At 35.3% G+C, this 57671-nt stretch carries 57 protein-coding genes (1 of these 57 running past the window's edge); 13 read left to right on the top strand and 44 right to left on the bottom strand.

Annotated features, from left to right (window positions below):
* The 4 genes from TX86_RS05520 to TX86_RS05505 all read right to left on the bottom strand — a co-directional run.
* Nucleotides 1-555, bottom strand: the beginning of a protein-coding gene (locus TX86_RS05520) for an MFS transporter (protein WP_042347013.1). 681 nt of this gene lie to the left of the window's left edge; 555 of the gene's 1236 nt are visible here — the first part of the coding sequence; it begins with the start codon at nucleotides 553-555; its stop codon lies beyond the left edge, outside the window.
* Nucleotides 556-652: 97 nt separating this feature from the next.
* Nucleotides 653-1963 (bottom strand): MFS transporter, encoded by a 1311-nt coding sequence (locus TX86_RS05515; RefSeq protein ID WP_042347010.1) that lies wholly within the window; start codon nucleotides 1961-1963, stop codon nucleotides 653-655.
* Nucleotides 1964-2087: 124 nt separating this feature from the next.
* Complete coding sequence (locus TX86_RS05510; protein WP_042350196.1) at nucleotides 2088-2408, bottom strand: DsrE/DsrF/TusD sulfur relay family protein; 321 nt, start codon at nucleotides 2406-2408, stop codon at nucleotides 2088-2090.
* A gap of 22 nt (nucleotides 2409-2430) precedes the next feature.
* Nucleotides 2431-3087 carry an ArsR/SmtB family transcription factor gene (locus tag TX86_RS05505; protein WP_042347008.1) on the bottom strand — a complete coding sequence of 219 codons (657 nt, stop codon included), beginning with the start codon at nucleotides 3085-3087 and terminating at the stop codon, nucleotides 2431-2433.
* A 191-nt stretch (nucleotides 3088-3278) separates the two neighbouring features.
* Between TX86_RS05505 and TX86_RS05500 the strand changes: the two genes are divergently transcribed.
* From TX86_RS05500 to TX86_RS05475, 6 genes are all read left to right on the top strand, one after another.
* Nucleotides 3279-4364: a hypothetical protein gene (locus tag TX86_RS05500; protein WP_042347006.1), complete on the top strand. Its 1086-nt coding sequence runs from the start codon at nucleotides 3279-3281 to the stop codon at nucleotides 4362-4364.
* A gap of 3 nt (nucleotides 4365-4367) precedes the next feature.
* Complete coding sequence (locus TX86_RS05495) at nucleotides 4368-5600, top strand: amidohydrolase family protein (protein ID WP_042347002.1); 1233 nt, start codon at nucleotides 4368-4370, stop codon at nucleotides 5598-5600.
* Between the two features lie 151 nt (nucleotides 5601-5751).
* Nucleotides 5752-6600, top strand: a complete 849-nt coding sequence (ahlS, locus tag TX86_RS05490) for an AhlS family quorum-quenching N-acyl homoserine lactonase (RefSeq protein WP_042346999.1) — start codon at nucleotides 5752-5754, stop codon at nucleotides 6598-6600.
* Nucleotides 6601-6616: 16 nt separating this feature from the next.
* The gene (locus TX86_RS05485; RefSeq protein WP_042346997.1) at nucleotides 6617-7804 is read left to right on the top strand and encodes an iron-containing alcohol dehydrogenase; all 1188 of its coding nucleotides are present in this window, start codon (nucleotides 6617-6619) and stop codon (nucleotides 7802-7804) included.
* Between the two features lie 164 nt (nucleotides 7805-7968).
* The gene (locus TX86_RS05480) at nucleotides 7969-9552 is read left to right on the top strand and encodes a multicopper oxidase family protein (protein WP_042346995.1); all 1584 of its coding nucleotides are present in this window, start codon (nucleotides 7969-7971) and stop codon (nucleotides 9550-9552) included.
* A 112-nt stretch (nucleotides 9553-9664) separates the two neighbouring features.
* The gene (locus TX86_RS05475) at nucleotides 9665-9901 is read left to right on the top strand and encodes a hypothetical protein (protein WP_042346994.1); all 237 of its coding nucleotides are present in this window, start codon (nucleotides 9665-9667) and stop codon (nucleotides 9899-9901) included.
* A 41-nt stretch (nucleotides 9902-9942) separates the two neighbouring features.
* Here TX86_RS05475 and TX86_RS05470 read toward each other — a convergent pair whose 3' ends face one another.
* The 30 genes from TX86_RS05470 to TX86_RS05325 all read right to left on the bottom strand — a co-directional run bounded on the left by TX86_RS05470 (nucleotide 9943) and on the right by TX86_RS05325 (nucleotide 44110).
* Complete coding sequence (locus TX86_RS05470) at nucleotides 9943-10995, bottom strand: zinc-dependent alcohol dehydrogenase family protein (RefSeq protein ID WP_042346992.1); 1053 nt, start codon at nucleotides 10993-10995, stop codon at nucleotides 9943-9945.
* Nucleotides 10996-11179: 184 nt separating this feature from the next.
* A complete protein-coding gene (locus tag TX86_RS05465; RefSeq protein ID WP_081707570.1) occupies nucleotides 11180-12781 on the bottom strand; it encodes a sigma-54-dependent Fis family transcriptional regulator in 1602 nt (533 codons plus the stop codon).
* Nucleotides 12782-13086: 305 nt separating this feature from the next.
* Nucleotides 13087-14490, bottom strand: a complete 1404-nt coding sequence (gene lpdA / locus TX86_RS05460; RefSeq protein WP_042346991.1) for a dihydrolipoyl dehydrogenase — start codon at nucleotides 14488-14490, stop codon at nucleotides 13087-13089.
* 7 nt (nucleotides 14491-14497) lie between these two features.
* Nucleotides 14498-15805, bottom strand: coding sequence for a dihydrolipoamide acetyltransferase family protein (locus TX86_RS05455; protein WP_042346988.1), 1308 nt, complete (start codon nucleotides 15803-15805; stop codon nucleotides 14498-14500).
* A gap of 11 nt (nucleotides 15806-15816) precedes the next feature.
* Complete coding sequence (locus TX86_RS05450) at nucleotides 15817-16806, bottom strand: alpha-ketoacid dehydrogenase subunit beta (protein ID WP_042346985.1); 990 nt, start codon at nucleotides 16804-16806, stop codon at nucleotides 15817-15819.
* A 45-nt stretch (nucleotides 16807-16851) separates the two neighbouring features.
* The gene (locus tag TX86_RS05445) at nucleotides 16852-17841 is read right to left on the bottom strand and encodes a thiamine pyrophosphate-dependent dehydrogenase E1 component subunit alpha (protein ID WP_042346984.1); all 990 of its coding nucleotides are present in this window, start codon (nucleotides 17839-17841) and stop codon (nucleotides 16852-16854) included.
* Nucleotides 17842-17875: 34 nt separating this feature from the next.
* Nucleotides 17876-18910, bottom strand: a complete 1035-nt coding sequence (locus tag TX86_RS05440) for a zinc-dependent alcohol dehydrogenase (protein WP_042346983.1) — start codon at nucleotides 18908-18910, stop codon at nucleotides 17876-17878.
* Between the two features lie 67 nt (nucleotides 18911-18977).
* Nucleotides 18978-20438 (bottom strand): NAD-dependent succinate-semialdehyde dehydrogenase, encoded by a 1461-nt coding sequence (locus TX86_RS05435; RefSeq protein ID WP_081707569.1) that lies wholly within the window; start codon nucleotides 20436-20438, stop codon nucleotides 18978-18980.
* A gap of 21 nt (nucleotides 20439-20459) precedes the next feature.
* Nucleotides 20460-21260 carry an acetoin reductase gene (locus TX86_RS05430; RefSeq protein ID WP_230203575.1) on the bottom strand — a complete coding sequence of 267 codons (801 nt, stop codon included), beginning with the start codon at nucleotides 21258-21260 and terminating at the stop codon, nucleotides 20460-20462.
* Nucleotides 21250-22278 carry a zinc-dependent alcohol dehydrogenase gene (locus TX86_RS05425; RefSeq protein WP_042346978.1) on the bottom strand — a complete coding sequence of 343 codons (1029 nt, stop codon included), beginning with the start codon at nucleotides 22276-22278 and terminating at the stop codon, nucleotides 21250-21252. Before TX86_RS05425 ends, TX86_RS05430 begins: the two co-directional genes overlap by 11 nt.
* Nucleotides 22279-22287: 9 nt before the next feature.
* Nucleotides 22288-22992 carry an ABC transporter ATP-binding protein gene (locus TX86_RS05420; protein ID WP_042346977.1) on the bottom strand — a complete coding sequence of 235 codons (705 nt, stop codon included), beginning with the start codon at nucleotides 22990-22992 and terminating at the stop codon, nucleotides 22288-22290.
* Nucleotides 22985-23707, bottom strand: a complete 723-nt coding sequence (locus TX86_RS05415; RefSeq protein ID WP_230203574.1) for an ABC transporter ATP-binding protein — start codon at nucleotides 23705-23707, stop codon at nucleotides 22985-22987. Before TX86_RS05415 ends, TX86_RS05420 begins: the two co-directional genes overlap by 8 nt.
* Nucleotides 23679-24695 carry a branched-chain amino acid ABC transporter permease gene (locus tag TX86_RS05410; protein WP_042346972.1) on the bottom strand — a complete coding sequence of 339 codons (1017 nt, stop codon included), beginning with the start codon at nucleotides 24693-24695 and terminating at the stop codon, nucleotides 23679-23681. Before TX86_RS05410 ends, TX86_RS05415 begins: the two co-directional genes overlap by 29 nt.
* Before the next feature lie 3 nt (nucleotides 24696-24698).
* Nucleotides 24699-25577, bottom strand: coding sequence for a branched-chain amino acid ABC transporter permease (locus TX86_RS05405; RefSeq protein ID WP_042346970.1), 879 nt, complete (start codon nucleotides 25575-25577; stop codon nucleotides 24699-24701).
* A gap of 57 nt (nucleotides 25578-25634) precedes the next feature.
* Entirely contained in the window at nucleotides 25635-26867 is a 1233-nt protein-coding gene (locus TX86_RS05400) for an ABC transporter substrate-binding protein (RefSeq protein ID WP_042346968.1), read from the bottom strand.
* Nucleotides 26868-26909: 42 nt separating this feature from the next.
* Nucleotides 26910-28136: an ABC transporter substrate-binding protein gene (locus tag TX86_RS05395; RefSeq protein WP_042346965.1), complete on the bottom strand. Its 1227-nt coding sequence runs from the start codon at nucleotides 28134-28136 to the stop codon at nucleotides 26910-26912.
* A gap of 24 nt (nucleotides 28137-28160) precedes the next feature.
* Nucleotides 28161-28919 (bottom strand): glucose 1-dehydrogenase, encoded by a 759-nt coding sequence (locus tag TX86_RS05390; RefSeq protein WP_042346963.1) that lies wholly within the window; start codon nucleotides 28917-28919, stop codon nucleotides 28161-28163.
* Nucleotides 28906-30078 carry an iron-containing alcohol dehydrogenase gene (locus TX86_RS05385; RefSeq protein WP_042346961.1) on the bottom strand — a complete coding sequence of 391 codons (1173 nt, stop codon included), beginning with the start codon at nucleotides 30076-30078 and terminating at the stop codon, nucleotides 28906-28908. Before TX86_RS05385 ends, TX86_RS05390 begins: the two co-directional genes overlap by 14 nt.
* A gap of 485 nt (nucleotides 30079-30563) precedes the next feature.
* On the bottom strand, nucleotides 30564-32000 hold the full coding sequence (locus TX86_RS05380) for an AMP-binding protein (RefSeq protein WP_052343542.1): 1437 nt from the start codon (nucleotides 31998-32000) through the stop codon (nucleotides 30564-30566).
* A 96-nt stretch (nucleotides 32001-32096) separates the two neighbouring features.
* Nucleotides 32097-32873: an enoyl-CoA hydratase/isomerase family protein gene (locus TX86_RS05375; protein ID WP_042346959.1), complete on the bottom strand. Its 777-nt coding sequence runs from the start codon at nucleotides 32871-32873 to the stop codon at nucleotides 32097-32099.
* Nucleotides 32874-32886: 13 nt separating this feature from the next.
* On the bottom strand, nucleotides 32887-33726 hold the full coding sequence (locus TX86_RS05370) for a 3-hydroxyacyl-CoA dehydrogenase family protein (protein WP_230203573.1): 840 nt from the start codon (nucleotides 33724-33726) through the stop codon (nucleotides 32887-32889).
* A 168-nt stretch (nucleotides 33727-33894) separates the two neighbouring features.
* Nucleotides 33895-35124 (bottom strand): ABC transporter substrate-binding protein, encoded by a 1230-nt coding sequence (locus TX86_RS05365; protein WP_052343541.1) that lies wholly within the window; start codon nucleotides 35122-35124, stop codon nucleotides 33895-33897.
* Nucleotides 35125-35141: 17 nt separating this feature from the next.
* The gene (locus TX86_RS05360) at nucleotides 35142-36284 is read right to left on the bottom strand and encodes an acyl-CoA dehydrogenase family protein (protein WP_336469851.1); all 1143 of its coding nucleotides are present in this window, start codon (nucleotides 36282-36284) and stop codon (nucleotides 35142-35144) included.
* Nucleotides 36285-36342: 58 nt separating this feature from the next.
* The gene (locus TX86_RS05355) at nucleotides 36343-37122 is read right to left on the bottom strand and encodes an enoyl-CoA hydratase/isomerase family protein (RefSeq protein WP_081707568.1); all 780 of its coding nucleotides are present in this window, start codon (nucleotides 37120-37122) and stop codon (nucleotides 36343-36345) included.
* 185 nt (nucleotides 37123-37307) lie between these two features.
* Nucleotides 37308-38675: a sigma-54 interaction domain-containing protein gene (locus TX86_RS05350; protein ID WP_042346947.1), complete on the bottom strand. Its 1368-nt coding sequence runs from the start codon at nucleotides 38673-38675 to the stop codon at nucleotides 37308-37310.
* Nucleotides 38676-38944: 269 nt separating this feature from the next.
* A complete protein-coding gene (locus TX86_RS05345) occupies nucleotides 38945-40024 on the bottom strand; it encodes a YkvI family membrane protein (RefSeq protein WP_042346946.1) in 1080 nt (359 codons plus the stop codon).
* A 130-nt stretch (nucleotides 40025-40154) separates the two neighbouring features.
* On the bottom strand, nucleotides 40155-41264 hold the full coding sequence (gene menC, locus TX86_RS05340) for an o-succinylbenzoate synthase (RefSeq protein WP_042346944.1): 1110 nt from the start codon (nucleotides 41262-41264) through the stop codon (nucleotides 40155-40157).
* Between the two features lie 16 nt (nucleotides 41265-41280).
* Nucleotides 41281-42111, bottom strand: a complete 831-nt coding sequence (locus TX86_RS05335) for a GNAT family N-acetyltransferase (RefSeq protein ID WP_042346942.1) — start codon at nucleotides 42109-42111, stop codon at nucleotides 41281-41283.
* Nucleotides 42095-43249, bottom strand: coding sequence for a M20 peptidase aminoacylase family protein (locus tag TX86_RS05330; RefSeq protein WP_230203639.1), 1155 nt, complete (start codon nucleotides 43247-43249; stop codon nucleotides 42095-42097). The genes TX86_RS05335 and TX86_RS05330 overlap by 17 nt, the downstream gene beginning before the upstream one ends.
* Nucleotides 43250-43267: 18 nt before the next feature.
* Nucleotides 43268-44110 carry a MurR/RpiR family transcriptional regulator gene (locus TX86_RS05325; RefSeq protein WP_042346940.1) on the bottom strand — a complete coding sequence of 281 codons (843 nt, stop codon included), beginning with the start codon at nucleotides 44108-44110 and terminating at the stop codon, nucleotides 43268-43270.
* A gap of 237 nt (nucleotides 44111-44347) precedes the next feature.
* Between TX86_RS05325 and TX86_RS05320 the strand changes: the two genes are divergently transcribed.
* The 3 genes from TX86_RS05320 to TX86_RS05310 all read left to right on the top strand — a co-directional run bounded on the left by TX86_RS05320 (nucleotide 44348) and on the right by TX86_RS05310 (nucleotide 46664).
* The gene (locus tag TX86_RS05320; RefSeq protein ID WP_042346938.1) at nucleotides 44348-45121 is read left to right on the top strand and encodes a transporter substrate-binding domain-containing protein; all 774 of its coding nucleotides are present in this window, start codon (nucleotides 44348-44350) and stop codon (nucleotides 45119-45121) included.
* A 173-nt stretch (nucleotides 45122-45294) separates the two neighbouring features.
* Nucleotides 45295-45939 (top strand): amino acid ABC transporter permease, encoded by a 645-nt coding sequence (locus TX86_RS05315; protein ID WP_042346936.1) that lies wholly within the window; start codon nucleotides 45295-45297, stop codon nucleotides 45937-45939.
* Complete coding sequence (locus TX86_RS05310; protein ID WP_042346934.1) at nucleotides 45936-46664, top strand: amino acid ABC transporter ATP-binding protein; 729 nt, start codon at nucleotides 45936-45938, stop codon at nucleotides 46662-46664. The genes TX86_RS05315 and TX86_RS05310 overlap by 4 nt, the downstream gene beginning before the upstream one ends.
* Before the next feature lie 124 nt (nucleotides 46665-46788).
* Here TX86_RS05310 and TX86_RS05305 read toward each other — a convergent pair whose 3' ends face one another.
* A complete protein-coding gene (locus tag TX86_RS05305; RefSeq protein WP_081707566.1) occupies nucleotides 46789-47886 on the bottom strand; it encodes a CapA family protein in 1098 nt (365 codons plus the stop codon).
* A gap of 236 nt (nucleotides 47887-48122) precedes the next feature.
* Here TX86_RS05305 and TX86_RS26595 point away from each other — a divergent pair, with 236 nt between their 5' ends.
* Entirely contained in the window at nucleotides 48123-48281 is a 159-nt protein-coding gene (locus tag TX86_RS26595) for an AbrB/MazE/SpoVT family DNA-binding domain-containing protein (protein ID WP_154663052.1), read from the top strand.
* A gap of 81 nt (nucleotides 48282-48362) precedes the next feature.
* Here the strand turns inward: TX86_RS26595 and TX86_RS05300 are convergent, their stop codons facing one another.
* The 7 genes from TX86_RS05300 to sigY all read right to left on the bottom strand — a co-directional run bounded on the left by TX86_RS05300 (nucleotide 48363) and on the right by sigY (nucleotide 52334).
* Nucleotides 48363-49193, bottom strand: a complete 831-nt coding sequence (locus tag TX86_RS05300; RefSeq protein WP_042346930.1) for a GNAT family N-acetyltransferase — start codon at nucleotides 49191-49193, stop codon at nucleotides 48363-48365.
* Between the two features lie 204 nt (nucleotides 49194-49397).
* Nucleotides 49398-50171 (bottom strand): ABC transporter permease, encoded by a 774-nt coding sequence (locus TX86_RS05295; protein WP_042346928.1) that lies wholly within the window; start codon nucleotides 50169-50171, stop codon nucleotides 49398-49400.
* On the bottom strand, nucleotides 50168-51052 hold the full coding sequence (locus TX86_RS05290; protein WP_042346926.1) for an ABC transporter ATP-binding protein: 885 nt from the start codon (nucleotides 51050-51052) through the stop codon (nucleotides 50168-50170). Before TX86_RS05290 ends, TX86_RS05295 begins: the two co-directional genes overlap by 4 nt.
* A gap of 6 nt (nucleotides 51053-51058) precedes the next feature.
* A complete protein-coding gene (locus TX86_RS05285; protein WP_042346924.1) occupies nucleotides 51059-51253 on the bottom strand; it encodes a PLD nuclease N-terminal domain-containing protein in 195 nt (64 codons plus the stop codon).
* Between the two features lies 1 nt (nucleotide 51254).
* Nucleotides 51255-51479, bottom strand: a complete 225-nt coding sequence (locus TX86_RS05280) for a transcriptional regulator (protein WP_230203572.1) — start codon at nucleotides 51477-51479, stop codon at nucleotides 51255-51257.
* Complete coding sequence (locus TX86_RS05275) at nucleotides 51476-51790, bottom strand: YxlC family protein (protein ID WP_042346922.1); 315 nt, start codon at nucleotides 51788-51790, stop codon at nucleotides 51476-51478. Before TX86_RS05275 ends, TX86_RS05280 begins: the two co-directional genes overlap by 4 nt.
* Nucleotides 51756-52334: an RNA polymerase sigma factor SigY gene (gene sigY, locus TX86_RS05270; RefSeq protein ID WP_052343540.1), complete on the bottom strand. Its 579-nt coding sequence runs from the start codon at nucleotides 52332-52334 to the stop codon at nucleotides 51756-51758. The genes TX86_RS05275 and sigY overlap by 35 nt, the downstream gene beginning before the upstream one ends.
* A gap of 191 nt (nucleotides 52335-52525) precedes the next feature.
* Here sigY and TX86_RS05265 point away from each other — a divergent pair, with 191 nt between their 5' ends.
* Nucleotides 52526-53035, top strand: a complete 510-nt coding sequence (locus tag TX86_RS05265; RefSeq protein WP_081707565.1) for a YusW family protein — start codon at nucleotides 52526-52528, stop codon at nucleotides 53033-53035.
* 81 nt (nucleotides 53036-53116) lie between these two features.
* Here TX86_RS05265 and TX86_RS05260 read toward each other — a convergent pair whose 3' ends face one another.
* Nucleotides 53117-53869: an SDR family NAD(P)-dependent oxidoreductase gene (locus TX86_RS05260; protein ID WP_042346920.1), complete on the bottom strand. Its 753-nt coding sequence runs from the start codon at nucleotides 53867-53869 to the stop codon at nucleotides 53117-53119.
* A 265-nt stretch (nucleotides 53870-54134) separates the two neighbouring features.
* On the opposite strand from TX86_RS05260, the gene TX86_RS05255 reads away from it, so the two are divergent.
* On the top strand, nucleotides 54135-55877 hold the full coding sequence (locus TX86_RS05255) for a methyl-accepting chemotaxis protein (RefSeq protein WP_042346917.1): 1743 nt from the start codon (nucleotides 54135-54137) through the stop codon (nucleotides 55875-55877).
* Nucleotides 55878-55943: 66 nt separating this feature from the next.
* Here TX86_RS05255 and TX86_RS05250 read toward each other — a convergent pair whose 3' ends face one another.
* A complete protein-coding gene (locus TX86_RS05250; protein ID WP_042346914.1) occupies nucleotides 55944-56696 on the bottom strand; it encodes an SDR family NAD(P)-dependent oxidoreductase in 753 nt (250 codons plus the stop codon).
* 521 nt (nucleotides 56697-57217) lie between these two features.
* Between TX86_RS05250 and TX86_RS05245 the strand changes: the two genes are divergently transcribed.
* On the top strand, nucleotides 57218-57655 hold the full coding sequence (locus TX86_RS05245; protein ID WP_042346910.1) for a Dps family protein: 438 nt from the start codon (nucleotides 57218-57220) through the stop codon (nucleotides 57653-57655).
* Nucleotides 57656-57671: the final 16 nt, after the last annotated feature.

The raw sequence follows: 57671 nt of genomic DNA, 5'->3' as shown, positions 1-57671 counted from the left end.
TATTGCAATAAGAATCCCTATATAAAATGGTTCAGGCCACAACGAATAGTTTGAAGCTATATAGCCAGATATAAATGCCATTAAAGCAACACCAATATACCCTGCAAATTCATTTAAACCGACAGCTAAGCCTCTTTGGGTTGGTTTTGCCAAATCAATTTTCATATTAACAGTCATAGACCATGTTAATGCTTGATTAATACCTAAAAGCATATTAGCAAAAACAATCATCCACCAAGATGAAGCAAAAATAACGATGATAGGAACAAACAAGCCAAGCCCCCACCCTAATAGCAGGACTTGTTTTCTCCCAATCCGATCAGCGAGATTTCCTGCAAAAAAGTTTACTATAGCTTTGGCAAATCCAAAACTAATAATGAAAGAGAGAGCCGCACTTGTAGAAGCAACTCCATAGCTTTCCTCACCTAATATTGGAAGTATAGTTCTCTCTAGACCAACCATAAAACCAACAAATAAATTAATAAGAACTAACAGTGAAAATTGAAACAAATTTTCTTTAACCCCAACTTTCATTTGCTTTACTGTTTGAACCATCTACCCACCCTCTTTAAAAGGACCTGATAATCATCAGGTCCTTTAACTCATTTAAATCTCTTTTTATATTAAAATAGCATTTTCTTATGAAATAATTTCACGCTGATACTTTAGTTGATTTTGCACGAGACCAAATAATCACAGGAATTAGTAATAATGAAAGAAATCCTCCTGCAAGCGATAGTGTTGCATAACTCGAACTGGCAACAACCATACCAGAAAGTGCGCCTCCTGATGCACCAGCCAAAGCAATCAAAACATCAACTGTTCCTTGCGTCTTTGCACGAGTCGCAGGCGTTGTAGAATCAACTATTAAAGCCGTCCCGCTAATCAATCCGAAATTCCAACCTAATCCAAGCAACCCAAGAGCGAGCATTAGCCCTCCCATAGAACCAGCTGATGACATAGCCGCTGTAACACCTGCTGCTAATAACGTAACTCCTGAAGCCATTGCCATGAAAGTACGACCTACTTTATCAACAAGAACACCTGTCACTAAAGAAGGTAAGTACATGGAGCCTATATGAATACCTATCACAATGCCAACTTGACTTAATCCGTGACCATGATGTTGCATATGTACTGGTGTCATCGTCATAATTGCTACCATAACAATTTGTGTTAATACCATTACCGTTGCTCCAACAGCAATGCCTCTCTTATTATCTGTTACTGTTTGAGAATTAAAATTTGATAACTTACTAGCATTTTTTTTCTTTGCATTTTCAATGGCTTCTGCCACAATGAACGGATCTGGGCGAAGAAAAATAAATAAAACGAGACCAGCTACAATGTAAGCTGCTGCTGCTAAGATAAATGGACCTGCTAAAGCCGGTACACCAATTGACGTTGCAAAACTACCCATTACATCAACCATATTAGGTCCAGCAACAGCTCCAAATGTTGTAGAAACCATTGCAATACTTACTGCGGTTGCTCGCTGCTTAGCAGTTGCTAAATCAGTACCTGCATAACGAGCTTGTAGGTTCGTTGCTGTTCCAAAACCATAAATAAATAGTGCGGCAAACAATATCCAAATATTATTTGTTACTGCTGCCATTACTACCCCTATCGCACCAATTCCACCTGTTATAAATCCTGTTGCAAGCCCTAGTCGACGGCCAAAACCTTGTGAAAGCCTCCCAACAAGATAAGCAGCCAAAGCTGATCCAAGTGTAAACAAAGCAGTAGGTACACCTGCAAAACTATTCGTTCCTAACATATCTTGAGCAAGAAGAGCTCCTACAGTAATACCTGCTGCTAATCCAGCACCACCAAATATTTGTGAAAAAACAACTATAATTAACGTTTTTTTATATAACATTCGTTGTTTTTCTGGTGAGTCAATATAACTTTGCAACCAAGCTGGTTGATTTTCGGAAGAGCTCGAAGCATCGTTATTTAACATATAAACCCCTCCCATCCAATCTATTGATTTCACTTTTTCGTATCAATTTTTTATACATCCCATACTCCTAAATAATTAAACTTTCTTTTCATACATAGTTCACAGATTCTATAATCCACTTTTTTTAAAATGTAACAGTCTTATCTGCCCATTCCACTAACTCCACACAATCATTCATAGTAGAGATAGGACATGCAGTGTATTCATCCATCATTCTTGATTTCAGACATGTTCCACAAGCTAATATAATACCTTGTAACTCTTCAAATGTTTTCATTTCATCAACAACTCTAAATTTCGGATGATCAATATTTTCACATTCTACTGCTTCACCCATTAGAAAAAATTTAACTTCATGCTCTCTTTTTAAAGCAGTATTTGCAAATCGAAAAGCATTCCAAGCTTTTTCTGGTTCTTTTGTTTCTAAAATAATACCTAATTTCATTTCTATTCTCTTCCCTTGATGATTAATTTTGACTAACAAATTCATTCCAATCTTGAACACTTTTTTCTAAACGAAAAGCATTAATACCTTTGTTTTTTAACAGTTCAACGGCTTCTACTGACATTAAACAATACGGTCCTCTGCAATATGCCACTACATCACAATTAGTAGGTAATGAAGCAAGCTTAGCTTCTAATTCTTCTATTGGAATAGAAATAGCACCAGGTATATGTGCTTCTTCATATTCCTCTTTAGGACGAACATCTAGTAATAATACTTCACCGTTCTCCATTCGAGCTTTAAGCTCCATTAATGAAACGCCATTCAAATGGAAATGATTATTTAGAAACTCTTTCTTGATTTGTTGAACCTGTGGTAATTGCTTCTCTGCTAATCCATGTAAAGATGTTATAAAAGAAGAAACTGCATCATCAGCTAGCTCATATATCACAAAGTTTCCTTTTTTCTTGTACTTGACCAATTGTGCATTATAAAGCGTCTGTAAGTGCTGCGACACATTGGCAACTGACATTGTCGTACTTTTCGATAATGACTCGACAGATTTTGGACTTTGAGATAATAAATCTAGAATTTCTAATCTTTTCGGGCTTGAAAGACATTTACCGATTCTGGCAAACTCCTGATATAACATATCCTTTAAATCTCTTTCTTCTGACATAACTTCCACCTCAACTATTCAATTGTTTTATTGAATAGTTGTATTATAAATATAAATATTGTATTCGGTCAATTTTTATTACTCGAATTAAACAAACTACCATCGAAATATACTCACTTTTCAATAGGCATTAATCACGTTTACCTTCCCTATTCATATTCTATAAAGAAAAACAACATGGAGGGTTCTTTATGCATCATCAAGAACGCTTACAATCTAATCGAAAGAAATGGAGTTTTTATGATTATGTAGGGCTACTGATACTTATCGTTTCATTAGGGCTTTTATTATTCTCACCTCAAACTTTAGCAAGACTATTTGATATGACGATTAAAGAAGTATTTCCTGTAGTTGTGAAAACCTTTCTGACTAGTGAAGTGGGTATTGCGGTTATTGTTAGTGTAATGGTTGGAAGGATTATTGAACGCTTAGGATTTACTGATACGTTAATTCGCCTATTTGTTCCGATTATGAAGTGGTTTAAGATTAATCCCGCTGTAATAATTCCTAGTGTTTATAATATTTTAGGTGATATTAATGCGGCTGGAAAAATTGCTGGACCGATTTTAGTAAAAGCAAATGCTACAAAAGCTGAACAAAAGATTGCTGTCGCAACAATGATTCAATCACCTCAATCATTTGCCACCTTCGTTCTTGGATTGATTGCTCTTGCCGCTTTTCAAATCAATGCTTTCCCTCTTGTTATTCTTTCTATTTTTGTTCCGATTATCATCGTTCCTTGGTTATTATCGATTACATTATATCGAGATACGAGAAAAGTAGATTTAAATCAGCTACCACGGTTTACTCCAAAAACTAAATTCTTGCAAACTATTTTTCAATCAGCCAAAGAAGGTACAGAATTATTATTTCTAACTATCATTCCAGCGGTAGCGGCTGTCTTTTTCTTCATAGGTGTTTTTAAGTTTCTGGGAGTTTGGACTATCATCGAATCTAGCCTATTCTCTGTTTTAACTTCTTTAAGTATCGAGCCAACTACCGGAATTATTTCTGTATTGGCTGCTCCTACTTTAGCAGTTGCTCAATTAGCAGAAGTTGCATCAAATATCGATCCCGCTCTTATAGTTGGTGGTTTTGTGCTAGCTAATTCTGGTTTACCTTTGTCTGTCATCTTCGGGCAAGTTCCAGCAACTTGGGCTGAGTCTTCAGGACTTAATGAAAGAGAAGCATTGCTAGCTGCAATAGTAGGTTTAGTGATTCGTATTATTACAGCCTGTTTAATTGGCTACTTTATAACTCCTTTTCTGGTGGTGTAAGGATTGACACATGACTTTATCATAAAAGCTCGAAAAATTGTAACGGTAAGTTCACTGGGTACTATTGATAACGGTGGTTTACTCATTCTAAACGGCAAAATTAAAGAAATCCTTAGCGCTGAATTAGTAGACCAGCAATATGATTTAGAAATCATAGATATGATGGATTACATTATAACTCCTGGGTTAATAGACTGTCACACTCACTTATTGGAATTCGCTCCAAGCTCTTTATATCCTATTACTCAAGAAACTCATTTCCTTGCTGCTCACGCCATTATTTTAGAAGCATTGTCAAATGGCATTACTGCAATTGGAGAGCAACTATGTGGTCATCCACAATGCGATTTTAATATTGAACATTATCGAAAACTAACTAAAACATTACCAATCGATTGTTCGTTTGCTACTACAAGTATAACAATTGGTTTTGATCAACCTGTTCATTTTAGTGCTATAACTAGTTCTACTGCCATAACTAAAGAACAATTACTAGACCCCCTGCTTATTAATCAACTAGCAATCGAGAGCGATTATCCAGGAGAAAATCTATTTCTTAATGCTACACCAGCTAATTTTACAGCTGAAACTGTACCACGAGCAGGTGAAATCGTTTATACACAAGAAGAACTTAATAATATTGTTAATCTATATCACAAAAATAATAAAAAAATAGGAATACATGTAGCTGGAAAAGAAGGCATTGATATGGCGTTAGAAGCCGGAATTGACGTACTACATCACGCACATGGAATAACGAAAGAACAAATTAAAAAAGTATCACTGCTTAATAAAGTGATTGTGGCAACACCACTTGGTGGAACACATCTAATACCTAATTCGCCCACAGATATTGCTCAATTAGTTGAAGCTAATATCATTACTGCAATAGCTACTGATGCTTATTTACCACCTTATCCAAATGTAGATTGGCTTCCCTATCAAGATACACAATTAAGAGGACCTGAATCCTTACTGACAATCGCGCATCCTTCTATGAAACTGTTGCATGATAATGGCTACAATGAAAATGATATATTGGCATTATTAACATTAAATCCAGCAAAAGTTCTTGGAAAAGAACAACATTTTGGCAGCTTAGAACCTGGTAAAGATGCCAATTTCCTCGTTACTTCAGGGTTACCAGGCATTGAAATTACTGATGCCTCACATATTTATGCTGTTTATTTAAAAGGAAAATTAATTATCAATAGATTACTTCCTTCCTCCAATTAAATGGAGGTTTTTTATTTGATTCTTTCCCGTATTTTTTAAAAAAATTCCAGTCAATATTCCCTCTCCTCGCCATATAAATAGATGGAGGCCAACTAAGCGTTATTGCATACATTCACTCATTAATAACACGCATTTTGAGGAGGAAGAAGTAATGTCAAATATTATTAAGCCTAATCCAAAGCTCTACGTAATGGATAACGGACGTATGAGGATGGACAAGAATTGGATGATTGCAATGCATAATCCAGCTACTATTAATAATCCAAATGCACCTACTGAATTTATTGAGTTTCCAATTTATACAGTTCTCATTGATCATCCAGAAGGAAAGATTCTATTCGATACGGCTTGCAACCCGAATTCAATGGGAGCAAAAGGTCGTTGGACAGAATTAACGCAAGCTACTTTCCCTCTAAATATGAGTGAAGAATGCTATCTTCATAATCGACTAGAGCAATTAAGAGTGCGTCCAGAAGATATTAAGTATGTAGTAGCCTCTCACCTACATTTAGATCATGCAGGATGTTTAGAGATGTTTACGAATGCCACGATTATTGTGCATGAAGATGAGCTAAACGGAACTCTACAGTCATATGCTCGCAATCAAAAGGAAGGTGCGTATGTATGGGGAGATATTGATGCATGGATTAAGAATAATTTACAATGGAGAACTATTAAGAAAAGTGAAGATAATCTCCTTCTAGCAGACGGTATTAAAGTACTCAATTTCGGCAGTGGGCATGCTTGGGGTATGCTAGGACTTCATGTTGACTTACCTGATACAGGCAAAATTATTCTCGCTTCCGATGCTGTTTATACGGCTGAAAGCTTTGGCCCACCTATTAAACCACCAGGTATCTTATATGATTCTATCGGCTATTCCAATGCTGTTGAGCGTATTCGTAGATTAGCCCAAGAAACAAACTCTCAAGTATGGTTTGGTCATGATGCGAATCAATTTAAGCAATTTCGTAAGTCCACTGAAGGATATTATGAATAACAATAGGGGGATTTGAATGAGTTTTGCTAAAATAGTCTTTACCCCTTGCAGTTATGTTGGCTGGGGAGCACTAGAACAATTGGTTCCTGAAGTAACTAAATATGATCTTCAAAAAATTCTCGTCATAACCGATCCGATGTTAGAGAAACTAGGTATCGTTCATAAAATCACGAACCCGCTAAAAGAAGCTGGCTATACTGTTACAATCTATAGTAATGTCGTTCCTGAACCACCTTTAGAAATTGGAGAAAAACTTGTATCGTATACACGCCAAGAACAATTTGAAATGGTGATTGGCGTAGGTGGTGGAAGTGCTCTAGATTTAGCAAAACTAGCAGCTGTTTTAGCAACCAATGAAGGTAAAGTTGCTGATTATTTAAATTTAACTGGTGAGAAAACTCTAGTGAATAAAGGTTTACCTAAAATTCTCATTCCGACAACTTCTGGCACAGGCTCAGAAGTAACGAATATCGCGGTTCTTTCCTTAGAAACAACGAAAGACGTTGTAACACATGATTTTCTATTAGCAGACGTTGCCATTGTTGATCCACAATTAACCGTTTCTGTTCCGCCACGCATTACCGCCGCTACTGGAGTTGATGCATTAACACATGCGATTGAGGCTTACCTTTCTCTAAATGCTAGCCCTACGACAGATGGTTTAGCACTTCAAGCAATTCAACTCATTAGTCGTTCATTAAGAACAACAGTTCAAGATGGTAATAATCAACAAGCACGTATTGATATGAGTATTGGTAGTTATATAGCAGGGCTTGCTTTCTTTAATGCCGGAGTAGCTGGTGTTCATGCTTTAGCCTACCCTCTAGGCGGACAATATCACCTCTCACATGGGGAATCAAATGCTGTATTATTACCTTACGTAATGGGCTATATCAGACATAGTTGTTCTAGAAGATTGGTAGATATTTATAAATGCTTAAGTGGAAATATCGATTACTTATCTGAAGAAGAAGCTTCTTATAAATGTGTAGAAGCATTAGCACAACTTGTAGAGGATGTAGGTATTCCCTCCACTCTTGCTGAATTTCAAATTCCCGAAACAGCAGTTGAATCATTGACTCAAGCTGGCGTTCAGCAAAAGCGCTTATTAGCTCGAAGCCCTTATCCTTTATTAGAAGAGGATATAAGAAACATCTATCACTCTGCTTTTTCAGGTGTTATTTCAGAGCCTAAAATGATTTAATAATTCCCTTATAAAAATACAAGAAAGTAAACTTTCTTGTATTTTTTCAATTTCATAATCCCCCTAATAATCACCTAAAAAACTCTACATTTATTGATACCATTTTGTCTATTTTGAATATGATGAAAATGACTTAGTTAAAACGTGGAGGAAGGTGTTCTCATTTGGATATCCAAGTAAATCCTGCTGATCCAAATAGTATTCCAAAATTTGTTGACTTATTAAAGAAACCTCGAGTTGCAAAACCAAAGCAACATTCTAAAGATCCTAAATGTCCTTATTATGAATTTGAAATGAAGGAAGGAAAACATAGTTTTCATAAATACTTCCCTGAAACAAAAATTTGGGGATATAACGGTATGGTTCCTGGTCCGACGATTGAAGCCATAAAAGATAAAACAATCTATGTAAAGTATACAAACAATCTACCATTCAAACATTTTCTACCAATTGATTATACGCTTCATGGATGCGTTGATTCATCAGAAGTTCGCTCTGTTGTTCATCTCCATGGGGCTAATGTAGATTGGGAAAGTGATGGACACCCTGAAGCATGGTATACACAAAAATATGCATTCACTGGACCAAATTTCCGAAGAGAAGTTCATGAATATACCAATCATCAGCCTGGAACAACACTTTGGTACCATGACCATACAATGGGGCTAACAAGATTAAATGTGTATGCAGGGCTTGCAGGTTTTTATTTACTCCGAGATTCCCTCGAAGAAAGATTAGATTTACCATCCGGTAATTATGAAATGCCATTAATGATTCAAGACAAATCATTTAATGAGGATGGTTCTCTATTTTACCCTGATGCGCCACCATTTCCAGTATCTGTACACCCATCTATTACACCAGGCTTTGTTGGTGATACGATTGTTGTTAATGGAAAAGTATGGCCGTTCATGAAGGTTGAACCCCGAAAATATCGCTTCCGCATATTGAACGCATCTAATCGGAGAGGTTATGTATTAAGTCTTTCCAATGATGAACCTATGTTTCAAATCGGAACGGATGGCGGCTTACTAACCCAAACTACTGAAATCGATTTTGTTGAATTATTACCAGCTGAAAGAACAGATGTCATCATCGACTTTTCTGATTATAAAGGTGAAACCATTACAATATTGAACACAGATACAGAATTTCCCGGAGACCATACTAGTGTCATTATGCAATTTAGAGTCTGCCTACCTCTAAGAGGCCATGATTGTAGTCAAATTCCAGAAGACTTATATCCTGAAATGGACCTTCACGAATGCCATGCTCATATTATTCGAGATTTAACATTAAGTGCAACTACCGATGCATACGGAAGACCAATGCTTCTTTTGGATGAAAGCATGTACCACGACCCAGCTACTGAAAAACCTGCTTTTGATAGTATCGAAGTTTGGAATTTAATTAACTTAACATTCGTACCTCATCCAATACACGTACATCTTGTTCAATTTAAAATCTTAGAACGTCGCCCTTTTGACGTGGATCTATATCAAAATAAGGGAATTCTTGAATTTACTGGTCCACCTGAAGAACCACGAGATTATGAACGAGGCTGGAAAGACACCGTTAAAGCTGATATTGGCATGGTAACCAAAATTATTATGCATTGGAAAGAGCATAAAGGTAATTACATTTGGCATTGTCATTTCCTTGAACATGAAGATCATGACATGATGAGACCAATAAGGATTATAAATGATGCTCATCCTGTTCAGTTACCACATGCTGGTGATATGTAATGTAAATAGAAAAAAATCGCAGAGAACAATGCTCTACTGCGATTTTTTTTGCGTTTGAATTTATAATAAAAGTATACAGTACTAAATTCACATGAAGGAATGGGGAACTATCATGGAAATGAATCAAGGGGTATTGACAATTGACTTTAAAGATATAAATATCGTGCAGCTAGCTTTACAAACAGGTGCAGGTATGCAATCAGGGGTAAAGGCTCTGTTTAAACTGAATGGACAAGATCCAGCAGAAGTAACACATGTTCAGTTAGTAACCGATGCAAAAGGAGAAGAATTTGCAGAGGCAGCTTTACGAGTAATCAAGGAATATGTAAGTTCTCAAAAACTACACTAAAAAATAAAAAGGAGCAGTGAAAAAACTGCTCCTTACTACTCTCATCTAAATTGAGTTATAACATTAAAACCAAGTGTTTTAAAGCTAGTCATATCTGTCAAAATGTCCGTCACATCATTCAACTTCACTGTTCGTGAAACGAGTGATTTAGGATTCAGTTTACCTTGTGCAATCATTGTTAAAAGACCATCATATGCCGCATGAGGATTACCTAAACTTCCGGCAACTTCTAATTCCATCGCAGTAATTGCATCGATTGGAAGTCCTACGATACCGCCTTCTTCATTAGTTGTTAAACCAATTTGTACATGGCGCCCTCCTCTTCGTAACCCTAATACTGAATTCATAATTGTTTCACGTATGCCTAGAGCCTCAATTGATGCGTGAGCACCGCCTTTTGTAATCTCTCTTATAGCTTCAACTACATTTTCTTTACGAGCATTGATTACCGCGACAGCACCTTCTTCTCTAGCTTTTTCCAATTTCACATCATCAACATCAACCGCAATAACCATGGCTCCAATTGTATTAGCTACTTGAATAGCAGACAGACCTACCCCGCCTGCACCATGTATAGTTAACCAATTGCCAGGCTGAATATTACTGCGTAATACACCATGATAACCTGTCATATAGCGGCAACCAATCGCTGCAGCAGTAAGAGAGTCCACTTCTTCAGGTAATCTGATTAAATTAAAATCTGCATTAGGAACTCGTACAAATTCAGCATAAGCACCATCATGTCCAAATCCAAAAATCTGTAAATTATCACAGCGATTTGAGTGTCCGCTCAAGCAATTTGTGCAATGTGCACACCCTTCATGAAATGGAGATGTTACCCGATCTCCCGGGCGAAAGTTTCTCACCTCAGCTCCAACTACTTCAACTACACCGCCGAATTCATGTCCTGGAATAATGGGTAGCTGTGGACTAAGCCCAATCCATGCCCAATCCCCCATCCATGCATGCCAATCACTTCGACAAATACCACTTGCCTCTACTCGAACAATAACATCTTTTGGACCTGGTATCGGATCAGGCACCTCACCGATTCTAAGTGGTTTTCTATGTTCAATAATTTGTGCTGCTCTCATGAAAAATCCCCCCTACTATTCATAGAATTTAACAAAATAGAACTCATTGCATGCTTCACTTAGATGCGGTTATAAAAGTTAACAAATATCTGTTTACAAAAAGATAATAAAATATTCTTAGATGTAAAGAAAATATATTCATTTAGAAATCAAAAATGCAAACCTTCTTAATTTTTCAGAATGATTAAACGATATTATCATACTGCAAGTTATAATCTTTTATTTTTTTATATAATGTCTTTCTAGTAATTCCAAGCAATTTAGATGTTTTCGATATATTTCCATCAAATACATTTAAAGCTTTTTTAATGGATTCTTTTTCAACATATTCTAAGGTGGTCAATTCTTCATTATTATGAAGCAAAATTTGCTCAGCCACTTTCTTTGGAAAATGCTCGATTGTGATTACTTTACCTTGTGCTAAAACAATGGCTCTTTCGATATAGTTTTCTAGTTCTCGGATATTACCTGGCCAGTGGTATGACTTTAAGTAGGTGAAAATATTTTGATTAAATTCACTATTTTTCATGTCTAATCGATTTGATATTTTTGTAAAGAGGTGATGAAATAATTCTGGTACATCTTCTGTACGTATACGGAGCGGGGGTATTTCAATTGTAACAATACCTAATCTATAAAAAAGATCTTTTCTAAACTTATCTTGTTCAACCAACGATTCTAATGGTTCATTAGAAGCTGCGATAACTCTCACATCAATTGGAATTGGATCCATGCCACCAACTCTAGTAATCTCATTTTGTTGCAACACACGCAGCAGTTTCACCTGCATATCTTTTGACATACTATTGATTTCATCCAAAAATAAAGTACCACTGTTTGCTAATTCAAACTTTCCGGGTTTACCTCCTTTCTTAGCTCCAGTGAAAGCCCCGTCATCGTATCCAAATAATTCACTTTCGACTAAATGCTCAGGAACAGCACCACAATTAACAGCCACAAAAGGACCATTGCTTCTAGCACTTGCATTATGTATGGCTTGTACAAACATTTCTTTACCTGTACCACTCTCACCTTCGATAATAATCCTTGTATCCGTTTTGGAAACGACTTGTGCTGTATTAATAGCAGATTGGATACTGTCACTCTTTCCAATTAAATCATCAAAGGTAAAAAGACTTCTTGTAACCTTAGGCTTTCTAACAAATTTTTCTTTATATAAAAGGTCTTTTTCAATGGCTCTTGCTAATGATACGACCATGCCTAGAGTATGGGTATGTTTTTCTGAGTAATGTCCAGATAAATTAATTACTCCAATTAACTTTCCATTTAAATCATAAATTGGAGCTGAAGAGCATGTCCATTGATGATAGTGTACATTATAATGTTCTGGACCTACTAACTGATAAGGTTTCCCCATACTAATTGCTAAGCTAATAGCATTTGTTCCAGCAATTTCTGAACGGTTTGCACCAATTTCAAGCTTGCTCTTTTTAGCTTGCTCAAGTATCTCTTTATTTCCTCTTATATCTACTACATTTCCTTTGTTATCACACAAAACAAACATGAAGTTCGTTTCCTTAGTAATTTCAGTAATTAATTTAATGAAAGGTGATACTACATCTATTAAATATTGATTTTCTTTAACAAGATTTATTATTGAATCTTCAGACATTAAATAAGGTTTTTTGAAAGGGTTTACATTTAAATCTCTACAATTTTTCCATGATTTCGCTACTTCTCTCCTAAGATGAGATAGATCATTTCCACCATTAATAAATTTTTCCCATTTATTATATTGTTCTTTATAAGTGTAATTATTTTCCATATCTAAGTACACCTCACCATAAAAATGTATAACTATTACATTTATTCAAAATATTACATTATAGTTGTTTATGATATCAAATCTCCTATAAGTTAAAAAGTGTATATAGACCTCATTTGCAACGTTAATACTATTATCAAGTGACAAAATTCAAATAACTCTCTGTAGTATTAAATATTTCTTTTCACTTCAAATGAGCGAAGTAATCATAATAAAAATAGTTAGTAAAACACCCAATTTTTTACTAATTGAATGTCTTACTAACTTTAAACATTGGATTTTCTATTAAATTTAACCTACCCTTATTATTTTGCCACTACTGCTGTTGCTTTTCTTCTGTTTACTAACCAATTGCGTGCAGCTTCCCACAATCCTTCAGAAAGAGTAGGATGGGGATGAATTAATAAGGCTAATTCATCCACAGTTGCTTCAAGGAATATTAGGGAGGATGCTTCAGAAATCATCTCAGTTACGTGTGGACCAAGCATAACAACACCAAGAATCTCACCATAGGTTTCATCAGCAATCAATTTAATAAAACCAGTTCGTTCATCCATTGCCAATGCTTTTCCAATTGCTGATAACGGAAAAGTTTCAGTCCTTACAGCATTCCCTTTTTCTCTAGCTTCTTTTTCCGTTAAACCAACACTAGCAATCTCAGGTGATGAATAAACACATCTCGGTACAGCTTTATAATTAATTTCTTTGAAAATACCGCTTGCATTGGAAGCTGCCACGATTCCTTCGGCACTAGCAACATGTGCAAGTTGCCATCCGCCAATTACATCCCCAATAGCATACACATTTGGTATACTTGTTTCCATTTGTTTATTAACAGCAAGAAATGGACCATTCATCAATACATTCAGTCTTGAAACAGCGGATAAGTTAGGAATTCTCCCCGTTGCTAATAGCAGTTCATCTGCTTGAATGAACAATCGATTTCCATCATTTGTATGTACATTAATTAATATACCATCCTTGCTTTCTGATATTTCCTGTACTTTAGCAGAAGTTATAATCTTCACTTTATCTTTTTTAAATTTTTTAGTTATCATGCTCGCAACATCTTCATCTTCACTAACTAAAAGCTGATCAGCCATTTCAATAATTGTTACTTCTACGTTCAGTGCAGAAAAAACACAGGCAAATTCTACTCCAATAATTCCACCACCAATAATTGCAATGGATTTAGGTATATCTTGTATATCAAAAATGCTATCGCTCGTATGATAGAATACATTTTCAATGCCGTTAATAGGTGGAATATTCGGCTTTGAACCTGTCGCGATGATAATTTTATTAGCAAAAATCTCATCTGTCTTACTTTCAGATTCAATCACAATTTGCTTATTTTCTAGAATGCTAGCTATCCCATAATAAATATCGACTTTTGCTTTATTCAATAAGCTTAAAACTCCATTACGCAACTGCTCAATCACCTTTGTTTTACGGTTCATCATTTTTCCAAAGGATAATTTCACATTCTCAAATTCAATTCCCCAAGACTTTGCCTTCTCCATAAGTTCTATTATTTCGGAATGTCTAAGTAGGGTTTTTGACGGAATGCATCCACTGTTCAAACAGGTTCCACCGAGGTATTGTTTTTCAATAATAGCAACAGACTGTCCATACTTGGCTGCTTCTTCCGCAGCAACATACCCTCCTGGTCCAGCACCAATTACCACAACATCATAGTTTTTCATCATAAACACCTCAAATCATTAATTCGTAGGGTTTTTCAAGAACAGCCTTTAAATCCGTTAGAAAATGAGCTGCTGGTGCTCCATCAATAACACGATGATCAAAAGAAAGACTTAAAGACATATATGGTCTTACTTCAATAGCTCCATTATGGCTAACCACTTGTTCTCGTATTCTGCCTACTCCTAGAATCGCCGACTCTGGCTGGTTAATAATTGGTGTGAATGAATCAACATCATACATACCTAAATTACTGATTGTAAATGTTCCTCCTTGCAACTCATCCGCATTTATTTTGTTTTCTCTTACTTTTTTCGCAAGATTTTTACTCTCTACAGCAAGATCTGAAAAGCCTTTTTGATTGGCATTACGAATGACAGGAACAACAAGGCCATTTGGAATGGCAACTGCAACACCAATATTAATCTCAGAATGAAGATCAATTTGGTTTCCATTAAGAGAGGCATTTAGCATTGGATGTGATTTTATAGTATGTGCCACACTTTTTACTATTATTTCAGTATAAGATAGACGGTATCCAGTCTTGCTTTGGATCTTTTCAAGTAAAGAATTTCTCATATCCATCGTATTTGTCATATCCACTTCCGTATTAATCGTTACATGTGGAGCAGTATGTGCACTTTTCGCCATTCTTTCTCCTACAACTTTTCTGATACCATTATAGTTAACTGAGCTGCTAGTTGTTCGAGAGATTCCCTTCAAGACATCCTCACTTTGTATCTTTGTATGAACAGATTGTCTTGACGACAAATCGATATTATGTTCAGCTACTATTTTCTGAGCAAGTGGAGAAATAGGAACAGAATTATCCTTCATATACAATTCTACATCTTTCTGATGAATTCTATTTTTAGGACCTGAACCTTTTATTTTACTTAGATCCAGTCCATGCCTTTGGGCTAGCTTTAATGCGGCAGGTGTTCTTCGAATTTTTGAATCTATAAAAGTAGATTGCAAGGAGGGTTTTTCACTTTTAATTTCACCCCCCTCATTTACCATTGACTTATTGTTTTCTGTTTCATTTTTAGTTTGATCAACCAATTTTTCTGCAATATTTTCTCCTAATTCTCCTATATAGGCAATAGGAACTAAAACAGGAACTTCTGTATCAACTTCAAATAATTTTTTAAGTAAAATTCCTGAACTAATAGCCTCTACTTCCATATTGATTTTATCTGTCATGATTTCTAGAATAGGTTCACCCAATTCAACCGAATCTCCTTCATTTTTAAACCATTCAATAATTGTGCCCTTTTCCATTGTAGCTCCGAGTTTTGGCATTTGGATTTCAGCCACCATGAAATCACCTCCTAATTCGTAACTGGTACTAATGATGATTTAACCGCCTTAATGATATCATCTACTTGTGGTACAGCCTTTTTCTCTAAATTCATATTATAAGGAATGGGAACTGCTTTTCCACCTAACCTAGTAACAGGGGCATCTAAATAGTCAAATGCTTCACTTTCATTAATGACACTTGCTATTTCCGCTCCATAGCCCCCCCTTTGAACAGCCTCATAAACAACAACAGCTCGATTCGTTTTCTTAACTGACTCCACGATGGTTTCAATATCTAGTGGAACTAATGTACGCGGATCAATTACTTCAACACTGATACCCTCTTTAGCCAGCTGTTCTGCTGCTTGTAATGCTCGTTGAACCATAATCGATGTTGCGACAATAGTTACATCTGAGCCTTCTCGTTTGATTTCTGCTTTTCCTAATGGGATGCTAAAGGATTCTTCTGGAACTTCACCCTTCGTATTATATAAAAGCTTATGCTCAAAGAAGATAACAGGATTATTATCATCTAATGCCGCTTTAAATAGCCCTTTTGCATCATAAGGTGTAGATGGTTGAACAACCTTTAATCCAGGTATATGCGCAAGCCATGCTTCCAAACTTTGAGAATGCTGAGCTGCAAATCCTGCGCCAGATCCTCCTGGAGTTCGAATTACCAAAGGAACGTTTCCTTTTCCTCCATTCATATATCTGATTTTGGCTGCTTGGTTAACAATTTGATCCATAGCACAAGTAATAAAATCAGAAAATTGCAGTTCCAGTATCGGCCTCATTCCTGTAAGTGCGGCGCCTACCGCAACACCACTGATGGCAATCTCGGAAATAGGGGTACTTATTACCTTATCAGCACCTAACTCCTCTATCATTCCATTTGTTACACCAAATGCTCCACCATAAATCCCTATATCTTCTCCTAAAATAAATACATCTTCGTTCACTCTAATTTCTTGAATCATCGCTTCTTTAATTGCTTCTGCATACGTTATTTCACGCATGTTTAATCCTCCTCTCTATTCTATTTACAAGTAATCTATTTTTTTCTATAAGAATATATCTTCTTCTAACGAATCTAGTGATGGCTCTGGACTTTTTTCTGCAAACTCAACTGCATCATCTAGAATTTGTTTTACTTTGTCCTCAATTTCTTTCACTTCTGCCTCTGTCAAAACACCATCAAGGAGTAATCTATCCTTAAAGTTTTTAATTCCATCTTTATTCTTCATCCACTCTTGCTCTTCCACACGAGTTCTATACTTTCTAGCATCGCTTCTTGAGTGACCCCTCCAACGATATGTTTGAGCTTCGATAAAAGTTGGTCCTTCCCCATTTTTTGCTCGCTCTACTGCTGCTTTAGTTGCTTCATAGACCACTAAAACATCTGTTCCATCAATAATTACTCCTGGTATTCCATAGGAAGCAGCTCGTTCCGCCAAATTTTCAACATTAGCCATCTGCTTTATATCGCCTGACATTCCATATCGATTATTTTCACAGAAGAAGATTACAGGAAGTTTCCAAATTGATGCAATATTTAACGATTCATGAAAACTGCCTTCATTTGTTGCACCATCGCCAAAAAAGCTAACCGCCACATATCCTGATTCCTTCTTTTTCGAAGTTAAGGCGGCACCACATGCTAGTGGAAGCCCTCCAGCAACTATTCCATTTGCTCCCAAATTACCTTTTTCTAGGTCAGCAATATGCATTGAGCCACCCTTTCCTTTACAATGACCAGTCACTTTACCTAGTAATTCAGCCATCATTCCAGGAATTTCCGTTCCTTTTGCAATACAGTGACCATGACCACGATGAGTGCTTGTTATTTTATCTTCATTTGTTAAAGCTGCACACGCTCCAACTGCAGTCGGCTCTTGCCCAATGCAAAGGTGCATAGTTCCATGAATCTTCCCTTGCATAAATAATTTTTCAACGGATTCTTCAAATCGACGGATTAAAATCATTTGATATAACATTTCTTTTAGTTTTCCTTTACCAATTTCACTTTTATAATTTACAAGACTCGATTCCATTTCATGAAAATCCCCTTTTTAAAGTAATTATTCGTTAAAAATCGTAGTACATTAATATTTTTCCGCTTTCTTTTGATTGAGCCATATCAAATGCTTTTTGCCATTCACTTAAAGGAACAATATCGGTTATCATTGGTTCTAAATTAACCATGTTCGTTGATAAGATTTTTTGTACTTTGTCCCATGTCTTCATAGAGTGCGCATAGGAGCCAAAGAAAGAAATTTGTTTATAAAGAAGCGTATCAATATCCATTTCTACTTTGCTACCAATAATACCGACTTGAATGTATTTCCCCATTTTTTTCAAAGACTTTATACATGTATCCAAGGCTGAAGGTGCGCCTGAACATTCAAGTGCAATATCAACGCCGATTCCATGTGTTTCCTCTTTAACGAGAGCAGTAAGATCGTCTGTAAATACATCAACCACAATTTTTGCACCTAAATCTTTGGCAATTTTCAGCCGCTTCTCATCTTGACTAGTTCCAGTGACAATTACATTACAGCCCTTAGCAACCAATAAACTAAGGCAGAGTAAACCAATCGGACCAGGTCCCGAAAGAAGAGCCCAATCTCCAGCATTGATTTCGGTTAGTTCTTCCACAGCCTGAACAGCACATGCGAGTGGTTCAGCAAGAGCAGCTTCTTTCAGAGAAAGATGTGAAGGAACTTTGTATACCATCTCTTCATTTACGACAACAAACTCTGTAAAACTTCCATTTACACCACTACCTAAGCTTCTCCGTTCCGAACAGAACATATAATTGCCTTGCTTACAAAAACTACAACGTTTACACGTCCAAGCAATGGATGGTAGAACCATTACATAATCACCAGGGCGAATATGTTTCACGTTTTTCCCTGACTCTACCACCTCTCCTGAAAACTCATGCCCTAAAACAACAGGTGGAGAATAATCATAACTATCATGGTAAATGTGAAGATCTGTTCCACAAATACCTGTATAATGGATTTTTATTTTAATTCCTGTCTCATCACAAATAGGCTCAGGAATGTCTAACAACTCTAAATTTCCAAATCCAGGTTTCGTTTTTAATAGTGCTTTCACCCAAATTCCCCCATTTGTCGTTTACATGTTCCCTCTCTACTACGAACGCATTTTAAAACTTTTGATTTTAGATACCTAAAGAAATGTATTTCTCCTCTAAATAATCTCTTATTCCTTGGTGACCGCCTTCACGACCATAACCACTTTGATTCATGCCCCCAAATGGAGCTTGAGCCGCTCCTGGCACTCCATCATTTAAGCCAATTACCCCAAAATTCAATGACTCTGATACTCTAACCGCTCTTGAAATATCAGAAGTATATAAGTAAGCTGCCAAGCCATAGATTGTGTCATTTGCTTCTTTGATTACTTCGTCCTCATTGTTAAAGGCTATTATCGGAGCCACAGGGCCAAATGTTTCTTCTGTCATAATTTTCATTTCTTTTGTAACATCAGCTAAAACAGTTGGTTCATAGAAACAGCCTTGATCTCCAAATCTTCTTCCTCCCTGAAGAACCGTTGCACCTTTTTCAACAGCATCCAACACATGCTCTTCTACTTTCCGAACCCCTTCTTCATTAACTAACGGACCAATTTGAATTGTTTCATCAAGACTGTTACCAATCTTTAATTGCTTCACTTTTTCTACTAATATTTTCAAGAACTTATCTTTCACATTCTCATGAACATAAATTCGATTTGCACACACACATGTCTGTCCCGCGTTTCTAAACTTGCTAGCAAGAGCTCCTTCTGAAGCCTTCTCCAAGTCTGCATCTTCAAATACAATAAACGGTGCATGCCCACCTAATTCTAGAGCAAGCTTTTTCAATAAAGGAGCAGATTTTTCCACCAATGTTTTTCCAACTTCTGTTGAACCTGTAAACGAAATCTTTTTAACAGAAGGATTTTCAAAAATTTCATCTGATATTTCCTGAGTAGCACCTGCTACAATATTAACTACTCCTTTTGGAATACCTGCCATTTCTACTAATTTAGCAAAAGCTAGTGCTGAAAGTGGAGATTGACTTGCTGGTTTAACAATACCAGTACATCCTGCAGCCAAAGCGGGACCTAATTTTCTTGTCATCATAGCTAATGGAAAATTCCACGGAGTAATAGCAGCAATAACACCTACTGGTTGTTTAACAACAAACAGTCTTTTATTCGAAACTGAAGCTGGTATAGTTTCTCCATAAATACGACGCCCTTCTTCTGCATACCAAGTTAAAAAACTTGCAGCATACTTTACTTCCCCGCATGCTTCTGTATAGGCTTTTCCCATTTCAATACTCATAATTGTTGCAAGTTCGTCCTCATTCTCTAGCATTAAATCCCTAAGCTTTAATAAGTAGTCCGCTCGTTCATAAGCGGTGAGCTTAGCCCAGTTTTGAAATGCTTCACTAGCCGCTTCTATTGCCTCTATTGCTTCCTTTCTTCCACCTCTCGGAACTTTTGTAACTGTTTCACCTGTAGATGGATTTTTCAGAGTAAAATATGAATTCGAAGATGAACTCACCCATTCTCCATTAATAAATAATTTAATATCCTCTATATCTAGCAATTTAAACCCTTTATTTTTTTCCATTTTTATCCTCCTCACTCGTTTTTAAGAAAAAACAATTCCACCATCAATTAAAACTGATTGACCTGTCATATAATTAGAATCCTCAGATGCTAAGTAAGAAACAAAGCTCGCTACATCTTCAGGCTGCTCGATCCTTCCTAAAGGAATTCCTTCAACTCTTTTCTTAAGCGTATCTCCAAGTGGAACATCTAAATACTCACTCATCTTTTGATCGATTTTTTCCCACATATCAGTTCCTACTATTCCAGGACAATATGCATTTACAGTAATACCGTAGGGAGCTAATTCTTTTGCAGCCGTTTGAGTCAAACCAATAACGGAAAATTTCGTGGCAGCATAATGACCGAGAAATTCAACTCCTCTTTTTCCAGCCGTACTACTAGCATTAATGATTTTTCCTCTTTTTTGTTTCTTCATTTGTTCTGCCGCTGATTGAATACAAAAGAGAGTTCCAAAGACATTTATGCGAAAAATTTTTTCTAAATCTTGTTCGGTAATCTCTAACAAAGGCTTTACTTGCACAATACCTGCATTTGAAACTAATACATCAAGTTGACCAAAATGCTGTACTACCTGATTCACCATAGAAAATACTTCATTTCGATTACTAATATCTGCAGGAACCACTAAACTGGATTGCCCTAAGTCCTCTATTTCTAATGCCACTTGCTGAATTGCATCGATATTTACATCATTGATGGCTACATTAAAACCATCTCTTGCTAAACGCAGTGCAATTGCACGACCAATTCCCCTCCCAGCTCCTGTAACTAACGCAATTCGTTGTTTTTGCTCACATGTATCTGAATGTTTATTCATCATTCATACCTCCAGTTTGATCATGCATAAGAAGCATTGCCTTTAAAACTTTTTGATTCAAACTATCATTAAATGCCATTTCAACTTGTGATAAAGAATAATAAGAAATAATTGAATCAAGCTCCCTTTGCTTTTCAACTAAAAGATGAAAAGCCTCCTCATAATCTATAGGATCACAGCCATAACTTGTAATAATTGGCCATTCATTTCGGACAAGATCAGTTAGATATAGATTGACTGTTTGTTCGTATAGAGCGACAAAAATAGCTTTGCCTCCTTTTTTCAATTGATGAAAACCACCTGAAACAGCAACTGTTGAACCTGAGCATTCAAACAGAATATCGACTTTTTCTGTTAATTCACTTCGGTCCGCAACATGAGGAATCATGCCAAACTGTTCACCTTTCGCCAGCCTTGTTTGATAGTCTCTTTCTAGTCCAGAAAGTATGACCTTAGCTCCTTTATTCAAACAAACCAAACCGACAAAAAAACCAATAATACCTGGACCTTGCACCAAAATAACTTGATTTTCTTTAATTTCACCGGCCTTCTTAACCGCATGGACCGCAATAGCCAATGGTTCGCTTAGGGCAGCCGACTTTAATTCCATATTATTCTGAATACTCTTCGTGAATCGCTTCTTTGTTTTCACATATTCAGCCATACCACCATTAAAATGTAGACCGATTACTGTATTTTTTTCACAGATAGAAAAACGACCATCTTTGCAATTGTCACATTCATTACAATAATGCATTGATTCAATGATTACCTTTTTTCCAATCCAGCACTTGTCCGATTCATGAAAACAATCCACTACTACTCCAGCGATTTCATGTCCTAAGATGATTGGTTTTTTAACGAATTCATATCCCTTACTATGTGTAAAGGCATGAAGGTCACTCCCGCAAACTCCACAGCTCTCTACCTTAATGAGAAGGTCTCCTTCATTTAAAGTTGGAATTTGTTCATCCTTTAGTTCAATTTTTCTTGGAATTTCTGTTTTAATCGCAGCTAACATTGCAACCACCTACATTCCTAAATACGCTTTCTTCAAGTGCGGCTCATTTATCAGTTTAGAAGCTTCTCCTGATAGGGCGAGTCGACCATTTTCAAGGACAAAGGCTTCTTTTGATATAGCCAAAGATTGTTGAACATTTTGCTCAACAAGTAAAATAGTTAAACCAGTTTTATTGATTTCAACTAATGCCTTTAATAGCTTTTGGACTAGAATCGGAGCTAGTCCTAGGGATAGTTCATCAATAATTAAAAGCTTTGGATTTGCCATCAATCCTCGACCAATTGCACACATTTGTTGCTGACCACCACTCATCTCTCCAGCAAATTGTTTTTTTCGTTCTTCTAAGATTGGAAAGAGGTCATACACCATTCTTAAATTTTTCTTATAATCTTTTTTCGCCCGCTTTGAATAAGCTCCTAGCTCTAAATTCTCCTCAATAGACATATAATTAAAAAGTTTTCTTCCTTCCGGCACTTGGATAATACCCTCTTCGACAATTTCATGAGGATCTAGCTTTTGTATTTCTTTACCAAAAAAAGTAATTCTACCGCTTTGCGCCTTTTCCAAACCAGAAATAGCATTTATTGTGCTGGACTTCCCAGCGGCATTCGCTCCTAATAATGCGACAATTTGCCCTTCTTTGACCTCGAGGGACAGATTCCATAATGCTTGAATTTCACCGTAAAATAGATTTACATTTTCTAATTTAAGCATTGCTCACTGCCTCCCCAAAATAAGCTTTAATTACCTCTTCATTGTTTGCTATTTCCTTCGGTGTTCCTTCAGCTATTTTTTCACCATGATGAATTACTACAATTCGATCACAAACTGTCATTATAACTTCCATAATATGCTCAATAATAATAATCGTAACGCCACTGTCTCTTATGCTCTTAATGACGGGTATAATTTCTTGTATTTCTGTTGGATTTAAACCAGCCATTACTTCATCAAGTAAAAGCAGTTTTGGCTGTGTTGCCAATGCTTTTGCTACTTCCAATCGCTTTTTATCAGCAATAGTTAGACTTTTTCCTACTTGATCCTTCTTTTGATTCAATCCAACTTTTTCTAAAATGGCAAGAGCGTATTCTCTCGCTTTCTTTGTACTGGTTGTTTTATTAAAAGCACCTACCATAACATTTTCTATGACAGATATACCTCCGAATGGTTTAACAACCTGATAAGTTCGGCCAATTCCTTTTTTACAAATTACATATGGTTTCTTATTGGTAATCTCTTCTCCGTTGAATTCAATCTTGCCAGATGTTACGGGATGGGAACCAGATATTAAGTTAAATAAGGTGGTTTTCCCCGCACCATTCGGTCCAATAATGCCAAGAATTTCATTTTGCTTAACATCAAAACTAACGTTATTAACCGCTTTAAGACCGCCAAATTGTTTAACGACTTCTTTTACTTGAATAATCAACAACTTCCCCTCCTTTAACATCTAAACGTTTTCTTCCTTTAAACTTTTCAGGAATTTTCTTTAGCAATGGTAATAGTCCATTCGGCATAAAGGAAACAATTAAGATTAAAGCGATACCGTATAGAAAATAGTTCATTCCACTAAAGGCAGGAAATGAAGATCTCAGGATTTCATTTAGTGGAATAATAATCACAGCTCCAAGTAGCGGACCATATATTGTTCCCATCCCACCAACGATTGCAATCAAGGCAATTTCAATTGAAAAATTCAAATTAAACACTGATTCTGGTTCAAAGAAAAGCATGAATTGTGCATATAGTACACCTGCAACTCCTGTCAAACCAGCACTTAAAGCCATCGCAATCATTTTATACTTCGTTACATTGATTCCTAATGTTTCTGCACTATCCTCATTTTCACGAATGGCTTTTAAGTAATAGCCAACCCTAGTACGATCCACAAAATACACAATCGCAAGAGAAATTAGGAACAAAGCAAGCGCTATATAATAGTAGGAACTATATTCACGAAAAATTAGGTTTGACACTCCTGGTTCAAATCGAATATTGATTCCCATTGACCCATTTGTTAAATCTCTCCAATACAAAGTGAGATGACGTATTACCTCGGCAAAAGCAATCGTCGCCAGTGAAAAATATGTGCCTTTTAATCGGAAAGTTGGCCAACCAATGAAAATTCCAACGATTATCGCTAGTGCTCCTGCAATAAATATTCCAATCCATGGGCTTAATCCAACATTTAAATATAAAAGAGAAGAAGTATAGGCCCCTATTCCAAAAAAGATAGTATGTCCAAGGGATAATTGACCCCCATATCCCCCAAGGATATTCCAAGCACTTGCGATTGTTGCAAAAAGAAGGATTAAGATAAAGGTATTTAGGTAAAACTTACTATCAATTATTAAAGGTAAAATACAAGCAAGTATTCCCAACACTATTAAAAATGAATTATTTTTGATATTGATCATTAATCAACCAACCTCCTCTGCACCCTTACCAAGGCCGAATATGCCAGAAGGACGTAATAATAGTACTAAAATAAATATGGCAAAGTAGACTGCCTCTTTAAGCCCTGTGTCCAATAGAACGCCTGATAATGCTTCAACTAATCCAATCATTAAACCACCAAAGAAGGCACCAAACATACTACCCATTCCTCCAAGAACAACGACAACAAAAGCTATCAGAACAAAGGTTGTGCCTAGAGTTGGATATACAGAGTAGATAGGCATGAGCATTGACCCAGCTAAGCCTACTAGTCCAACACCAATTCCAAATGCAAGCAAATAGATTTTTTTCACATTAATCCCCATTAGATGTGCAGCTTGTCGTTGCATTGCAACAGCCCGAATTGCCTTGCCAGTGAACGTTTTTTGCAAGAATAGGTATAATAGTGCTGCTACAGAAATAGCAACAACAAAAGCAATTAATCTTGGAATACTAATTGCAATCTCACCGATATGAAAAACTGCAGATTGGTAGCTAGTACGTACCGACATATGATTAGCACCCATCGTCATTAATGCAAGGTTTTGCAATGCAATTGATAATCCCAACGTGGCAAAGATTTTAGTAGTAGGTGGTGTATCAAGTATTGGCTGAATCATAAATCTTTGTGTAATTACTCCGATTAAGAATAAACAAGCTATAACGAGAATTGCAGAAATATAAGGATCTAGGCCCATAGTTGAATAGAATAGAAAACTGATATACATAGCAATCATTAAAAACTCCCCATGGGCAAAATTAACGATTCGGACAACTCCAAGAATTAAATTTAGTCCCATACTGATAAGAGAATAAATTCCACCAAGTAATAAACCTGAAATGAGCGTTTGTACTATTGTCATTTAATTCACCTCGATTTTCTTTTTCATTCTAGAAGAAGAAAGCCCTCTTAAAACTTATTATTTTATGATTGGCTCTCTTACTGAAACACTTTCTGGCCAAACAGCATAAAGCTTTCCATCCACCCATTGATGTACATATGGTCGACTTAGAAGGTTTTGACCTGTTTCCGGATCAAACTGAATACCCCATCCAGTTACAGTTTTCCCTGGTTCAATTTTGTAATCATTTGCTACATCACGTAATTTATCAGGATTAATTTCTCCAACTTCATCGATTAAATCAAGAAGGACATTAGTTCCCATATAATGAACAAGCGAATGACCTGACCGAGGTCCCTCACCATATTTTGCTTTATAAAGTTCTATAAATTCTTCTATTCCAGGTGTATATTCATGATTAATCTCGTATTGTGGAAATGCCACATTAAAAATGCCATCTCCTATATCACCAACTCCTTCTATAAAACCAGCCATATCATGACCACCACCAGAACCAATCACAACCGGAACGTCTAAACCTAATTCTTTACACTGTCTGTGAAATAAAATTGCATCATTTAGATAAGAGACAACGATCAATACATCTGGTTTAGATTTCTTTATGTTCAAAACAACTGAGCTTAAATCATTTGATGCAGCAGCATATGGTTGAGTTGAAACAATTTTAATTCCTTCTTTTTTAGCAAGCTTTACAGCCTCGTCCGCAATAGTCGTTCCATAAGATGAATCCTCATGTGCAATTGCTACTTTTAGATTCCCTAAATCTTTCCCAATATTTTCAGCCACATAATTTTTAATAAAATCGATGTGAGTTTTCGATAAATAAGAGGCGGGAGGATTTGTTCTTAGCACATATTTATATCCTCGCTCTGTAATAGAATCGGCAACGGCACCATATTCCCAAAACAAGACACCATTCCTTTCAGTCATTTCACTAGCTGCATGAGCAATACCTGATGAGTAAGATCCAACAATAGTTTGTACGTTCTCTCTATTGATTAATCGATTAGCCTCTGATTGTGCAGCATCTGCATCAGGAGCATCTCCTTTAACTAGTTCAATCTTTTTACCTCCTGCTACCCCGCCCTTTTTATTTATTTGTTCGATTGCAAGTTCAACACCTCGATAACTTTCTTCACCGAGCAACGCTAAATTACCTGTTAAAGGAAACAACGCACCTATTTTTAATGTGTCAGATGCTTTGTCATTTCCACTAACTTTATCTGATTCGCTACATGCCGTTAGTAATAAAAGAAAACTTAGTACTATTAGAATAAAAACTCTTTTCATTTTCACCCTCCAAACATCAACAATAACATTTCAAGAATCGTTTTATTTATTGATGACAGGTTCTTCAACAGAAACATTTTCTGGCCACACCGTTACTAGTTCACCTTTAATCCATTGATGCATATAAGGCTGACCTTTTTTGTTCTGACCATTTTTCGAATCGTATTCTACACCCCATCCAGTTGGTGTAGATCCAGCTTCAGCACTATATTTCAAAGCAGCTTCCTTCAATTTGTCAGGGTCTACTTCACCTACTTCTGATAAAACATCAAGCACAACTTTCATGCCCATATAATTGGATAATGAATGACCCGAGCGTGGGTCCTTTCCATACTTATCTTTATAAAGTTCTAAAAAGTGGTCCATTCCAGGTGTATATTCCCTATTAATTTTGTATTGAGGGAAATCCACATCAAAAACTCCATTTGCCAAATCACCAACAGCGTCTTTAAAATCTGTCATCGTATGGCCACCACCATTTCCGATAAATACAGGTACTTTAAAACCCAGCTCTTCACTTTGTCTTGCTAAAAGAATCGCATCATTTAAATAAGATACAGCAATCAATACATCCGGCTGAGCTTTCTTAAGATTCAATACAACTGAGCTTAAATCATTTGAACCAGAACTATAGCCTTGTGTTGTTACAATATTGATTCCTTCCTTTTTAGCCAGTTTCTTTGCTTCTTCAGCAATAGTTGTTCCATAAGCAGAGTCTTCATGTGTGATTGCAACTTTCACATCGTTCAATTTTTTACCAAGTTTTACAGCTGCCACTTCTTTAATAAAATCAATGTTTACCTTAGAGAAATATGATGCCGGTGGATTAGTTCGTAATACATATTGATACTTCCGATCAGTAATAGAATCAGAAACGGCTCCTAGTTCCCAATATAAAACACCATTTCTTTCTGTTACCTCACTAGCAGCGAACGCAATTGAACTCGAATAGGAACCTACAATTGCTTTAATTTTTTCTTGGTTGACTAAACGGTTTGCCTCAGCTTGTCCAGCATCTGCATCAGTTGCATCTGCTTTAACTAACTTAACCTTCTTCCCTTCAACACCGCCGTTTTTATTAAATTCTTCAACAGCTAACTCTACGCCACGGTAGCTTTCTTCACCCAACAGTGCTAAATCACCAGATAAAGGATATAAAGCTCCAATTTTCAATGAATCCGATTTTCCATCACTACTAGCTCCATCTGATCCACAAGCACTTAATATAAGAAGTAGTCCAACCATCATAAGGGAAAATAATTTTTTCATTTTAATTCCTCTTTCACTAGAAAATTATGAAATCAACCAACCGCCATCAACATATATAGTTTGACCTGTTAAATAATTCGAGGCATTTGATGCTAAAAATACCGCTGTCCCCTGTAAGTCTTCCACATTACCCGTTCTCTTCAAGGGAATACGCGATTTCATCCATTCAACTTTGTCTTGATTCTCAAATAAAACTTTTGTCATTTCCGTTTTGAAATAACCAGGTCCAATCGCATTTGTTAAAATGCCATCATTCGCAAACTCAACCGCTAACGCCTTTGTAAGCTGTGACACCCCTCCTTTGCTCGCTCCGTACACAGCCATATTATTAAAACCAATTTCACTTGTTAGTGAAGCAATGTTAATGATTTTCCCATTCTTTTGCTTTTGCATATATGGGATTACAGCTTGAGAAGCAAACAGCACGCTTTTCAAGTTAATATCCATTACAAGATTCCAGTCTTCCTCCGATAATTCTAAAAAAGGTATTCTTTTATTTGTCCCTGCTCCATTCACAAGAATATCGATTTTCCCTTCTTGTTCTACGACTTCTTCAACAAATGAATGAATCGCTTCTTTATTACGGACATCAACAGTAGAATAGTACGCCTTTCTGGAAAATGTCGATATTTCATTAGTTACACTCTGTAGCTCAGATTCTGTTCTGCTGGTTATCGCAACATTCGCCCCCGCTTCCGCGAGCGCTAATGCAATTGACCGTCCAATTCCCCGGCCTCCACCAGTTACTAATGCCGTCTTTCCGCTTAAATCAAATAATTTCACTTTTCACACCGCCCATTGTTTTTTTATATAATTCAACAACATCTTGATAAGATGTTTTCCTTGGATTCACAGCTATATTTCCACTTGCTAAAGCATCCACTGTCATACGATCCAATTGGCTTTCATCCACATGATAATGTGAAAAATCACTAGGTATATTAATATCTTTTGATAAAGTCTTAACTGCATTTACAGCAGCTTGTGCACGCCCCATTAATGTCAAACCCGTTAGATTTTCTCCCATATCCACAGCAATATCACTAAATAGTTCCGGAACTGCTAACATATTAAATTCCATAATATGCGGAATCAAAATAGAATTAGCTACACCATGAGGAACATCATAAATTGCACTTACCGGATGACTTAATGCATGACAATTTCCTAATCTAGTATTGTTGAATGCAAGACCTGCTAAAAGGCTGCCCATAAGCATATTATCTCTTGCCACTATATTGTCACCGTTGTATACAGCTTGGCGAAGGTTTGCACTAATTCTTCGGATTGCCTCTCTCGCAAGTGCTTTAGAAATTGGATTTGCTAATTTGGATGTATAAGATTCAATTGCATGTACTAAGGCATCTAAGCCGGTTGCAGCTGTTATATGTGGAGGCAGGGTTTGTGTAACTAACGGATCTACTAATGCCCATTTGGGAGCTAATCGTATTCCCCCAATCGTAAATTTATTTTGCCGTTCTTCATCAGTAATAACAGCAAATGTAGTAACTTCACTTGCAGTACCTGCTGTAGTTGGAATTGCTATAAGTGGCAACAAATCATTAGAACATGTATCAATACCCTCATAATCTTGAATCGCCCCTTCATTTGTAGCCAATAGACAAACTGCTTTAGCTACATCTATTGAGCTACCTCCTCCCATAGCAACAACCACATCTGCCTTTATTTCACTTAAAGTCTTAACAGCTTCATTACAATTGGTCACGGTTGGATTTGGTTTTGTTTCGCCAAATACTGCATATTGAATATTGTCTAACTGACTAATAATTTGCTCGACAAGCCCTGTTTGAATAATTCCTCGATCCGTTATAATCAGTGCACTCTTAAAGTCTTGCTGTTCAATAATAGGTCTTAATTGATTAATTGCGCCAAGACCGTAAGTTATTTGGGTAGGGTTTTTAAAAAAAGCTAATTCATTCATAAATTGACCTCCTTAAATTGGACAACTTTTTAATTTCTAAAATGCGAATTATCAGGGGAAAAGTTATTGTTCACAAGAAGTGTTGAAAGCGCATTCACAAATCGAAAACGTTACTTATCCCGAAACTATTAAATTACAAATTCACTTTAATTTAATGCAATAAGCGTGCCAAAACTATAATAACGATTATTATTCATAACAACTTAACAATAATCGCTTTTTTGCGACATTTTACAATTTCATACACAATTCATTGTGTGTAAAAACAACCCAATTTTAATAAAATTGGGTTGTTTTTACCTACCTCAAATACAGTGAGCACCATTTTACCTCAATTTAATCCGCATAATAGCCCAGTCTCATGGACTGTACTGTTCCGAACAAAAAATGTGAACAGCACGTAGCACTGTTCACATTTTCTTTAAATTGGATTTTCTGAATATAATTCACGTAATTTTGTTTTAACAATTTTCCCTGAACTTGTTTTAGGCAATTCTTTCACAATTTCTATTTTTTTGAGGAATCTTATAAGTAGCTAATTTCCCTATACAATATTCTTTCAATTCCTCCTCAAGATTTAATTGATAATCCTGCTTTAGAGTAATAATTGCCTTAACTAATTCACCCTTATCAGCATCCGGATAACCTATTACTGCAACTTCTAGAACAGAAGAATGCTGATACAACACTTCCTCTACTTCTCTAGGGTAAATATTAAAACCTGAACGAATAATTAAATCTTTTTTCCGATCCACTATGTAGAAATATCCATCGCTGTCTTTCTTAGCAATATCACCGGTTTTAAACCAACCATCTACAAATGCTTGCTTATTTTCTTTTGGACGCTTCCAATACCCTTTCATAACATTTGGTCCTTGAACAATTAACTCACCAGGCACTTCTTTAGAAACTTCTTGCATTAATTCATTCACTATTTTCACTTTTACATCTTGTATTGGTATTCCAATACTTCCTGATTTTTTTCTTCCCTTTAGCGGATTAATCGTAACCACAGGAGAAGTCTCTGACAACCCGTATCCTTCAATAATTTCAAAGCCAAATGTCTCATACCATTTATTAAAAATCTTTTCAGGCAATGGTGCTGAACCACAAAATGCAATTCTTAAGTTTAAATTGTAGTTTTTATTATTAGGATCATTTAATAAATACGTGTACATTGTTGGAGGTCCAAAAAAGAAACTGATTTCCTTGTCTTCCATGGTACGTAAAGTTTGTGTACTTGAGGTCCATCTTGGGAGAAGGTGACTATATCCACCACTATAAATAGTTGCATTTAAGCAGCAAGTTTGTGCGGCAGTATGAAATAATGGAGAAACAATCAATGTTTTTTCTTGATTACTCATCTCAAGAGCTTCAGCAAATGTTTTCGCATTATGAAATAGATTATGATGTGTTAAAACGGCACCTTTTGGTAAACCTGTTGTTCCAGATGTATAAATAATAGAGGTTTCTTCTACCACTACTGTGTTATCAATGCTTGATATCGATCCATTATGAAGAAGTTCACTAAACACTTGAGAGTGCACATTTAAATATAGAGGGTCTTTCTCTATTTCAATTTTTTTCAACGTTTCGATTACAGTTTCATTTGTAATAATGATTTTCGGAGAACAGTCATTTAAAATAATTGCTAACTCCCTGTAAGTAAGAGTCGGATTTATTGGAACAGAAATAGCTCCAACTCGCATACATGCATAATAGCTAATAATAAATTCGGGACAATTATTTAATATTATTGCTACTCTGTCTCTCGGTTCAATCCCATTTAAAGAAAATTGATTAGCAAGTCTCTGTATTTTTGCATTTAGTTCCTGATAACTTAAAACGCTAGTTTCCCAACCAATTGCATTCTTTTCAGGATTCATATGAGCATGGTTCTGTAAAACATAGTCTAAATTCATTCATACCTCCTTCACCATCATTAAATTTGGTTATTTCCTTTAATACAAAGACTAACCAAATCATTTTAATATTAATTAAATTTTCTCCATGCACATCTATTTGCCAATGAAATCAGGTTTTCTTTTTTCTAAAAATGCATTGACTCCCTCTTTAGCATCCATGCTAACGAACATTTCTCCGAATTTTTCCATCTCATAACGAATGCCTTCTGTTAAAGGAAGATCAATGCCATGATTAATGGTCTTTTTTATATTTTTCAATGCAAGTCTAGGTTTCTCCTTAAGCAGATTAGCCCATTTCATTACTTCTTCTTCTACTGTTCCATTAGGTACAACTTGGTTAACTAGTCCATACTGTTTCGCTTCCTCTGCATGAATTGATGTTCCAAACATCATCATCTCCATTGCTTTTGATCGACCAATTAATCTAGGAAGGCGTTGCGTCCCTCCTGCCCCTGGAAAGATACCTAAATTAACCTCTGGTAGTCCCATCTTAGTGTTTTCATCACAAATTCTAAAATCACAAGCAAGAGCCAGCTCTAACCCCCCCCCTAGCACATGACCTTTCAAAGCGGCAATCACTGGTATCGGGAGTTTAGTTAAAAGTTCAAACGCCTGATGATAACCAATCGTTAGTGCAATATCTTCTTTCCCTATTTTAGAGATAAATTGGTTAATGTCAGCTCCAGCTGAAAAAGCCTTTTCTCCTGCTCCTTTTATAATCAATACATTTACTTCTTCGTTTCCATATAACCCCTCTACTATTCTCGTCATCTCTTGAAAAATAGCCTGATTTAATGGATTGTAAGGTGGTCGATTAATCTCCAATACAGCTACTTTCTCTATTATTTCAAAACAAAGAACATTTTCCATAATACATCCCCCCTTAATTGTATGAATAAAATCCCTGTCCTGTTTTTGTCCCTAAATCTCCAGCCTCTACCATCTTCTTCAATAGTGGACAAGGCCGATACTTAGAATCGCCAAAACCTTCATACAGAGCTTCTAATGCCCATAACGTAATATCCAATCCAGCCATATCAATCGTTTTTAACGGCCCCATCGTATGCCCATAACCATCTTTAAAGCCTTGATCAATTTCTTCGGGAGAACCGACACCTTCCATTACCGCAAAGCATGCTTCGTTCACCATTGGTAGCCAAATTCTATTCATTAAGAAGCCAGGAAAATCTTTTTCCGCAACAATCATTTTTTTTCCAAGTTTTTCACCAACTACTTTAGCAGCTTCCAACGTTTCTGGTGAGGTCTTGTACCCTTTCACAATCTCTAATAAAGCCATCATCGGTACCGGACTAAAAAAGTGCATTCCAATTACTTTATCTGGTCTCGAGGTAACACTTGCAATCTCTGTAACAGATAAACATGAAGTATTAGTAGCAATTAAACTATCTTTCTTCGCTAGCAGATCAATCTTTTTAAATATTTCCTTTTTAAGTTGCATTTTTTCTGGTACTGCTTCAATGATGACATCTGCTAATTCTAGTGCGTCCCATTCAACAGAAAATGAAACATTAGAAAGCACATCATCCGGATTGTCAAAAATATTTTTTTTAAGAAAACGATTTAAAGAAGCTTCTATTCGCTGTTTGGATTGTTCAAGTGATTCCTTCGTTACGTCAATGATTGTTACATCCATTCCAACTTGTGCTGCAACTTGACCAATTCCAGAGCCCATTAGCCCTCCACCAATGACACATATCTTCAACTTTACTCATCTCCCTATCAATTCTCTTTATTAGAGTTTTAAAAATAATTTACACGTTAAACTAATAGAGGCTGTCCCAAAAGCGATTAGTAATCACATCTGAGACGCCTTCTATATTTCATAAAATTATAAAGTAACCACACATTATATCGTACCCTCTAAGGAAAGCTATTTATTGATTTGCGGCTCTTGAACTGCTACTTTTTCTGGCCAAACTGTGAGTAGTTTTCCATCAATCCATTGATGAAGATAAGGTTGACCTTTCTTGTTTTGTCCTGTTTTCGAATCAAAATCAACTCCCCAACCTGTTGCTAACGTTCCTGGTTCTGCTTTATATTTTAATGCGGCTTCCTTCAATTTTACTGGATCAACTTCTCCCACTTCTTTTATTACGTCAAGTACTACTTTCATCCCCATATAGTTAGCAATAGAATGTCCTGAGCGTGGTTCCTGACCGTATTTTTTCTTGTATAAATCTAGAAATTCATCCATTCCCGGAGTAAATTCACGATTGATATTATATTGTGGGAAATCAATATCAAAAATGCCATTTGCCATCTCACCAACAGCATCTTTAAAATCTGTCATCGTATGCCCACCACCATTACCAATAAATACTGGAACTTTAAAACCAAGCTCTTCACTTTGTCGAGCTAAAAGAACAGCATCGTTTAAATATGAAACTGCTATCAAGACATCTGGCTGAGCTTTTTTTAGATTTAAGACAACCGAACTTAAATCATTTGAACCAGAACTATATCCTTGAACAGTTATGATATTAATTCCAGCTTTTTTAGCAAGCTTCTTTGCTTCCTCTGCAATTGTAGTTCCATAAGAAGAATCTTCATGAGCAATAGCTACTTTTAAATCACCAGGTTTTTTTCCTAGTTTTTCAGCCACTACTTCTTTAATAAAATCAATATTAACTTTTGAGAAATATGATGCAGGGGGATTTGTTCGTAAAACATTTTGATACTTTCGATCAGTAATAGAATCTGCAACAGCACCTAACTCCCAAAATAGCACACCATTTCTTTCCGCTACTTCACTTGAGGCAAACGAAATACCACTAGAAAATGATCCAACAATCGTTTTGATATCCTCCTTATTAATTAATCGAGTAGCCTCTGCTTGCGCTGCATCAGGATCAAGAGCATCACCCTTTACCAACTTAACCTTTTTACCATCAATACCTCCAGCCTTATTCACTTCTTCGACTGCTATTTCAACTCCACGGAAACTTTCTTCTCCAAGTAAAGCTAAATCTCCTGAAAGCGGAAATAGTGCCCCAATTTCAATTTTCCCTTCTGACTTACTCTCACCACTAGTACTATTTGAACTACAAGCCGTTAGAATGATTACCATCGTAGCCAGTAAAATTACGAATAATTTTTTCATTTTTTAACCCCCTTCGATTAATTAATTCCTTTAGCTATTAATTGATTAGCGATAATTACTCTCTGAATCTGATTTGTTCCTTCGTAAATTTGAGTTATTTTTGCATCCCTCATCATTCGTTCTACAGGATAGTCTTTTATATAACCATTACCCCCTAATAGTTGAACAGCATTTGTTGTAACCTCCATCGCAACATCTGATGCAAAGCATTTTGCCATTGATGCATTTGCAATAATATTTGGATCTTCGTTATCTAACATCATCGCAGCTTTTAAAACTAATAATCTAGAAGCTTCAACTTTCATCGCCATATCCGCTAACATTGATTGAACCATTTGAAATTGATGAAGAGTTTTATCGAATTGCTTTCTCTCCATTACATAATTCAAACAATATTCAAATGCCCCTCTAGCAATTCCAGTAGCTTGAGCACCAACCACTGGTCTCGTTTCATTAAAAACATTCATTAATATTTTAAATCCTTCTCCCTCCTCTCCAATTCTATTACTCTCGTGTACAATTACATTTTCTAAATAAATTTCTCTCGTTACTGATCCTCTGATGCCCATTTTTTCTTCTTTTTTACCAAAAATAAGGCCTGGTGTACCTTTTTCTATAACGAAAAGTGATATACCTCTAGTACGTTCCTTAGAGGTTCTTGTAACAAAGACATAAATATCTGACTCTCCTGCATTTGTAATGAATATTTTATGACCATTTAATACATAAGAATCTCCTTCTTTAACTGCAGTAGTCTTTATTCCTGAAACATCAGAACCCGCTCTAGACTCTGTAATTCCAAATGAACCAAGAACTTGTCCAGTAGCCATCGGTGTAACGTATTTCCTTTTTTGTTCTTCTGTTCCAGCAATAAGAAATGGAGCGATGGTTAACGCCTGTGTTGATAATGAAACAGAAGTTGATGCACAAGCTGCAGCAATTTCTTCCACAACCGCAACATGACTTACCATATCAGCCCCAGCTCCCCCGTATTCTTCCGGTACATGAATACCAAAAAAGCCGTTGTTTGCTAATATTTTTAGATTTCCCCAAGGTGTTTCTCCCTTCTCATCAACATCTTTTGCAAAAGGAGCGATATGTTTTTTCGCAATCTTTTTTGCAGTATTTACAATCATGTCTTGCTGTTTAGTTAATAACAATGCGATTCCTCCATTCCATTATGTAAAATCCTATCCAAAAATCTTTAAAGACGATTTTCTAGTTTTTAAAACTAGGCTTTCTTTTTTCTAAAAAAGCACCCATACCTTCTACAGAATCTGGATAATCAAATAGAAATGAAAACTCATAAAGTTCTTTCTCGAGATACACTTCATTTCCCTGTAAAACACCGCTATTCATCACTCTTTTAGCTGCAGCAATAGCAGTTTGACTTTTTAATGACAAAGATTGTGCTAGTAAGACCCCTTCCTCTAAAACATGTTCAAAAATATCGCTAATAATTTTGACTTCCATCGCTTTATGCGCAGAAAAAATTTCTCCAGTAAAAATCATTTTTCTAGCCATAGCCGAACCTACAATTTCCGATAGGAGTGAAACTCCACCACCACCAGGGATAATTCCAAGATTAATTTCAGGAAGACCAAACTTAGCATTTGTTTGAGCAATACGAATATCGCAAACTAGCGCTAGCTCTAAACCTCCTCCAAGGCAATATCCATTTATTGCAGCAATGAATAGCTTAGAAGAATGTATGATTTCATTTCGAAGTGCTTTCATTTTGCTAGCTATTTGGAAAGCTTGTGAAACAGAGATTCCAATTAAATCTTTTATATCAACCCCTGCAATAAATACTTTTTCTACACCAGTTAAAATAACAACTGCTATTTCCTCCATGGCATTTACCTTGGCAACCGCTTCTGACAGTTCCATAATCAAATTCGTATCTAGTGCATTTCTAGCTTGAGGACGATTTACTTTCAAGACCACAACTTTTGAATTTATCATTTCAACTATTAAATTCTTGTATTGATTCATCATCCTCCTCCAATCAAAAAAATCTTATATACATAAAAGTATTGCAGAAATCATGCCAACTTAAATAACCATAAAATATTAGTTTTTTAAGCATATGAATAATAAAATGTTGATATTTTTCACCATTTCAATAGAAAAAAATCACCAACCTTGTATTGCATTAAAAAAAGTGGTGAAATATTTCACCACTAATAATCGATTTCGTATTTTTTTATCTTTTTAACTAGTGTTGAATGATCAACATCAAGATGCTTTGCTGCTTCACGTATAGACTTAAATCGACTTAAAGCCATGTTTATCATTTTGATTTCGTTTTCTTCTCTTAATACTTTTAAGGGAATAATCTCATTCATAAAATCATAAAAAGAAATTTTTGTAATTTCTTTTGGAAGATCTATTGGCAAAATCTCATCCGTTTCAGTTAATATCACTAAATGTTCAATCGTATTTTCCAATTGGCGGACATTTCCTGGCCACTTATAATTCACAATTAATCTTTGAGATTCCTCAGAAAGGCGTTTATTTTTAGTGTATTTCGCATTAAACTTTGTTAAAAAATGATAGCTCAAGGTAAGAATATCTTCTTTTCTTTCTCTTAATGAAGGTATGGGGATGGGGATAACATTTAAACGATAATATAAGTCTTCTCTAAATTTTCCTTGTTGAACCAATTCTTTTAAATCACGGTTGGTTGCAGCCAAAAAACGTACATCTAACTTTTTGACTTTTGTACTTCCAACTCTTGTAATCTCTTTTGTTTGAATCACTCTTAATAATTTTACTTGGAGATGCAGTGGCATTTCCCCTATTTCATCTAGCAGGATAGTACCTCCATTGGCAACTTCAAGTAATCCCGGCTTTGCTGAAGAAGCACCTGTAAAAGCACCCTTTTCATAACCAAACAACTCAGCTTCTATTAATGATTCAGGAATAGCGCCACAGTTAATTTGAATATAAGGAGCATTTTTTCTATCACTTATTTTATGGATATTTTTTGAAATAACCTCTTTTCCCACTCCTGATTCTCCAACAATTAGCACAATTGCCTCCGTTTTAGCCACTTTCGTTACCTTTTCTTTTAATATTTTGGTTTTATATGAATTTCCGATCCAATTGTCAGTTTTTAATAATTGTGCCCTTAATTGCTGCAACTCTGTATAATTTATATCCAATTGATTATGATGTTCTTTATGTAATTCATTCAATGTTGATAGTTCACGGTAATTTGCTATGTAACATATAATTTTTCCGTCATAGTCAAATACTGGTTTACTTGTTATAAATACTTCCCGCCCAGTACTTAACATTTGTGAGATGGTTAGGGGGTCTTTCTTTACTACTTTCATCGATTGACTAACAATGAGTCCATCTTCTTCCATTTCCATAGGTGTCTTTCCAACAATATCTTTTTTGGAGAACCCAGAAATTTGCTCTACTGCCCTATTAGCATAAAATACCCGACCTTCAATATCAGATAATAATAAACCTTCAAAAGACTGTTCGAGTGCCTGTATAAGATGTTCTTGTTTAAGAATATGTTTTTTTGTAAAGTTCATCTAGTATTTCCCCCTTTCATATTATAAAAACTAGCCTTAAATATTTACACTATACAAACTGTGAATATTTGTAATTTTGAGTATAACATATAAGTTAGTTAATTATTATCCTTTTAAAATCCATATACTTAATCAAAATAAAAACCTTTTCTAGATAACTATTATTGATTTTCCATATTAAAAGCCGCATTTTCTAATTATAAAAATGCGGCTACTAATTTATTAGTTTACAAGATTATTCACTTTCTTAAAACTGTTATTATTTATTATCAACTCTTCACCATTTCTTCATTCGCAATCCCAACTGTTTTTTTCCTACGAAACCATGAAACAATTACGGCTATAATAACAACAAAACCAAGATAGCCTGTTACAGGATAAACTTTCCCTACAAGAGTAATAAATCCAACAAAGCTAGCTAAAAATGCAAGAATACCAACTACTACAACCGAGCCTTTAAATGCTTTTGTTTCAGCTGGTACGAATCGAGCAGTAAACGCATAAAGCATACCAACCGCTGTGTTATAGACCATACCTAGTAAAACGATTGAAAGAATTGTACCTAGAATTGGAGAAATTTCATTTGCTAGGTATAGTGTTGGTAAATCTACACCTTGAATACCTGGCATATCAGAAAGCATACCAATATTAATTAAAAATAATAATACACCTAGTCCAATACCACCAAGAATACCTCCCCATCCAGCTTCTTTTTTATTTTTAAATGTTCCACCCATTACCGCTAACATGGCAATTCCAGCTGCAATATTATATGAAACATATAGTAGAGAACCCATTACCCAATTTGAAGCTGCTGCTTGGCTGGCCTTCGCATATTTTTGAATATCAGCAAAACTATAATCCATAGTAAAGAAAGAATATGCTGCAAGAATAACCATAATAACTAATAAGAACGGTGTAACTAAACTGATGATCGAAATAATTTTTTTAATGTCCAATAATAAAGTGACAATTGTAATAACTGTCATCACGATGCACCCTACCATAGATGGAATACCAAATTGTTGTTGAAAGATAGATCCAGAACCTGCAATCATAACAACAGTAACACCAAATAAGAAGAACGTAATTAGTACATCTACTGCTAATCCAAGATAACGTCCACAAATGTGATAGATTACTTTTTTATGAGATACTGTTTGAAGATCACTTCCCAGTTGTACAATTTGCATGCCTAAGAATGAAAATAATACCGTTGCTAAAATAACACCAATAATACTATAAATACCAAAATGCGTAAAAAATTGTAGTACTTCTTGCCCTGAAGCAAACCCTGCTCCTACAAGAATACCAATATATGCCCCAGCTAAATTTATGCTGTTTTTCATAGACGTCACCTAATTTCTGTTTTGTGTAATAATTCTGAATTTTTAAACTAAAAATAAGAGATTTTAGTCTTTTTTGAGTCTATTGGAAACCTAAAATAGGTTTCCAATAGGCATCAATCTATCATTTGTACTATTTCGTATATTTTTTGCTATACGTTGTAAACTCATCAACAGTACGGTAATTCACTTCATAACCAATGCCAGCTGAGGTTGGAACAGTAATCACTCCATCTTCTACAGTCACTTCAGGTTCAATTAAATCTTTATGCCAATAGTTTGCTGATGCTGCTGTATCACCCGGCATTGTAAAATTACTTAATGTTGTTAATGCAATATTATGTGCACGACCAACACCTGATTCTAACATGCCACCGCACCATACAGGAATATTGTTGTCTTCACAAAGATTATGAATCTTTTTCGCTTCAGTTAATCCACCTACACGCCCAATTTTAATATTAATAATTTTACAGCTTCCTAGTTCAAGAGCTTTACGGGCATCTTCTACAGAATGAATACTTTCATCTAAACAAATAGGCGTTTTTAATTGTTTTTGTAATGTCGCATGATCCACAATATCATCCGATGATAACGGTTGTTCAATCATCATTAAGTTAAATTGATCTAACTGTTTAAGCAACTCGATATCTTTCAAACGATACGCAGAATTTGCATCCGCCATAATTGGAACATCGGGATAATGTTTTCGTACTTCACGAATAACGTCAACATCCCAGCCTGGTTGAATTTTAATTTTAATACGTTTATACCCATCTTTCAGACCATTTTCGATTTTCTTCAATAAATCTGGAACTGTTTTTTGGATTCCGATACTAATACCAACATCGATTTTATTCAGCTTACCTCCTAGTGCTACACCTAAGGGTTGATTATTCTCTTTCGCGTATAAATCCCAAATTGCGCCTTCAATCGCTGATTTAGCCATATTATTTTTACGTATATGGCTGAAGAGATCATTCACTTCACTAGGGTGGTTAATTTCCTTATCAAGTACTATTGGAATTAAGAAGTCTTCTAACATTGTCCAATTTGTTTTAATTGTTTCTTCGTTATACCAAGGTGCTGCAAAAGCTACCGATTCAGCCCACCCAGATAAACCATCTTCATTCTTCACTTCTACTAAAATAAACTCTTTATCTACGAAAGTGCCAAAACTAGTTGTAAAAGGCGCTATTAAATCCATTTTAAGATGTCGTAAAATAACCTGTTTAATTTTCATAATGTGTTGTCTCCTTCTATTGTTGATTGATTTTAACTTCTGATTGTTTTACTAAAATATATTGTTGTACATTTTTTCCTTGTCCTCTGTTAATATCGACAATGATAAAACCATTTGCGAATAGCGATTGAAAAACACTTCTTGTATGCATACGCCATTCTTTAGCTAATGCAAAGTTATCCTTCTTCATCGCTTGAAATGAAGTTGGCACGGTTACTGAGAGCGTATCATATGTAGTTAACTGATTCATGGCTTCATCATTGATACCTTTTATATATGGATCGCCTTGTTCATTTTCAGCTATCAATAATACCGGAGTTGCTAAACGCATACTATATGATGGCTGTTCAAGTACATGCTCACTTTCCAAATGCCACTCTATTAGAAAACGATCCGTAGCTAATCCTTCATTTAAATGACCTTCTAACTTGCCGTAGCAGTCTTCCATATATGTGCGACAAACACCTTTCAACTTGCGTATATTCAAGTTAGCATTGGCACTTTCTAATGGATCAAACGTCCAAGTTATTAACTTATATCCCTTTTCTAAAGCCACTTCTCTTTGTTTTCTTTTAAGAATTTCACCAATGCCTTGACCTCTATAGTCTTTATGAATGCCTAACATATGTGAGCAAAGGTATACAGAGTCTCCATCAAAACCAGGAAAACTATATAAGAAAGCAATTAGCTGATTATTTATATAACCTCCCAGCAGGATTCCACCATTTTTCGCTACTGTAAGTGTTTGATGAACTGGTGTAAAATCCATCCCCCATACATGTTGTTCTAATTGCTGCATTTCTTCCATATCTTCTAGATGGTATAAGGGTTTAACTATTACTTCCATGTTTACATCCCTCTCTGTAGTAATCAAAAGTCGATATAATCACTTTTGTTAGAATTTCTATTCCAGCTAATAAAGCTTCTCTATTAAATGTCATACTTGGATGATGTAACCCAGGTAATAAATCACATCCTAATCCAAGCATCGTCGCCTTAATATTTGGTTTCTTTAGCGTATAAAAATGAAAATCCTCTCCACCTGTTGTAATAACTGGAGGTACAACATTTTCTTTACCAAGCGTATTAGCAATAGCCTGTTCCATAAAATGCTGAGCTTGCTGATTCACAGTTGCTGCTGCCACACTTGCTCCTGTTTGGAGGTTGATTTCTACATCGTTCGTAATTGCTAAAGCTTGAGCAATCTTCTCCACTCTTTCTACTAATTGTTCCATCGTCTCATTCGTTTGTGCTCGTAAATCTAATGAAAACGTTGCACGACCGGGAATAATATTACTACTTTCTCCCCCCGCGTGGAATTTTGTCATTTTTGCTGAATAAGGAATGGATGGATTTAAATGAATGCTATTCAATAAAGTTACAAAGGCTGCTCCTACTTCAATTGCATTCTGCCCTTGATGTGGTCTTGCCCCATGTGCATCTGTACCAATGATTTCACCTTTAATGAATTTTGCAGCACCGTGAATGATAGCTGGTGCAGCTTGACCATCCTTCACTTCTTCAATTGGACGAAGATGCACACCATATAAAAAATCCACATCATCGACCACTTGCTTTTCAACCATCTTTAATGCACCTGTTCCTTTTTCTTCAGCTGGTTGAAAAATCACTTTCAGCTTGCCAGGCGGCGTATAGTTCAAATGATTGAGTACAAGGATCACACCAAGCGCTAATGTCATATGACCATCATGTCCACATGAATGATTCGCTTGAAAGACACCATTTACTTCTTGCCACAAAGCATCAATATCCGATCGAAGCCCGACGGTGAAATCACCTTCTCCTATTTCCCCAATCACTCCCGTACAATCATCAAAAGATGTAACGGTATATGAATGTTTCTCCAAAACGTTAGAAATAAAAGCTGTTGTTCCTTTCTCATTCCAGCTCGTTTCAGGATGAGCATGTAAATAATGAAAGATGTTCATAATCTCTGGTTTTAATTGTTGTATTGCACTTGATATGTTCACTGTAAACTCTCCTTATAGAAAAAAATCATCTGTATTAAACGAATCATAAATCGCTTTCCGCTTTGTAAAACGATCTTCATCTTGAATTGAAACACCTGCCACAAGTGCATTACAAAGTGAAAACAAAACAGGTGCTGTATCAATCGTTGATGTTCTTATTTTAGAAATAGGTAGCATTAGGTCGGCAAACTCCGCAATAGGTGCCAACTCAGAGTCAGTTATAGCAATGACATAAGCTCCTGCTTCCTTTGCCATTTCAGTGATTTTCAATGTTTCCTTTACATATCTATGAAATGAAATAGCTACAAAAACCGAATTTTCTGTTAATTTATTCAACAATAAAAAAAGGTCATCTGTATCTTGCTTATATAAACATACATTTTCTCTCACTAATCGAAGTGTAAATGTTAGCCAGTGAGCAGCTGAAAAAGATAATCGATGTCCTGAAATTAACACATAATCACTGTTCGTGAGCTTACTTACAGCCTTTGTAAAATCTTTTTCAGACAAATTTGCGATTGTCCTTTGAATGCTAGCAATATCCTGCTCCATCACTTCTGCAAAAAAGTTCGGCTGATCCGCTACTTGCTTTTTCGAAGAATAGTATTCGTTTAAACTACTATTCTCAAAAATAAGTGAGTTACGAATCTGTTTCTGCAGCTCGCTATATCCCTTTAGCTGCAAAGAATAGCAAAAACGAATTATTGTTGTCTCACTTACACCAACTTCTTTACCTATTTCAGAAGCAGAATGAACAGCAAATTTCTGTGGGTGATCCAACAAATATTTCGCTACTTTTTTTTGACTATTAGACAAATCAGCAAATATATTTTTTACTTTTCCCTGCAAATCCATATTAAAATGGGCACCTTCTTACTTATGAACTTCAAACTTCTTTTTAAATAAAATGAAGTTTAAACTTCATTTTTAGATTGAAGTCATTCTATCATAGCTAAACCTTTAACACAACCCAATATTCAAATTTTCTGAATTCGACCATCAAAAAGACATGCATTTCTTCTTTTTCATATAGATAGAACGTATACATCTAGTAATGTACGTCAAAACCCAAAGATATGTGGAGGTAATGTAATGAAAAAAGGTTTATTTGCTAGTTTAATATTGGCTCCTGCTCTATTGCTTGCAGCTTGTAGTGATGATAGTGGGAAAGCACCCGATAAAGAGGAAAAAGCCGTTGTCTATAAGGTTGGTACTGACACCACTTTCCCACCTTTTAACTACGAAGAAAACGGTGAAATCAAAGGAATTGATATTGATTTAATGAAAGCCATCGCAAAAAATCAAGACTTCAAAGTCGAGTTTAAACCAATGGACTTTAAAGGAATCATCCCTGGTATTCAAGCGAAACAATTGGATATTGGAATGGGCGGTATGAGTATTACGGACGAACGAAAACAAACCGTTGATTTCTCTGACCCTTATTTTGATGCAGGTATTACCCTCGCTGTAAAAAAAGAGAATGATAGCATTAAAAGTTTAGATGATTTAAAAGGTAAACGTATTGCCGTTAAAAAAGGCACAATCAGTGCTAAATACGCGATGGAAGTAGTGAAAGATAAAGGGTTCCAAATTGCCCAATTTGACGACAGCCCATCCATGTTCTTAGATGTAAAAAATGGTAACTCCGCCGCTCTATTAGAAGATTACCCTGTTATCTCATATGCTATTGCTCAAAAGGACCTTGGTTTAAAAACTGTGGGTGAACGTTTAACAGGTGATCAATACGGTATCTCTGTATTAAAAGGTAAAAACAAAGAAGTATTGAAAAAAATCAATGATGGATTAGCCGAACTAAAAAAATCAGGTGAATATGACAAAATTTTAAATCAGTATTTAGCAAAATAATTCAAGTATATAGCACGCTAAGTTAGCGTGCTTGTTTTTACTAAGAAAAACCGTCACTGGTCTTTTTGGATGTAGTATTTCCCCAAAGAATTAGCTCAATCAAAAAGGATGTTCGGTGATAAGACACCGCTATAATAATGCCCTTTCTTATCTCTTAAAAAGGAGTGAATATAATGGTTATCACTATGAAAGTTCTCCCATATTTATGGCTGGGTTTAAAAACAACACTATTCATTTTTGTTATTGCCATTATTTTAGGCTTTATTATTGGACTCATTGCTGCACTTTGCCGATTGTCACCCTTTAAATTCTTGCAATGGCCGACTAAAATCTTTGTCGATGTTATTAGAGGAACTCCTATACTCGTTCAACTCTTTTTTATCTATTATGGATTGAATACGCTCCCATTTATTGCTCTAGATAACACAACCGCAGGTATTATTACCATCGCTATCAATGCGGGCGCATATTTCGCGGAGATTATGCGGGCAGGAATTCAATCTATTGATAAAGGTCAAACCGAAGCCTCTCGCTCATTAGGGTTTTCTAATATTCAAACGATGCGTTTCATCGTATTACCACAGGCCTTTCGCCGTATGCTTCCCACATTCACGAATCAAGCGATTATCAGTTTAAAAGACACTTCTTTATTATCCGTTATAGGTATTGCTGATTTAACGCAACAAGGTGAAATTCAAGCAGCCGCCACATTTGAATCATTTGCCATTTGGACTATCGTTGGTGTTATATATTTCATCGTTATTTATTTATTAACGCTATTAGGTTCCTTTTTGGAAAGGAGAATTCAATTACGATGAGTATGATAAAAGTCAAACATTTGAAGAAATCATTTGGAGCATTGGAAGTCTTAAAAGATATTTCCACAGACATTCAGGAAAAAGAAGTGGTTTGTGTAATTGGACCCTCTGGTTCAGGAAAAAGCACGTTTTTGCGTTGCCTCAATCGTTTAGAGGAAATCACAGCTGGTGAAGTGGTCATTAACGGTCACACTATAACTGATTCAAAAGCAAATTTAAACGTGATTCGTCAAGAAGTGGGGATGGTTTTTCAACAATTCAACTTGTTTCCTCATAAAAATGTGTTGGAGAATATCACACTCGCTCCTACGAAACTTAAAGAATTACCCAAAGAAGAAGCAGAAAAACGTGCACTCATTCTTTTAGATAAAGTTGGTTTACGTGAAAAAACGAATAATTATCCAAGTGAGCTATCAGGAGGGCAACAACAACGTGTTGCGATTGCTCGGGCATTAGCTATGGAACCAAAGGTGATGTTATTCGATGAACCAACATCCGCATTAGATCCTGAAATGGTAGGTGATGTCTTACAAGTCATGAAAACTTTAGCCAGTGAAGGCATGACCATGGTCGTTGTGACACATGAAATGGGCTTTGCGCGAGAAGTAGCGGATCGCGTATTATTTATGGACGGTGGCTATATTGTTGAAGAAAACAAACCTAACCTATTGTTTGACGATCCAAAAAAAGAAAGAACCAAAGCTTTTTTAAGTAAAGTTTTATGAATTGGCTGTCCAAAAAGTCATTTCCAATCACTTTTTGGACGCCCTTTTATACTTGTTATACCTTCAATTTTATTTTCGATTAAATCTCATTTTACTTACTAGAATAAAAAATGTAATGCTTTATTTACTGAACCTCATACTTTAACCAATCGGATCCATTAATCTTATTAGATGCATCAATTATTTTATTCTTTACCCGCTCCGCTTCTGGTCCTTTTAACAATGATGATTGATAATTATTTCGATGAGGAACTGATGAGATGGAGAACGGAACTACATTAATTTGCTTTTTGTCAGTTAACTTATCTCCTTTTAAGTGGAACGTTTGTTGAAATACAAAAGTATCTTTATCAGCCGGATTTTTATTACCACCAAACATGAAATTGCCTAGACTATAAACAATAAATTTCCCATTGTATTCTTCAATACCTTGTAGAACATGTGGATGATGTCCTAATACTAAATCTGCCCCGCTATCAATTGTAAAATGAGCTAATGACTTTTGAGATTCATTCGGTACATAATGCCTTTCATCACCCCAATGGAAATGCACAAGAACAATTTGAACACCTTGATCTCTTAACTTTTTAATATTCGTCTCTACGATTGCTCTTGTTTCTAGTGTGTCATCCCAACCTTCATAACCTAAGACACCGATTTTCACACCTTTAACTGTCGTAACATATTGATGGTCATAGCCAAAATAACCTATTTTATTTTGTTCTAGCGTGGCAATTGTATCATCAAAACCTTTTTGTAAATAATCATATGAATGGTTATTCGCTAGATTAACAGATTCAATACCACCTAATGTAAGAATTTGTGCGTATGAAGGATCCCCTTTAAAGCGGAATTTCTTCACTGCTTTTTGAGTAGCATTCGTTAAAGGTCCTTCTAGGTTAACCGTTGTTAAATCATCCTTTTTGAAAATATCATCAAACTTTTCTACAAAGTACGGTAAGCCATTTTTAGCCGCTTCATCAGGAAGCGAACCGATATAAGCATATGTTTCATCTCTTCCAAGCGTGAAATCACCTGCAGCACTAATAGTAATCGCCTTTTCTTTCTCTGGTTTAGGCTTGTCTTTCTTAACATCATCCTTCACTTTTGTTTCATCTTTCACAACAGATTCCGTTCTCTCTGATGAATCCTTCATATAATAAACTGTAAATCCAACCAAGCAAATAATTACTAGCAATAATCCGTTAAACAATGACCTCATCAAACGCCTTTTTCTTCTTCTAGTATTCATATTTGTTATCCAAACTCCATTTCACTTTTTAAATCGATATTTATTTCACCTTGCAACACTATATTATTCTATTTTATATATAAAATCAGCAATATTCCGTCAATTGTAAATATAAAAATGAATATTATGTTATTTATAGTGAAAATAAAGAACCAACTCAACACGATATATGCTTAAATATAAAAGTACATAAGGAGGAATGAATAATGGGAGTAACTTCACAGATTGTAAAAAAAGACGGAGAATATTATGTAATTATACCAAACGAAGTATCTGATGCAGCTGGCTTTAACACTGGTGACAACATCGATATTAAAGCACAAGATGGGGCAATCGTTGTAACAAAGCTAGAAATCGATAAATAGGATTGAAAGCCAAAAGCCCTATTAACTATCAATACTAGTTAATAGGGCTTTTATATTAACGCAAATATAGCTTCTTCTTTCCTACACTAATTCAATATTAACCTCAGTTTGTTTAATCAATATATATTGCTGTGTAATCGCCCCTTGTTTTCTTTCAACATCTACTACAATAAAACCTTGTGAAAACAAAGTTTGAAATACTTCACGTGTTTGCGTGCGCCACTCTTTAGCTAATGAAAAATCTGCTTTTTTCATGGCTTGAAATTGTGTAGGTACAGTTATAGAAAGAGTGTCAAAGCTCTCTAATTGTTTCATTACTTCTTCATTTACATTTTTGATATAAGGTAAACCAGCTTCATTCATAGAAACTATAAAAACTGAAGCTGCATCACGATGATTATAACCATCCTCATTACGTACATGATCACTATCTAAGTGCCACTCTACAAGAAAACGATCTGTCGGTAATCCACTATTTAATTTACCATCAAGCTTGCCATAGCAATCTTCAATATAAGTTCGGCAAACACCTTTTAACTTACGAATATTTAAGTTAGCATTAGCACTTTCCAATGGATCGAACGTCCATGTTATAAGTTTAAAGCCTTTATCTAAAGCCAACTCTTTTTGCTTACGCTTTAATTGTTCACCAATTCCCTGTCCTCTATATGCAATGTCAATGCCTACCAAATGTGAGCACAAGAAAACTGAATCGTTCTTAAATCCAGGAAAGCTATACAAAAAACCGATTAATTTGTCCTTGTCATATGCACCGAGAATGATGCCACCATTTTTTGCGACAGTAATAGTTTGATGAATAGGTGTAAAATCATCTCCCCACACATCTTGTTCAAGACGCTGCATATCTAATAATTCTTCTAAGCTATATAAAGGTTTAATGATTAATTCCATTTTGTATTCCTCTCGATGATAAATTAAAGTCTTTATTAAATGAACCCTGCCCGAGCATTTTAGCCTTTATAATCAACTTTATCAATGTGTAATAATGGAAGTTTTTTTAATACTTATTCTGACTGAATATAAAAAACAACAATAAAGGGCTCTCATATTAACAATGAGAACCCCATAAATTTCTCCTATAGCTAACCAGACTTGTTATAGCCCCTTCTTCTTCACAACAACAGCGGCTGCGACTACTAAAGCAACTATGCATATAACAGAGACTATTAAACAACCAAGAAGACCATCAGTTTGATTGACACCTGTTACAATTTTTACTGCATAAGTACTTAAATTAGTTGGACTCCATTTCAATGCTTCAGTCAACCATCCACTTACCATCGATAATCCACTGAAAAATATAATACTAACAATGGCAATCGTTCCATTACTATTCCATAAAGCGCTGCAAAGAATAACACTGGAAACAATAAAGAAAATATAAAGACAATATAGAAGCATAGCCTGAATCAAATGATTCAGTTCTACCGAGTCAAATAAGACAACTGTATAATAATAAGCAAACAAATAACCTAGAATAAATGAAACCATTAATAATATCCCATTTGCAATAGTTTTACTACTTACTAATTTTAATGGTGAAACAGGCCGAACCATCAAAAGTATTAATGACCCATTTCTACGCTCATCACTAATCGTACCCATCACTGCAACAACAATTAGAAGCAAGCCTATAGTATTTAATTGCGATAATACTGAAGCCATCACTTCTCCACTAGTTGGAGTAGGCATTTCAAAGACAGCACCTTCTGGCAAACCTCCACCCATCTTTAAAATATCTTCCATAAAATATGAGGTAACAGGTTGCATAACAGCTAACAACATAAAGACAATTGGAAGCCAAATTATTTTTTTACTTCTCCATAATCCAACAAATTCTTTTTGTAGTAATGTCATAAAGATGTTCATTGTTTCACCACCTCTAAAAATACGCTTTCCAACGTTTGTTTTCCTTGTTGGAACGTTATGATGTCAATGTTATTGTCTAAACACCATTGCAGCAATTCTTCTTTTTTACTTGTAGGATGTAATGTAATTTCAGCAGTATTCTTTCCTATTAAACTTATATTCTTTATAAATTCACATTGCGATAGTGCCTTTGGAATTTCATGCCCTGTTTTCAATGTATAATTTTGAATAGCATTTGAAAGCAAGTTTTCCATTGTACCTTTTGCTACAATTTCACCGTTTTTCATTAATAACACATCATCACTAATTTCTTCAGCATCATGAAGCACATGTGTAGAATATATAATGGTTGTAGATTTTTTCAAATCGGCTAATATATTCATCACATCACGACGTCCAACGGGATCTAATGCTGAAACTGGTTCATCTAACAATAGAAATGAAGGCTTATGTAACAACGCCTGCGCTAACCCAAGACGTTGCTTCATTCCACCAGAAAATCCTTGGATTTTTCGATTACTAGCTTCCGCTATTCCAGTTGCTAACAATACTTCATCGACTCTTGTTTTCAAAATACTTTTATCTACTTCAGAGATTTTACCCATAAATAGTAGAAATTCTTTCGGCGTCATCCAACCGTAAAAGCTAGGTATCTGTGGTAGAAAGCCAATTTCTCTTCTCCAATTAGTGTCATGATGATAGGAAATATCTCCTTGGTCCTGTTTTATCAATCCAACTAGCATTTTCAGTAAAGTTGTTTTACCTGCACCGTTAGGACCGATAAGCGCTACACAACGTCCCGACTCTATATCAAAGCTTACATCATTAACAGCAATATGCTGTTGAAATTTTTTTGTGACATTTCTCACATGGATATTCATATTTCTCTATCTCTCCTTTCTTCCAATAATGAAATATAGAACTGGACCGATGATATTTACAAAAACGATAATAATTGCCCACAACCACTTAGGTCCATTTGTATGCTCTTGTTTTATTAAACTAACAAGGGCAGTAACTAATAAAATAATTTGTAGTATTGCGATAGGTAATAAAATTTGTAGTAATGTTGTAGAATCCATTTTAGCTTCCCCCTTTTTTTCTCTCTGGATAAATAACGAAGAAATAATATAGCAAGAATGAGGATGGAATATTGAGTAACCCAATAAACCCCCAAAACCATGCATTTTTCCCTCTTTTTCTAGCTGATAAAAAAATAATTGTTCCTTGCGTTAACATTAGAGTGGCTAACACTATAAAAAATATGATTTGTGCTGTTAAAGACATTTCAGTTACTTCTAATCTCATACGATATTGTCCTCTCTAGTTTGCTTCTTCTTTTCATAAAAAACATATAAAGGAGCTAATACAAAGCTAAGAATCAACAGGGCAATATAAAAGATTGGTGCGCGTGTCATCACTAAAACAAAAACTGCTATAAATACTATGGCTATAATCATAAACAAGATTAATTCCTTTTTTTGCTTTTGTTTATAGCGTTGCTCTTGTTCACGTAACATAACTGAAATGGTAGCCTTATTCGGCGGAGTAATATGAAAAGATTCGTCCATTTCTTTAAATGCTTCATGAACTTTGTTTTCCATATCTTTTTTCGTCAAAATCATCCATCTCCTTTCGAATTAATTGCACACATTTATGAACTCTAGATTTAACTGTACCTTCTTTGATTTCAATCATTTTGCCAATTTCCTCATAAGAGAACCCATAATAATGTTTTAGTAATAATGGAATACGATAAATAGCATCCAATTTACTGATTACCTCCATTACGTCATTGAATTCAATCCCACTTTGCATCACTTTCCATCTAATTGAATCATTGCAATCCTGCTTTGCTTTTTTAAACAACCACTTTTCACGCTTCTTTTTTCGTAAATAATCGATATACGTTCTAGTAGCAATCGTGATCATCCAACTTGAAAGTTTACTACTACCATCATATTTCTTTATGTGTAGATAGCATTTCAACATGGTTTCCTGCAAAAGGTCTTCTGCAATAATAGGATCAAACGTCATTTTAATAATGTACTTAAATAGAAAAGAATAGTGCATTTGAAATAATTCAGAAAATGCTGCTTCATCTCCTCGTTGTGCCGCTATAATTAAACGTTGTTCATGCTCCTGATCATGAATCTCTTCCAAAATACACCCACCTTTCTATGTAAATCTACTTATAATACGCCTGTAGATTTACAATCGTTCACTCTAATTTAATTTTTTTATAAAAACATAAATGCCTTTCCTTTACTTTCCCAATTAAGAGGTTTATGACACCTATTTTAAGGTAATAATTTTGAATGAAGAATATGGAAATAAAATTGGAGGAATGATTAATGAAGAAATTACTTGCGCTATTCATGTGTGCTGGATTACTTGTATTAGGAGCTTGCGGCAATGATAATGCTGACGATAAAGATACAGTGAAAAACCCACCAGAAAATGCGCCCGTTGAAAATGGAAATGACAATGATACAGTTAACAATCCAGGAAGTACAACGGATAACAAACAAAATACGGCAACTAATACTGAATCAATTCCATTTATTTCTTTTGATTTAGATGTGGACTATGATAATTTCAAATCATTCGAAGTAGAATATGATAATGAAACAGATGGTTTGGAAGTGAAGATTGAAGACGAATTAAACAATCGCACATTAAGAGGAGACGAAGCTTTAGCCGAATTACGAAGCCGTTTTGAAAGTTTTAAATTTGATAAAAATACAGCTCCTGATGAAGTAATTAATGAAGTGATTAAATCATTTGATTTAAAAGAAGACTACAAGAAATTTGATTTAGAAATTAAATTTGCTGATGGTACTGAAAAAGAATATTTAAAATAACCTGTAAAGCGGCTTAAAGTAATTAAAACCTCTAAGCCGCTTTTTTATTATAACCAATACATACTAATTTTTCATATATAACTATTGAGCAGAATAGCCACCTTCAATTGGAAGTTCAATACCTGTTACAAAATTAGACTCATCTGAAGCCAGGTACAACACTCCATAAGCAATATCAAGTGGTTTTCCTAAGCGAGGAAGTGGTGTATTTGCTCTAAACCAAGATGTCATCTGCTCATCTTTAAACATTTCTTCAGTCATTGGTGTTTCAATATAGCCAGGATGAACAGAATTCACACGAATATTTTGTTTAGCATAGTCGATTGCTGTTGCTTTCGTTAATAAACGAACCGCTCCTTTAGATGCGGTGTAGGAACTTGCTCCACTACCTCCCGTCAATCCAGCAATTGATGAAATATTAATAATGCTACCCCCACCGTTTTCAATCATTAATGGAATAACATGTTTCATGCCGAGGAATGTCCCTGTTAAATTAATGGCCAAAACTTTATTCCACTCTTCAATAGTTGAATCTATTAGCTTTGTTTCAGTTGCTATCCCTGCATTATTCACAAGAATATCAATCTTGCCATACTTTTCTACCCCATCCTTCACTACCTGAATCCAATTATCTTCCAATGATACATCATGAAAGAAACCAATAGCATCCCCACCATTAGCATTAATTTCATCTACTACTTCTTTCACTTTCACTTCTTGCACATCAGTTACAATTACTTTTGCCCCTTCTTGTGCGAACAATAAAGCTTCTGCTTTACCTTGTCCACCACCAGCACCTGTAATAATAGCTACCTTTTGGTCTAAACGTCCCATACACATCCTCCTCATATCCTAAAAAGTAAATACCACAAGAAAATTATAACAATTTTTGGTCTTTTTGAAATTAAAATCCAAATATTTAGGATGAATATATGACTACATTAGTATTTTTATGTTTTTCAAGAGAATAATAGGATTATATCTCTATATTTTTAAATTTTTTTCAGATTTAATGTAAAAATTTGTTGAATTATGACGATATAACACTTTATACATAGTAAAAAAATCACATTATGAATGCGAATAAGGGAGAGATAGCATGTTAAAGGGGAAGTTTTTATCATTAAAAACTAAATTAATTATATTATGTTTATTTTTACTAATTATCCCGACGACAATTATTGGCTTTACCACATATTCTTCGTCAAAAGGAGAATTAGATTCTGCAGGAGAAGAACATTTAGAACAAACTGCCAAAATGGTAATTGGGATGATTAACTTATTAGATCAACAAGTACAAGCTGGAAAATTAACTTTGGAGGAAGCACAAGAAAAGCTACGTCTAGAATTACTAGGTAAAAAAGATAAAAACAACAAACGCGACATCAATAAGCAATATACAATTAAAGAGTCTGGATATATATGGGCAATGGATGAATCAGGACAAGTAGTAATGGATCCTGTAGATGAAGGAATAGATTTAAAAAAAGTAAAGTCTGAAGATGGAGTCAATTTAGGTAAAGAGTCACTACTAATAGGAAAAAAAGGTGGGATTCTTACTTTTGACTGGCTTAATCCATCATCGAATAAAATTGAAACGAACGTTTCTTATGTGGAAGTAGATCCAAAATGGGGTTGGTATATTGGTGCCAATGCCTTTCAATCAGAATTTAATAGTGGTGCCTCAAAAATCGCTATAACTATATGTATTATTTCTATCATTGCTATTATATTAGGTGGTTTTATTTCTTATTTTTACGCTTCTAGATTAACTAAACCAATTGTACACGTAAGCAAAGAACTAAAATTAGCCTCTACCGGAGATTATTCTGGTGATGACTTAAAAGTAACTTCAAACGACGAAATTGGTGAATTAACAAAAGACTTTAATTTAATGAGAAAAAGCATGAAAAATTTAATCAGCCGTTTCGCAAGTTCCACTCAACATGTAGCAGCTTCATCTGAACAATTAACTGCTAGTGCTGAGGAAACTAGTAAAGCGACAAATGAAATTAATATAGCTATTCAAGCAGTAGCGCAAGGATCCGAAACCTCTACTATGCAATTACAAGAAACATCAGTTGCATTAGAAGAAGTAACATTAGCTATTAACAACTTAGCAAATAGTGCTTCTCTCATTTCTGAAGCAGGCATTGCTGTTACAGATCAAGCAAATAAAGGAAATATATATGTAGAAAAAACCGTACAACAAATCAATTCAATTAATGATAAAGTCATAGAAAGTAACGAAGTGCTTGAATCATTAGATAAAAGTTCAAACAAAATTGGTGAAATCACTGATGTTATTAATGAAATTGCCAACCAAACCAATTTACTTGCCTTAAATGCTGCCATTGAAGCTGCAAGAGCTGGTGAACACGGAAGAGGATTTGCTGTCGTGGCTGATGAAGTTCGCAGGTTAGCGGAGCAATCCCAAGAATCTTCACATCAAATATCAGACTTAATTAAAGATATACAAGTAAATATGTCACGATCAACAAATGCGATGCATTCTGTAAAGACAGAAGTTGTCGAAGGCCTAGACATCGTATCTAAAACAGAAGTTAGCTTTAAAGAAATTGTAAGTAATATGAGTGAAATGAAAGATAAAATTACCGATATGGCTGCCACAGTACAGCAATTATCAGCAAGTGCAGAAGAAGTAACTGCATCTGTCAATAATATATCAACGCTTTCTCATGATGCTTCTGAAAACACGCAAGGAGTAGCGGCAAATACAGAAGAACAATTTGCAACTATGGAAGAAATCGCAACGTCTTCCAACTCGTTATCCAATTTAGCACAAGAATTACAACAACAAGTCGACCAATTTAAAATATAGCATTTAAAAAGCAAGCCTCAGCAAACACTTATGTTGTATGCTTCGGCTTGCTTTTCATATTAATAATTAAACAGCTGAATATCCACCTTCAATTGGTAATTCAATACCAGTTACAAATTTAGATTCATCAGAAGCCAAATATAATACGCCATTTGCAATGTCCTCTGGTTTACCTAAATAAGGTAACGGTGTATTAGATTTAAACCATGTCATCATTTGTTCATTTGTAAACATATCTTTTGTCATTGGTGTTTCTATGTAACCAGGATGAACTGAGTTACAACGAATACTATGTTTCGCATAGTCGATTGCTGTAGCCTTTGTCAATAGACGAAGTGCTCCTTTAGATGCCGTATATGGGCTAGCCCCACTACCACCTGTTAACCCGGCAATTGACGAAATATTAATAATACTTCCTCCGTGGTTTTCCATCATAACAGGAATTACATGCTTCATACCTAAAAATGCACCTGTTAAGTTAATATCCATTACCTTATTCCATTCAGCAACAGATGTTTCATGAAGAGACTTTTGAATTGTAATACCAGCATTATTAACAAGAATATCTACTTTTCCAAACTTCTCAACAGTATCCTTTACTACTTGAATCCATTTATCTTCCGAAGAAACATCATGAAAGAAGCCAATTGCTTCTCCACCATTTTGAATTATTTCTTCCACTACTAGTTTTACTTTTTCTTCTTGGACATCTGTGACAACAACTTTGGCACCTTCTTTGGCAAAAAGAAGTGCTTCAGCTTTACCTTGTCCACCCCCAGCACCTGTAATAATCGCTACTTTATTAGCTAATCTACCCATTCGCTTTTCCTCTCCCTTAGCCTATAAATTGTTATTACATTATTCATATACCACTCTAAAAACTTATTAAACAAAGCATTTCAATCCTTTAAAAATAAAAGCGGCTTAGAGTTTTTCTCAAAGCCGCTTTCTTATGCCTACTTTTCAGTAAAGAGGTCAGCATCACTATACCAATCATTCCGTAAAATTCGCTTATTTCTTCAATGAACTTGTCTGACATCAACAAGTTGTCCTAACAATATCCTCACACTGTCAAATCAATAAATTTTTATCTTTTTAAATTAAATTTTTATTATTATAAAGATTTCCCATTAATTCTTTTATATTACTTATGTCAAATAATTTTAAAAAATTTGCTAAAAAAGGTTTGAACTACCTTAGTTTGTGAAAAACATAGATTATACACCGCATTATGTAAAATATCTGTCGATTTTATATTATAAAGATTGCTTTCTTTATGATAAAATCAATATTGTTGGATACTTCACAATAATGTGTAACTAAAAATTGGAGGTTATATTATGACAAATCAACTACATCCATTAATGAATCAACAACTTACTAACTGGACTGTAATGTACACAAAACTACATAACTATCACTGGTACGTTAAAGGAGCTAACTTCTTTACACTTCATGCAAAATTTGAAGAGTTCTATACTGAAACTGCTACATACATCGATGAAATTGCAGAACGTTTATTAACAATTGGTGGACAACCAATCGCGACATTAAAGGAAACATTAGAAACTGCTACAATTGAAGAAGCAAATGGTGCTGAAACTGCAGATGATATGGTAAAAATCATTCTTTCGGATTTCACTGCAATTGCTAACCATATTGATACATTACTTGAAGTAGCAGAAAACGAAAAAGACGAAGAAACAGCTGATCTTTTCCTTGGCATTAAAGCAACTCTAGAAAAAAATATGTGGATGCTTAAAGCATACTTAGGGTAAAACAAAAAAAGTTTAG

This window comes from Bacillus massiliigorillae (genome assembly GCF_000380245.2).
GTDB lineage: Bacteria > Bacillota > Bacilli > Bacillales > DSM-1321 > Bacillus_AD > Bacillus_AD massiliigorillae.
Note: the sequence above shows the minus strand (reverse complement) of the source record. Positions and strands in the feature narration are given on the sequence as shown.

Coding starts and splice junctions, on each gene's coding strand:
- ahlS (WP_042346999.1), top strand. CDS start 5,752: ATGTCAAATATTATTAAGCCTAATCCAAAGCTCTACGTAATGGATAAC.
- TX86_RS05310 (WP_042346934.1), top strand. CDS start 45,936: ATGAGTATGATAAAAGTCAAACATTTGAAGAAATCATTTGGAGCATTG.
- TX86_RS05420 (WP_042346977.1), bottom strand. CDS start 22,992: ATGCTTAAATTAGAAAATGTAAATCTATTTTACGGTGAAATTCAAGCA.
- TX86_RS05375 (WP_042346959.1), bottom strand. CDS start 32,873: ATGGAAAATGTTCTTTGTTTTGAAATAATAGAGAAAGTAGCTGTATTG.
- TX86_RS05255 (WP_042346917.1), top strand. CDS start 54,135: ATGTTAAAGGGGAAGTTTTTATCATTAAAAACTAAATTAATTATATTA.
- TX86_RS26595 (WP_154663052.1), top strand. CDS start 48,123: ATGGGAGTAACTTCACAGATTGTAAAAAAAGACGGAGAATATTATGTA.
- TX86_RS05300 (WP_042346930.1), bottom strand. CDS start 49,193: ATGGAATTAATCATTAAACCTTTATATAGCTTAGAAGAATTATTAGAT.
- TX86_RS05470 (WP_042346992.1), bottom strand. CDS start 10,995: ATGAGAGCAGCACAAATTATTGAACATAGAAAACCACTTAGAATCGGT.
- TX86_RS05380 (WP_052343542.1), bottom strand. CDS start 32,000: ATGAATTTAGACTATGTTTTACAGAACCATGCTCATATGAATCCTGAA.
- TX86_RS05450 (WP_042346985.1), bottom strand. CDS start 16,806: ATGCGTGAAATAACGTATGCAGAAGCAATTAAAGAAGCGATGATTCAA.
- lpdA (WP_042346991.1), bottom strand. CDS start 14,490: ATGATGAAAAACTATGATGTTGTGGTAATTGGTGCTGGACCAGGAGGG.
- TX86_RS05265 (WP_081707565.1), top strand. CDS start 52,526: ATGAAGAAATTACTTGCGCTATTCATGTGTGCTGGATTACTTGTATTA.
- TX86_RS05500 (WP_042347006.1), top strand. CDS start 3,279: ATGCATCATCAAGAACGCTTACAATCTAATCGAAAGAAATGGAGTTTT.
- TX86_RS05325 (WP_042346940.1), bottom strand. CDS start 44,110: ATGGATTTGCAGGGAAAAGTAAAAAATATATTTGCTGATTTGTCTAAT.
- TX86_RS05425 (WP_042346978.1), bottom strand. CDS start 22,278: ATGTTAGCTGCGATTAAAACAGAAATTCCAAGAAAAATTGAACTAAAG.
- menC (WP_042346944.1), bottom strand. CDS start 41,264: ATGAAAATTAAACAGGTTATTTTACGACATCTTAAAATGGATTTAATA.
- TX86_RS05280 (WP_230203572.1), bottom strand. CDS start 51,479: ATGAGATTAGAAGTAACTGAAATGTCTTTAACAGCACAAATCATATTT.
- TX86_RS05400 (WP_042346968.1), bottom strand. CDS start 26,867: ATGAAAAGAGTTTTTATTCTAATAGTACTAAGTTTTCTTTTATTACTA.
- TX86_RS05320 (WP_042346938.1), top strand. CDS start 44,348: ATGAAAAAAGGTTTATTTGCTAGTTTAATATTGGCTCCTGCTCTATTG.
- TX86_RS05445 (WP_042346984.1), bottom strand. CDS start 17,841: ATGGAATCGAGTCTTGTAAATTATAAAAGTGAAATTGGTAAAGGAAAA.
- TX86_RS05465 (WP_081707570.1), bottom strand. CDS start 12,781: ATGGAAAATAATTACACTTATAAAGAACAATATAATAAATGGGAAAAA.
- TX86_RS05395 (WP_042346965.1), bottom strand. CDS start 28,136: ATGAAAAAATTATTTTCCCTTATGATGGTTGGACTACTTCTTATATTA.
- TX86_RS05295 (WP_042346928.1), bottom strand. CDS start 50,171: ATGAACATCTTTATGACATTACTACAAAAAGAATTTGTTGGATTATGG.
- TX86_RS05475 (WP_042346994.1), top strand. CDS start 9,665: ATGGAAATGAATCAAGGGGTATTGACAATTGACTTTAAAGATATAAAT.
- TX86_RS05355 (WP_081707568.1), bottom strand. CDS start 37,122: ATGATGAATCAATACAAGAATTTAATAGTTGAAATGATAAATTCAAAA.
- TX86_RS05485 (WP_042346997.1), top strand. CDS start 6,617: ATGAGTTTTGCTAAAATAGTCTTTACCCCTTGCAGTTATGTTGGCTGG.
- TX86_RS05245 (WP_042346910.1), top strand. CDS start 57,218: ATGACAAATCAACTACATCCATTAATGAATCAACAACTTACTAACTGG.
- TX86_RS05510 (WP_042350196.1), bottom strand. CDS start 2,408: ATGAAATTAGGTATTATTTTAGAAACAAAAGAACCAGAAAAAGCTTGG.
- TX86_RS05405 (WP_042346970.1), bottom strand. CDS start 25,577: ATGACAATAGTACAAACGCTCATTTCAGGTTTATTACTTGGTGGAATT.
- TX86_RS05250 (WP_042346914.1), bottom strand. CDS start 56,696: ATGGGTAGATTAGCTAATAAAGTAGCGATTATTACAGGTGCTGGGGGT.
- TX86_RS05515 (WP_042347010.1), bottom strand. CDS start 1,963: ATGTTAAATAACGATGCTTCGAGCTCTTCCGAAAATCAACCAGCTTGG.
- TX86_RS05435 (WP_081707569.1), bottom strand. CDS start 20,438: ATGGAAAAAAATAAAGGGTTTAAATTGCTAGATATAGAGGATATTAAA.
- TX86_RS05285 (WP_042346924.1), bottom strand. CDS start 51,253: ATGGATTCTACAACATTACTACAAATTTTATTACCTATCGCAATACTA.
- TX86_RS05305 (WP_081707566.1), bottom strand. CDS start 47,886: ATGAGGTCATTGTTTAACGGATTATTGCTAGTAATTATTTGCTTGGTT.
- TX86_RS05315 (WP_042346936.1), top strand. CDS start 45,295: ATGGTTATCACTATGAAAGTTCTCCCATATTTATGGCTGGGTTTAAAA.
- TX86_RS05350 (WP_042346947.1), bottom strand. CDS start 38,675: ATGAACTTTACAAAAAAACATATTCTTAAACAAGAACATCTTATACAG.
- TX86_RS05505 (WP_042347008.1), bottom strand. CDS start 3,087: ATGTCAGAAGAAAGAGATTTAAAGGATATGTTATATCAGGAGTTTGCC.
- TX86_RS05260 (WP_042346920.1), bottom strand. CDS start 53,869: ATGGGACGTTTAGACCAAAAGGTAGCTATTATTACAGGTGCTGGTGGT.
- TX86_RS05455 (WP_042346988.1), bottom strand. CDS start 15,805: ATGGTGGCTGAAATCCAAATGCCAAAACTCGGAGCTACAATGGAAAAG.
- TX86_RS05345 (WP_042346946.1), bottom strand. CDS start 40,024: ATGAAAAACAGCATAAATTTAGCTGGGGCATATATTGGTATTCTTGTA.
- TX86_RS05385 (WP_042346961.1), bottom strand. CDS start 30,078: ATGAATGAATTAGCTTTTTTTAAAAACCCTACCCAAATAACTTACGGT.
- TX86_RS05410 (WP_042346972.1), bottom strand. CDS start 24,695: ATGATCAATATCAAAAATAATTCATTTTTAATAGTGTTGGGAATACTT.
- TX86_RS05335 (WP_042346942.1), bottom strand. CDS start 42,111: ATGGAAGTAATAGTTAAACCCTTATACCATCTAGAAGATATGGAAGAA.
- TX86_RS05430 (WP_230203575.1), bottom strand. CDS start 21,260: ATGATGAATAAACATTCAGATACATGTGAGCAAAAACAACGAATTGCG.
- TX86_RS05290 (WP_042346926.1), bottom strand. CDS start 51,052: ATGAATATCCATGTGAGAAATGTCACAAAAAAATTTCAACAGCATATT.
- TX86_RS05365 (WP_052343541.1), bottom strand. CDS start 35,124: ATGAAAAAATTATTCGTAATTTTACTGGCTACGATGGTAATCATTCTA.